This window comes from Mesorhizobium sp. M0960 (assembly GCF_040319055.1).
Taxonomy (GTDB): Bacteria; Pseudomonadota; Alphaproteobacteria; order Rhizobiales; family Rhizobiaceae; genus Mesorhizobium.
In genome coordinates this window covers 1-54,641 of the sequence record NZ_JAMYNN010000003.1, presented here as the reverse complement: position 1 = coordinate 54,641, position 54,641 = coordinate 1, and the positions used below count along the sequence as shown (strand labels likewise).

Annotated in this window: 59 protein-coding genes, 1 tRNA gene and 1 pseudogene (1 of these 61 running past the window's edge); 28 read left to right on the top strand and 33 right to left on the bottom strand. The window is 62.7% G+C overall.

The features are described from left to right. The 4 genes in view from NKH63_RS08505 to NKH63_RS08490 are tightly spaced (at most 32 nt apart) and all read left to right on the top strand, a layout consistent with a single transcriptional unit that may run on beyond the window. On the top strand, positions 1-181 hold the 3' portion of the coding sequence (locus tag NKH63_RS08505) for an XdhC family protein (protein ID WP_352481163.1). It extends 158 nt beyond the left edge of the window; 181 of the gene's 339 nt are visible here — the last part of the coding sequence; its start codon lies off the left edge, out of view; the stop codon is at positions 179-181. Between the two features lie 6 nt (positions 182-187). After that, positions 188-892 carry an XdhC family protein gene (locus NKH63_RS08500; RefSeq protein WP_352481162.1) on the top strand — a complete coding sequence of 235 codons (705 nt, stop codon included), beginning with the start codon at positions 188-190 and terminating at the stop codon, positions 890-892. Beyond that, complete coding sequence (locus tag NKH63_RS08495; RefSeq protein WP_352481161.1) at positions 889-2,499, top strand: NTP transferase domain-containing protein; 1,611 nt, start codon at positions 889-891, stop codon at positions 2,497-2,499. The genes NKH63_RS08500 and NKH63_RS08495 overlap by 4 nt, the downstream gene beginning before the upstream one ends. A gap of 32 nt (positions 2,500-2,531) precedes the next feature. After that, a complete protein-coding gene (locus NKH63_RS08490) occupies positions 2,532-3,449 on the top strand; it encodes an alpha/beta hydrolase (protein ID WP_352855843.1) in 918 nt (305 codons plus the stop codon). On the opposite strand, the gene NKH63_RS08485 is transcribed toward NKH63_RS08490, so the two are convergent. Further along, positions 3,446-4,477: a DUF1176 domain-containing protein gene (locus tag NKH63_RS08485; protein ID WP_352481160.1), complete on the bottom strand. Its 1,032-nt coding sequence runs from the start codon at positions 4,475-4,477 to the stop codon at positions 3,446-3,448. The genes NKH63_RS08490 and NKH63_RS08485 overlap by 4 nt on opposite strands. A 122-nt stretch (positions 4,478-4,599) precedes the next feature. On the opposite strand from NKH63_RS08485, the gene NKH63_RS08480 reads away from it, so the two are divergent. After that, complete coding sequence (locus NKH63_RS08480; RefSeq protein WP_023717410.1) at positions 4,600-5,106, top strand: DUF1993 domain-containing protein; 507 nt, start codon at positions 4,600-4,602, stop codon at positions 5,104-5,106. A gap of 52 nt (positions 5,107-5,158) precedes the next feature. Here NKH63_RS08480 and NKH63_RS08475 read toward each other — a convergent pair whose 3' ends face one another. Further along, positions 5,159-5,323: a hypothetical protein gene (locus NKH63_RS08475; RefSeq protein ID WP_023674744.1), complete on the bottom strand. Its 165-nt coding sequence runs from the start codon at positions 5,321-5,323 to the stop codon at positions 5,159-5,161. 384 nt (positions 5,324-5,707) lie between these two features. Here NKH63_RS08475 and NKH63_RS08470 point away from each other — a divergent pair, with 384 nt between their 5' ends. Beyond that, complete coding sequence (locus NKH63_RS08470) at positions 5,708-6,775, top strand: aldo/keto reductase (RefSeq protein WP_023717412.1); 1,068 nt, start codon at positions 5,708-5,710, stop codon at positions 6,773-6,775. Between the two features lie 48 nt (positions 6,776-6,823). Then, positions 6,824-8,089, top strand: a complete 1,266-nt coding sequence (locus NKH63_RS08465; RefSeq protein ID WP_352481159.1) for a cysteine desulfurase-like protein — start codon at positions 6,824-6,826, stop codon at positions 8,087-8,089. Between the two features lie 18 nt (positions 8,090-8,107). Here NKH63_RS08465 and NKH63_RS08460 read toward each other — a convergent pair whose 3' ends face one another. From NKH63_RS08460 to NKH63_RS08440, 5 genes are all read right to left on the bottom strand, one after another. Continuing rightward, a complete protein-coding gene (locus tag NKH63_RS08460; RefSeq protein WP_023717413.1) occupies positions 8,108-9,139 on the bottom strand; it encodes a histone deacetylase family protein in 1,032 nt (343 codons plus the stop codon). Continuing rightward, positions 9,136-9,645 (bottom strand): GNAT family N-acetyltransferase, encoded by a 510-nt coding sequence (locus NKH63_RS08455; RefSeq protein WP_352481158.1) that lies wholly within the window; start codon positions 9,643-9,645, stop codon positions 9,136-9,138. Before NKH63_RS08455 ends, NKH63_RS08460 begins: the two co-directional genes overlap by 4 nt. 193 nt (positions 9,646-9,838) lie before the next feature. Beyond that, positions 9,839-10,768 carry a 3,5-dioxohexanoate:acetyl-CoA acetone transferase gene (gene kce, locus NKH63_RS08450; RefSeq protein WP_023717415.1) on the bottom strand — a complete coding sequence of 310 codons (930 nt, stop codon included), beginning with the start codon at positions 10,766-10,768 and terminating at the stop codon, positions 9,839-9,841. A 10-nt stretch (positions 10,769-10,778) separates the two neighbouring features. Then, the gene (locus tag NKH63_RS08445; RefSeq protein ID WP_352481157.1) at positions 10,779-12,146 is read right to left on the bottom strand and encodes an aminotransferase family protein; all 1,368 of its coding nucleotides are present in this window, start codon (positions 12,144-12,146) and stop codon (positions 10,779-10,781) included. Between the two features lies 1 nt (position 12,147). Then, a complete protein-coding gene (locus tag NKH63_RS08440; protein ID WP_352917823.1) occupies positions 12,148-13,788 on the bottom strand; it encodes a N,N-dimethylformamidase beta subunit family domain-containing protein in 1,641 nt (546 codons plus the stop codon). A gap of 156 nt (positions 13,789-13,944) precedes the next feature. On the opposite strand from NKH63_RS08440, the gene NKH63_RS08435 reads away from it, so the two are divergent. The 5 genes from NKH63_RS08435 to NKH63_RS08415 all read left to right on the top strand — a co-directional run bounded on the left by NKH63_RS08435 (position 13,945) and on the right by NKH63_RS08415 (position 16,708). Then, positions 13,945-14,193: a ParB N-terminal domain-containing protein gene (locus NKH63_RS08435; RefSeq protein WP_352481155.1), complete on the top strand. Its 249-nt coding sequence runs from the start codon at positions 13,945-13,947 to the stop codon at positions 14,191-14,193. A gap of 123 nt (positions 14,194-14,316) precedes the next feature. Next, positions 14,317-14,802, top strand: a complete 486-nt coding sequence (locus NKH63_RS08430) for an SRPBCC family protein (protein WP_352917822.1) — start codon at positions 14,317-14,319, stop codon at positions 14,800-14,802. A gap of 24 nt (positions 14,803-14,826) precedes the next feature. Further along, the gene (locus tag NKH63_RS08425) at positions 14,827-15,783 is read left to right on the top strand and encodes an alpha/beta fold hydrolase (RefSeq protein ID WP_023717420.1); all 957 of its coding nucleotides are present in this window, start codon (positions 14,827-14,829) and stop codon (positions 15,781-15,783) included. Between the two features lie 195 nt (positions 15,784-15,978). After that, positions 15,979-16,377: a GFA family protein gene (locus tag NKH63_RS08420; protein WP_023717421.1), complete on the top strand. Its 399-nt coding sequence runs from the start codon at positions 15,979-15,981 to the stop codon at positions 16,375-16,377. 118 nt (positions 16,378-16,495) lie between these two features. Next, positions 16,496-16,708, top strand: coding sequence for a hypothetical protein (locus NKH63_RS08415; protein WP_023717422.1), 213 nt, complete (start codon positions 16,496-16,498; stop codon positions 16,706-16,708). A gap of 13 nt (positions 16,709-16,721) precedes the next feature. On the opposite strand, the gene NKH63_RS08410 is transcribed toward NKH63_RS08415, so the two are convergent. Further along, complete coding sequence (locus tag NKH63_RS08410) at positions 16,722-17,636, bottom strand: hypothetical protein (protein ID WP_352641139.1); 915 nt, start codon at positions 17,634-17,636, stop codon at positions 16,722-16,724. Between the two features lie 251 nt (positions 17,637-17,887). Here NKH63_RS08410 and NKH63_RS08405 point away from each other — a divergent pair, with 251 nt between their 5' ends. Beyond that, complete coding sequence (locus NKH63_RS08405) at positions 17,888-18,907, top strand: glycoside hydrolase family 25 protein (protein ID WP_352641141.1); 1,020 nt, start codon at positions 17,888-17,890, stop codon at positions 18,905-18,907. Between the two features lie 285 nt (positions 18,908-19,192). Here the strand turns inward: NKH63_RS08405 and NKH63_RS08400 are convergent, their stop codons facing one another. The 7 genes from NKH63_RS08400 to NKH63_RS08370 form a co-directional block, all read right to left on the bottom strand. Further along, positions 19,193-19,399: a type II toxin-antitoxin system HicB family antitoxin gene (locus NKH63_RS08400; RefSeq protein ID WP_352917821.1), complete on the bottom strand. Its 207-nt coding sequence runs from the start codon at positions 19,397-19,399 to the stop codon at positions 19,193-19,195. A gap of 12 nt (positions 19,400-19,411) precedes the next feature. After that, complete coding sequence (locus NKH63_RS08395) at positions 19,412-21,148, bottom strand: AIPR family protein (protein WP_352917820.1); 1,737 nt, start codon at positions 21,146-21,148, stop codon at positions 19,412-19,414. A gap of 10 nt (positions 21,149-21,158) precedes the next feature. Further along, complete coding sequence (locus NKH63_RS08390) at positions 21,159-24,923, bottom strand: vitamin B12-dependent ribonucleotide reductase (protein ID WP_352917819.1); 3,765 nt, start codon at positions 24,921-24,923, stop codon at positions 21,159-21,161. A 655-nt stretch (positions 24,924-25,578) separates the two neighbouring features. Next, positions 25,579-26,067: an NUDIX hydrolase gene (locus NKH63_RS08385; RefSeq protein WP_023717429.1), complete on the bottom strand. Its 489-nt coding sequence runs from the start codon at positions 26,065-26,067 to the stop codon at positions 25,579-25,581. Positions 26,068-26,267: 200 nt separating this feature from the next. Then, positions 26,268-26,768 carry a xanthine phosphoribosyltransferase gene (gene gpt / locus NKH63_RS08380; RefSeq protein WP_352481145.1) on the bottom strand — a complete coding sequence of 167 codons (501 nt, stop codon included), beginning with the start codon at positions 26,766-26,768 and terminating at the stop codon, positions 26,268-26,270. A gap of 127 nt (positions 26,769-26,895) precedes the next feature. Next, positions 26,896-27,729 carry a universal stress protein gene (locus NKH63_RS08375; RefSeq protein WP_352917818.1) on the bottom strand — a complete coding sequence of 278 codons (834 nt, stop codon included), beginning with the start codon at positions 27,727-27,729 and terminating at the stop codon, positions 26,896-26,898. A gap of 79 nt (positions 27,730-27,808) precedes the next feature. After that, positions 27,809-28,558, bottom strand: coding sequence for a competence/damage-inducible protein A (locus tag NKH63_RS08370; protein ID WP_352917817.1), 750 nt, complete (start codon positions 28,556-28,558; stop codon positions 27,809-27,811). Between the two features lie 147 nt (positions 28,559-28,705). Here NKH63_RS08370 and NKH63_RS08365 point away from each other — a divergent pair, with 147 nt between their 5' ends. Continuing rightward, positions 28,706-29,692 carry an alpha/beta fold hydrolase gene (locus NKH63_RS08365; protein ID WP_352894798.1) on the top strand — a complete coding sequence of 329 codons (987 nt, stop codon included), beginning with the start codon at positions 28,706-28,708 and terminating at the stop codon, positions 29,690-29,692. A 97-nt stretch (positions 29,693-29,789) separates the two neighbouring features. Here NKH63_RS08365 and NKH63_RS08360 read toward each other — a convergent pair whose 3' ends face one another. The 8 genes from NKH63_RS08360 to NKH63_RS08325 all read right to left on the bottom strand — a co-directional run bounded on the left by NKH63_RS08360 (position 29,790) and on the right by NKH63_RS08325 (position 36,488). Continuing rightward, on the bottom strand, positions 29,790-30,683 hold the full coding sequence (locus tag NKH63_RS08360; protein WP_023717433.1) for a carbohydrate ABC transporter permease: 894 nt from the start codon (positions 30,681-30,683) through the stop codon (positions 29,790-29,792). Between the two features lies 1 nt (position 30,684). Further along, positions 30,685-31,536, bottom strand: coding sequence for a carbohydrate ABC transporter permease (locus NKH63_RS08355; RefSeq protein ID WP_502896320.1), 852 nt, complete (start codon positions 31,534-31,536; stop codon positions 30,685-30,687). 185 nt (positions 31,537-31,721) lie between these two features. Next, the gene (locus NKH63_RS08350) at positions 31,722-33,047 is read right to left on the bottom strand and encodes an ABC transporter substrate-binding protein (protein ID WP_352481141.1); all 1,326 of its coding nucleotides are present in this window, start codon (positions 33,045-33,047) and stop codon (positions 31,722-31,724) included. A 33-nt stretch (positions 33,048-33,080) separates the two neighbouring features. Continuing rightward, the gene (locus NKH63_RS08345) at positions 33,081-34,166 is read right to left on the bottom strand and encodes an ABC transporter ATP-binding protein (protein ID WP_352481140.1); all 1,086 of its coding nucleotides are present in this window, start codon (positions 34,164-34,166) and stop codon (positions 33,081-33,083) included. A 164-nt stretch (positions 34,167-34,330) separates the two neighbouring features. Then, positions 34,331-34,570, bottom strand: coding sequence for a DUF2188 domain-containing protein (locus tag NKH63_RS08340; RefSeq protein ID WP_023674770.1), 240 nt, complete (start codon positions 34,568-34,570; stop codon positions 34,331-34,333). A 28-nt stretch (positions 34,571-34,598) separates the two neighbouring features. Then, positions 34,599-34,892 (bottom strand): DUF982 domain-containing protein, encoded by a 294-nt coding sequence (locus NKH63_RS08335; RefSeq protein ID WP_352481139.1) that lies wholly within the window; start codon positions 34,890-34,892, stop codon positions 34,599-34,601. Between the two features lie 62 nt (positions 34,893-34,954). Then, positions 34,955-35,272, bottom strand: coding sequence for an SH3 domain-containing protein (locus NKH63_RS08330; RefSeq protein ID WP_023717438.1), 318 nt, complete (start codon positions 35,270-35,272; stop codon positions 34,955-34,957). A 112-nt stretch (positions 35,273-35,384) separates the two neighbouring features. After that, positions 35,385-36,488, bottom strand: coding sequence for an NADH:flavin oxidoreductase/NADH oxidase (locus NKH63_RS08325; RefSeq protein WP_352481138.1), 1,104 nt, complete (start codon positions 36,486-36,488; stop codon positions 35,385-35,387). Between the two features lie 152 nt (positions 36,489-36,640). Here NKH63_RS08325 and NKH63_RS08320 point away from each other — a divergent pair, with 152 nt between their 5' ends. After that, positions 36,641-37,219, top strand: coding sequence for an NUDIX domain-containing protein (locus tag NKH63_RS08320; RefSeq protein ID WP_023717440.1), 579 nt, complete (start codon positions 36,641-36,643; stop codon positions 37,217-37,219). 64 nt (positions 37,220-37,283) lie between these two features. On the opposite strand, the gene NKH63_RS08315 is transcribed toward NKH63_RS08320, so the two are convergent. Then, positions 37,284-37,369, bottom strand: a tRNA-Leu gene (locus NKH63_RS08315). 279 nt (positions 37,370-37,648) lie between these two features. Here NKH63_RS08315 and NKH63_RS08310 point away from each other — a divergent pair. Beyond that, a complete protein-coding gene (locus NKH63_RS08310) occupies positions 37,649-38,101 on the top strand; it encodes a cupin domain-containing protein (protein WP_023717441.1) in 453 nt (150 codons plus the stop codon). An 87-nt stretch (positions 38,102-38,188) separates the two neighbouring features. Here NKH63_RS08310 and NKH63_RS08305 read toward each other — a convergent pair whose 3' ends face one another. Then, entirely contained in the window at positions 38,189-38,404 is a 216-nt protein-coding gene (locus NKH63_RS08305) for a hypothetical protein (protein WP_156948018.1), read from the bottom strand. A gap of 258 nt (positions 38,405-38,662) precedes the next feature. Here NKH63_RS08305 and ade point away from each other — a divergent pair, with 258 nt between their 5' ends. Continuing rightward, positions 38,663-40,474: an adenine deaminase gene (gene ade, locus NKH63_RS08300; RefSeq protein ID WP_031193529.1), complete on the top strand. Its 1,812-nt coding sequence runs from the start codon at positions 38,663-38,665 to the stop codon at positions 40,472-40,474. 19 nt (positions 40,475-40,493) lie between these two features. Here the strand turns inward: ade and NKH63_RS08295 are convergent, their stop codons facing one another. The 3 genes from NKH63_RS08295 to NKH63_RS08285 all read right to left on the bottom strand — a co-directional run bounded on the left by NKH63_RS08295 (position 40,494) and on the right by NKH63_RS08285 (position 44,375). Next, positions 40,494-41,657, bottom strand: coding sequence for an alpha/beta hydrolase (locus NKH63_RS08295; RefSeq protein ID WP_352481137.1), 1,164 nt, complete (start codon positions 41,655-41,657; stop codon positions 40,494-40,496). A 131-nt stretch (positions 41,658-41,788) separates the two neighbouring features. Then, complete coding sequence (locus tag NKH63_RS08290; RefSeq protein ID WP_352481136.1) at positions 41,789-42,862, bottom strand: alpha/beta hydrolase; 1,074 nt, start codon at positions 42,860-42,862, stop codon at positions 41,789-41,791. Between the two features lie 103 nt (positions 42,863-42,965). Further along, the gene (locus tag NKH63_RS08285) at positions 42,966-44,375 is read right to left on the bottom strand and encodes a hypothetical protein (protein ID WP_352481134.1); all 1,410 of its coding nucleotides are present in this window, start codon (positions 44,373-44,375) and stop codon (positions 42,966-42,968) included. Between the two features lie 126 nt (positions 44,376-44,501). Here NKH63_RS08285 and ilvA point away from each other — a divergent pair, with 126 nt between their 5' ends. Both ilvA and NKH63_RS08275 read left to right on the top strand, forming a co-directional pair. Next, positions 44,502-45,758: a threonine ammonia-lyase IlvA gene (gene ilvA / locus NKH63_RS08280; protein ID WP_352481133.1), complete on the top strand. Its 1,257-nt coding sequence runs from the start codon at positions 44,502-44,504 to the stop codon at positions 45,756-45,758. Next, entirely contained in the window at positions 45,755-46,327 is a 573-nt protein-coding gene (locus NKH63_RS08275) for a DUF1697 domain-containing protein (RefSeq protein ID WP_023717447.1), read from the top strand. The genes ilvA and NKH63_RS08275 overlap by 4 nt, the downstream gene beginning before the upstream one ends. Positions 46,328-46,335: 8 nt before the next feature. Here NKH63_RS08275 and NKH63_RS08270 read toward each other — a convergent pair whose 3' ends face one another. Together NKH63_RS08270 and gloA are read right to left on the bottom strand one after the other, a co-directional pair. Continuing rightward, on the bottom strand, positions 46,336-46,629 hold the full coding sequence (locus NKH63_RS08270; protein WP_352481132.1) for a DUF2218 domain-containing protein: 294 nt from the start codon (positions 46,627-46,629) through the stop codon (positions 46,336-46,338). Positions 46,630-46,706: 77 nt separating this feature from the next. Beyond that, positions 46,707-47,147: a lactoylglutathione lyase gene (gloA, locus tag NKH63_RS08265; RefSeq protein ID WP_352481131.1), complete on the bottom strand. Its 441-nt coding sequence runs from the start codon at positions 47,145-47,147 to the stop codon at positions 46,707-46,709. A 216-nt stretch (positions 47,148-47,363) separates the two neighbouring features. Between gloA and NKH63_RS08260 the strand changes: the two genes are divergently transcribed. The 5 genes from NKH63_RS08260 (at position 47,364) to NKH63_RS08240 (ending at position 50,404) form a co-directional block, all read left to right on the top strand. Further along, positions 47,364-47,960, top strand: coding sequence for a cold-shock protein (locus NKH63_RS08260; RefSeq protein WP_502895906.1), 597 nt, complete (start codon positions 47,364-47,366; stop codon positions 47,958-47,960). Positions 47,961-47,979: 19 nt separating this feature from the next. Continuing rightward, positions 47,980-48,543 (top strand): DUF192 domain-containing protein, encoded by a 564-nt coding sequence (locus NKH63_RS08255; RefSeq protein WP_352495841.1) that lies wholly within the window; start codon positions 47,980-47,982, stop codon positions 48,541-48,543. A 20-nt stretch (positions 48,544-48,563) separates the two neighbouring features. Beyond that, a complete protein-coding gene (locus NKH63_RS08250; RefSeq protein ID WP_352481128.1) occupies positions 48,564-49,331 on the top strand; it encodes an alpha/beta fold hydrolase in 768 nt (255 codons plus the stop codon). A gap of 133 nt (positions 49,332-49,464) precedes the next feature. Continuing rightward, on the top strand, positions 49,465-49,836 hold the full coding sequence (locus NKH63_RS08245; RefSeq protein ID WP_352481127.1) for a hypothetical protein: 372 nt from the start codon (positions 49,465-49,467) through the stop codon (positions 49,834-49,836). A 67-nt stretch (positions 49,837-49,903) separates the two neighbouring features. Then, a complete protein-coding gene (locus NKH63_RS08240; protein WP_023717453.1) occupies positions 49,904-50,404 on the top strand; it encodes a GNAT family N-acetyltransferase in 501 nt (166 codons plus the stop codon). Here the strand turns inward: NKH63_RS08240 and NKH63_RS08235 are convergent. Next, positions 50,401-51,021: an HD domain-containing protein gene (locus NKH63_RS08235; RefSeq protein ID WP_352481126.1), complete on the bottom strand. Its 621-nt coding sequence runs from the start codon at positions 51,019-51,021 to the stop codon at positions 50,401-50,403. The genes NKH63_RS08240 and NKH63_RS08235 overlap by 4 nt on opposite strands. Positions 51,022-51,182: 161 nt before the next feature. Between NKH63_RS08235 and cysE the strand changes: the two genes are divergently transcribed. Both cysE and NKH63_RS08225 read left to right on the top strand, forming a co-directional pair. Next, on the top strand, positions 51,183-52,031 hold the full coding sequence (cysE, locus tag NKH63_RS08230; RefSeq protein ID WP_023717455.1) for a serine O-acetyltransferase: 849 nt from the start codon (positions 51,183-51,185) through the stop codon (positions 52,029-52,031). A gap of 212 nt (positions 52,032-52,243) precedes the next feature. Then, complete coding sequence (locus tag NKH63_RS08225; RefSeq protein ID WP_023674799.1) at positions 52,244-52,447, top strand: DUF3126 family protein; 204 nt, start codon at positions 52,244-52,246, stop codon at positions 52,445-52,447. Between the two features lie 223 nt (positions 52,448-52,670). Here the strand turns inward: NKH63_RS08225 and NKH63_RS08220 are convergent, their stop codons facing one another. Together NKH63_RS08220 and NKH63_RS08215 are read right to left on the bottom strand one after the other, a co-directional pair. Then, positions 52,671-52,958 (bottom strand): GIY-YIG nuclease family protein, encoded by a 288-nt coding sequence (locus NKH63_RS08220; RefSeq protein ID WP_352481307.1) that lies wholly within the window; start codon positions 52,956-52,958, stop codon positions 52,671-52,673. Between the two features lie 232 nt (positions 52,959-53,190). Next, on the bottom strand, positions 53,191-53,922 hold the full coding sequence (locus tag NKH63_RS08215; RefSeq protein ID WP_352481125.1) for a hypothetical protein: 732 nt from the start codon (positions 53,920-53,922) through the stop codon (positions 53,191-53,193). Positions 53,923-54,038: 116 nt separating this feature from the next. Here NKH63_RS08215 and NKH63_RS08210 point away from each other — a divergent pair, with 116 nt between their 5' ends. Then, positions 54,039-54,383 (top strand): DUF6949 family protein, encoded by a 345-nt coding sequence (locus NKH63_RS08210; protein ID WP_352481124.1) that lies wholly within the window; start codon positions 54,039-54,041, stop codon positions 54,381-54,383. Between the two features lie 18 nt (positions 54,384-54,401). Next, positions 54,402-54,641: pseudogene (locus tag NKH63_RS08205) on the top strand (gamma carbonic anhydrase family protein); the annotation flags it as partial.

The following is a 54,641-nucleotide window of genomic DNA, read 5'->3' as shown; positions in this document are numbered from 1 at the left end:
CAATTTCCATGGCTCCGTTTCGGGCGGCTGCGTCGAAGGCGCAGTGGTGACCGAAGCAATCGACGTCATCGATAGCGGCAAGGCGAAGATGCTGGAGTTCGGGGTCGCCGATGAGACTGCGTGGCAGGTCGGCCTGTCCTGTGGCGGCCGCATCAAGGTCTATGTCGAAAGATTGGGCTGATTGTCGATGGATCCTTACGCGCTGAAGACACTCAACGCCGAACGTCGTGCCCGCCGCGCGGCGATTTTGGTAACCGATCTTGGTGACGGCCGGGACCGTATCGTGCGCGAGGGCGACCAGGTTGCCGGCGAACTCGGGGCAGCCATCGCCAAGGCATTCCGCACCGGCAATTCCGGGTCGGTCGAAGCTGAGGGACGGGCCTTCTTCCTCAACGCACATCTGCCGCAGCCACGCCTGGTGGTGATCGGCGCCGTCCACATCAGCCAGGCGCTTGCACCGATGGCCAGGATCGCCGGCTATCCCGTCGAGATCATCGATCCGCGCACGGCGTTTGCGACGTCCGACCGCTTTCCCGACATCGCGCTGCATGCCGAATGGCCGGAGGATGTCCTGAAGCGTCAGCCGCTCGACGGCTATACCGCGCTGGCTGCCCTCACTCATGATCCGAAGATCGACGATTTCGCGCTGAAGGCGGCGCTCGACGCCAACTGCTTCTATGTCGGGGCGCTTGGCAGTCGCAAGACCCATGCGAAACGCGTCGAACGCTTGCTGGCCTTGGGCGCGACCGCCGACCAGATCGCCCGCATTCATGCACCGATCGGCCTCGACATTGGGGCTGCCAGCCCGGCCGAGATCGCCGTCGCGGTGTTGGCGCAAGCGATCCACGCCTTTCGCTCTCGCGGCCTCGAATCCAAAGGCGCGGTCGCGTGAAATTTGGTCCCGTTCCGATCGATGCGGCCGAAGGGGCAGTGCTGGCGCACGCCACCACAGCCGGAGAGCGCCGCTTCCGCAAGGCGCACAGGCTAAGCGCCGAGGATGTGTCCCTGTTGAAGGCCTCCGGGATTTCCGAGGTCGTCGCGGCGGTGTTGGCGCCCGATGATCTCAGCGAGGATGCCGCGGCCGAAAAGCTCGCCGCATATATGATCCATCGCAACATCGAGGCGAAGCGCGCTGCGACCGGCAGGGTCAACCTCCACGCGCAGGCTGCCGGCATATTCACCGTCGACGCGGCGATGATCGACGCCATCAATGCCGTCGATCCGACGATTACCATCGCCACGCTGGCGCAGCATGCGCCGGTCGAAAAAGGTCAGATGGTTGCGACGGTGAAAATCATTCCGTTTGCGGTCGCCTTCGCTTTGGTCGATGCGGTGGCAAGGATCTGCGCCGAGGGCGAGATTTTTGCGGTCAACGCCTATCAGCCGGTGCGCGTCGGCGTCATCCAGACGGTGCTGCCCGGCATCAAGCCGAGCGTGCTCGACAAGACGCTGCGCGTCACCGAAGCGCGCCTGGCGCGTTCGGGCAGCCGGCTGACGACGGAGCGTCGAACCCCGCATGAGGTCAGCCCCGTCGCCGAGGCTGCCGCCTCGCTGATCCGCGACAACGATATGGTGGTGATCTTCGGCGCCTCGGCGATGGCCGATTTCGGCGACGTCGTGCCCGCCGCCATCGAAAGGGCAAGCGGCACCGTCATTCGCGCCGGCATGCCGGTCGATCCTGGCAATCTGCTGGTGCTCGGCAATCTAGGCGGCAAGCGCATCATCGGTGCGCCCGGTTGCGCCCGTAGCCCCAAGGAGAACGGCTTCGACTGGGTGCTCGACCGGCTGATTGCTGGTCTCGACGTGACCGCCAGGGATATTGCCGGCATGGGCGTTGGCGGGCTGCTGATGGAAATTCCGACGCGGCCGCAGCCGCGCGAGCCGCTGCCGGCCAAAGCAGAACCAAGGGTCGAGACGGTGCTTCTGGCGGCCGGCCGCTCCAGCCGCATGAGCGGGCCGAACAAGCTTTTGGCGCTGTTCGACGGCAAGCCCCTGGTCCGCCGCACCGCCGAACGCGCGGTCGGTTCGAAAGCCGCGGCCACCATCGTCGTCACCGGCCACGAGCGCGAGCGCGTGTGCAGCGCACTGTCGGGCATGGATGTGACCTTCGCCGACAATCCGGATTTCGCCGAGGGTCTGTCTTCGTCGCTGAAGGCAGGCATCGCCAAGGTTTCTGGCGACGCCGCCGGCGCCCTGATCGTCCTCGGCGATATGCCGGGCGTCGCCTCGGCCGACCTCGACAGGCTGATCGAGGCGTTCCGCAAGTCCGAAGGGCGATCGGTGGTGCGCGCCTCTCATAATGGCCGGCGCGGCAACCCGGTGCTGCTGCCGCGCTCGCTGTTCGCCGCCATCGCTCACCTCGAAGGCGATACCGGTGCCCGTCATCTGGTCGAGGCCGAAGGGCTCGACGTCATCGATGTCGAGATCGGCGAAGGGGCGGCCGTCGATGTCGACACGCGCGAGGCGCTGGAAAGCGCCGGCGGCGTGCTGCAGGATTGACAAACCGAAGCCGAAAAACGCATGGCTGCGGGATGGCCTTTCGTTCTTGCTTCCGGTTCCGCTTGCCCCCCTCTGGCCTCCCGGCCCTGCTGATCGCGATTCTTTTGTCGCTCTCTTGTGCCGCCTACGCCAACGCTCTCGAACTCAAACCCTTCAAGGATGATCTGTTCGCCTATCCGGCGACGCTCTCATCCGAAAACAACGGCGCCTATACGGTCATCGACTATCGTGAGTTGCGCGACATCAACGCCCGTGACGAAGTGCCTGAGCGTCGTGTGCACGCGCAATACACCGATACCGGCGTGCGCAAGGTGCAGCAGGATCTGTTGCTGAAGACCGACGCTGGAGATGTCCGCCACATTGCCGTCGGCAAAGTCGGGGGCGCCAGCATCATCGTGCTTTACCTGCACGGGCAGGGCGGCAGCCGTAAGCAGGGCACCGACGACATCACCTTTGGCGGCAATTTCAACCGCATCAAGAACCTGATGGCCGGCAATGGCGGCCTCTATCTGTCGCCGGATTTTTCCGACTTCGGCGACACCGGTGCCGCCCAGATCGCTGCGTTGATCGGCCACTATGCCGAGCAGTCGCCGGGCGCAAAAATCTTCGTCGCCTGTGGCTCGATGGGCGGTTCGTTATGCTGGAAGCTGGCCGATCGCAAGGACACCGGCGGGCGCATCGACGGGCTGCTGCTGCTCGGCTCGCTGTGGGATGAGAGTTTCTTCTCAAGCCCCGCATTCAAGCGTCGTGTGCCGGTCTTCTTCGGCCAGGGTAGCAAAGACCCGGTGTTTCCAATCGAGAAACAGGAAGGCTTCTTCCGATCGATCCTAGCCAAATCGAGAACCTATCCGACCCGCTTCGTCCGTTTTGAAACTGGCACGCATGGCACGCCAATCCGCATGACCGACTGGCGGGGTACACTCAACTGGATGTTATCGAAGGCCCCCTAGGGCGCGGTGTTGTAGTCGACGACCGTCTGCGGATTTTCCTCGCCGTCGTAAGACGCGTCGACGTCGTACTGGACCAGGGAAAAATCGCCGTTGCGAAACAGATATGTCCCCGATGAAGAGGCATCGCCGATGCCACGCCATTTGTTGAACGTAGCGATCGTCTTGGTCTCTTCGTCGTAATCGGAATTGGTTGCCCAGCCGGAGGTCTGGAAGCCAACTATGGTCATGCCCAGCAGTTTGCCTTCGCTGTCGTTGTTTTCGTAGCGAATGTCCATTTCGGGTTCGGCGAACTGCAATTGCCTGACGCCGAGCACGTCGTCGCTCATGTAATAAATAGAGCTTTCGTTATAGGCCGCGGCCGAGCAGGAGAAGTGGAAAAGCCGCGTTTCCCTTTCGGGATCACTGGCAGCCGCATCCTTGTCTTTATACTGGATCGAGAAAATGTCCGGCTCGGTGCTTAGAAACTCCTTGTCACATTGGTCGCCATAGGTGGCGCCAAACGCCTTTTTGGCCTGCTCAAGCGCCGCGTCCTTCTTCGGCGGCGGCGGTCCTTCGCCGCAGCTTGCCGGCACGGCATCTTCGAAATCGGCCCTTGACGGTTTCAGCGCACCCTTGTCGATGAAGATCGGGCGAAATGGCGGTTCCTGGATCGAGGCGTTGATCTGTCGCAGCGTATAGCAGCCGGCAAAGACATTTTGGCTGCCGTCCTTGGCCGTCGCCCGAATGGCGACCGGAACGCTGTAATAAATACTGCCGGCAGCACCGTCTTCGGACACACCACCGGTTTTTACGTCGACCGTGTCGGTGCCGTCATAGCCTTTGACGAAGGAGTTGAAATCCTTGGCCGGCTTGGTGTCGCCGAAATAGTCCCAGGCGCGCGCGAGTTCGTGCCGGCTGATGGCACTATAAAGCGACCGGATGACCGCTTCGGCATTCGACCTGTCGTCGATATAAGGCGCGTCTGCGGCGAGCGCCGATTGGCCGGCAAGAGAGATAAAAGCGGCCGTTGCGAAAAGGGCGCGTCTCATCGGGAACCTCCACTCGATGAAAAATCCTATCATATCGATTGCGGCGACGTGGTGACGCTTAACAATCGCGTGCGAAAGCGCTACCTCTCGCCGTCGGCAGTCGGGCCGCGTGGAGATTTCTTGTGACCATATCAATGTATGAAGCATCCGTGCCGGTATTTTCGGCGAGGCTGAAGGCACTGGCCAACGTCCTGAGCATTGCCGAGCAAAATGCGGCTGACCGGAAGATCGATCCGCAGGTGTATCTCACGGCGAGGCTGGCGCCGGACATGTTCGCCCTGACCAGGCAGGTACAGATTGCCACCGATCACGCCAAGGGCGCGCCGTCGCGGCTGGCCGGGCGTGAGGTGCCAAAATACGAGGACAATGAGGCGAGCTTCGCCGATCTGCAGGCCCGCCTTAGCAAGACATTGGCTCATCTCGCGACATTTTCGGCGGCCGAATTCGATGGTTCAGATGACAGGATGGTCGAACTGAGGCTTGCGGGACGCGAGGTTTCGATGCCAGGAATGCAGTATCTGTTGCATGCCGCCATGCCCAATTTCTATTTCCACCTGACCACTGCCTATGACATCCTGCGCCACAACGGCGTGCCATTGGGCAAGTCGATCTTCCTCGGATTGCGTTGAGATTCGCTCAGGAGATATCCCGGCCGCGCCGGGATATCTCGCGGTGCACTGTTTAGCGCAAGGACATTTCCCGGGCGATGCGTGGGAAATCGGCCGGCTTGACGCCGATATCGGCGCGATCGGCATTGCTCATCGAATGGAGTAGCGCCAGTGCCGCGCGATAGCGCAGCTGTTCCCGCGGACGCGGACGGGCGAACATTTCAGTGAAGAATCCCATGATTCAAGCCCCTCTATTGAAACCTCCACGGCCTTCAATATAGGCGGATCATGACGATTGTGCAGTGCAGCATTCGCATGGCAGCCATGCTGCCCCGATCTTTTTTGACATAATTCGGCTGGTCCGGCGAAACTTCTGCGGCACTTCGACCGTATGCGTCAGTGCCGGCATTTGGCCGGTTTTTCCTCGCCATTCCTGGCGAACTTCCGGACTGCATGCACATGCAGTCCGGCTTTTTATTGGCCGTGGGGATAAACCCCGTTCGCCGGCATCCTGGGAAAGTCGCCTGGCCTGCCGGCGGCGGGCTTGGAAGCGGCCGGCGCTTTCCTGTATGCTATGCTTCCTCCTCGCGCAGCCGCGCAAAATTCCCGCCGGAGAACCTCCATGCACAAACGCCGCCTCGGCCAGACCGATCTTTTCGTGTCGCAGATCTGCCTCGGCTCGATGACCTGGGGCCAGCAGAACACCGAGGCGGACGGTCACGCTCAGATGGATTTGGCGTTTGCGCGCGGCGTCAATTTCATCGACACCGCCGAACTCTATCCGATCCCGCCCAAGGCCGAGACGCAGGGCCGCACCGAGACAATCATCGGCAACTGGATGAAGGAGAAGCGCAATCGCGGCCAGGTGATCATCGCCTCGAAAGTGGTTGGCCGCACCGCCAACACCTGGTTTCGCGGCGACCGCCCGTCGAAGCTGGTGCGCGCCGACATCTTCGACGCTATTGATAAGTCACTCGCCAGGCTCAACACCGATTACATCGATCTCTACCAGATCCATTGGCCGGAACGCGACGTACCGTGGGGCGCCAATCCGAACCGCATCGGCGCCGTGCCGCGACGCTCCGATGCCGCCGGCGTGCCGGAGGGCGAGACGCCGATCGCCGAGACGCTTGGTGTGTTCGACGAGCTGGTGAAGGCCGGCAAGATCCGCCACTTCGGCCTGTCGAACGAGAATTCCTGGGGCGTCATGCGTTTCATTGCCGAAGCCGACAAGGGCCTCGGCCCGCGCGTCGTCTCGTTGCAGAACGCCTATAATTTCGTCAACCGCACCTTCGAGGTGAACCTTGCCGAAGTCTGCGAGCGCGAGCAGGTGTCGCTGCTTGCCTATTCGCCGCTGGCGCAAGGCTATTTGACCGGCAAATACGATCATGGCGCGCGGCCGCAGGGTTCGCGCTCGCAATTGTTCAACCGCGGCCAGCGCTACGAGACGCCGAATGCCGCCGAAGTGCAGCTCGAATACAACCGGTTGGCGCGCACCTTCGGCATGGAGCCGGCGTTGTTTGCCAATGCCTATGTCTCGAACCGGCCCTTGGTCACTTCGAACATCATAGGCGCCACTACCATTTCGCAACTTGAAATGGCGTTGTCTTCCGCCAACGTGGTCTGGACCGAGGACATGCAGAAAGCCGTCGACGCGATCCACCAGCGCGTCGGCAATCCGTGCCCTTGATGCGTCGAGCCGTGATCGTCCGATAGTCATAAGGGGAGGGGAACAGCCATGGACTTTCGGATCGACGCGGTGCGCGCAAAATTTCCGGCTTTGTCGCTGAGCGACAATGGCCGCAGGCGCATCTATCTCGACAATCCTGCCGGCACGCAGGTGCCGCAGGCGGTGGCGGACGCGGTGTCACGCTGCCTGCTGACCACCAATGCCAATCTCGGCGGCTTCTTCGAGACCACCATCGCGGCACAAGACATCGTCGACGAGGCCCATCTGGCGATGGCGGATTTCCTTGGCGCGGCAAGTCCGCGGGAAATCATCATCGGCGCCAACATGACGACGTTGACCTACCACATGTCGCGAACGCTTGGCCGTACGATGAAACCCGGCGACGAGATCATCCTCACCCGCATGGACCATGAGGGCAACATCTCACCCTGGCTGCAACTGGCTGAAGACCTTGGCCTTGTCGTGCGCTGGCTGCCTTTCGACCAGCAGAGCTGGCAGATCGAGGAGGCGGCGCTCGCCGCGCTGCTTTCCGAGAGGACGCGGCTCGTCGCGCTCAACTACGCCAGCAATCTCACCGGGTCGATCAACCGGGTGAAGGCGTTGACCCGCACTGCCAGGCAGGCCGGTGCGTTGGTCTACGTCGATGCCGTGCAGTTCGCCCCGCATGGCCTGATCGACGTCCAAAATCTCGGCTGTGATTTCCTGATCTGCTCGGCCTACAAGTTCTTCGGCCCACATATGGGAATTTTGTGGGGCAGGCTGGACGTCGTCGATGCGCTGAAGCCGTACAAATGCCGTTGCTCGTCCAATGCCTTGCCGGAGCGCTTCGAGCTCGGCACGCCGCAAATTGAATTGATGGCCGGCCTGTCGGCGGCGGTCGATTATCTTGCCGAGCTGGGCGCGGCGGCCGGCGATCAAGCATCGCGCCGCCAGAAAATAACCAAGGCCTTCGAATTGTCGATCGCTTACGAGAACCCGCTGGCGCAACGGCTGATCGACGGTCTGTCGGATATTGCCGGCCTGACCATCCACGGCATCACCGATCCGAAGCGGATCAATGAGCGCGTGCCGACGGTGTCCTTCACCGTCCAAGGCATCGTGCCGGAGGCGATCGTGCGGCAGATGAATGCGGAAAACATCTTCCTATGGTCCGGCCACAACTACGCCTGGGAGATTGTGCACCAGCTCGGCATTCCGGCCGACCAGGGCGTCGTGCGCATAGGCATCGCTCATTACAACACTTCAGCCGAGATCGACGAGACGCTGGAGAGTGTGCACCGCGTTGTCGCCATGCTGAGGCAGGAACGATCCTGAGCGCGCCTCGCGGGCCGATCATCGCTTGTGGGCGCCGCCAAAACCGGTGAGGAAGGCGGTGAGATTGTCGCCGAGCTCGTCGCAGAGATAGCCGCCTTCCTGGACGATGACTGTCGATAGGCCGAGACCGGCGATGGCCTCGCCAATGCGCGAGAAACCGGGCGTGCTCACCGACAGCCCACCGAACGGATCGCCCTCGAAGGCGTCGAGGCCGAGCGCCACCACCAGCGCTTCTGGCGCAAAGGCGCGGATACGCTGGAAAGCCACGTCCAGTGCTTCGAGGAATGCGGCGTCGCCGGATTTGCGCGGCAGCGGCAGGTTGAGATTGTAGCCGAGGCCGGCGCCTTCGCCGCGCTCGTCGGCATGGCCCCAGAAAAACGGATAGAAGCGCACCGGGTCGGCATGCAGCGACACGGTGAGCACGTCCGGCCGGGCATAGAAGATGCCCTGCGTGCCATTGCCGTGATGCAGGTCGACGTCGAGGATCGCCACCCGCGCCGCTTGCTTGCGCAGAACCCGTGCGGCGACCGCCGAATTGTTGATGAAGCAGAAGCCGCCGGCGACCTCGGCAAAGGCGTGATGGCCGGGCGGACGGCAGAGCGCATAGGCTGAAGGCACGCCCGACATCACCGCCTCGGCTGCTTCAACCGCGCTCCAGGCGCTCCACAGTGCGCTCTGCCACGTCTCGCCGGAGATCGGGCAGGCGGTGTCGGCCATGTGGTAGCCGGCCTGGCCGACTGCCGAGGCAGGATAGGAGCCGTGCCGCGCGATCGGATGGATGTTGGGAATGACCTCGGCAGAGGCACCCTCGATGCGCTGCCAGCGCGCGAAGATATGCTGGAGGAAATCGAGATATTCGGGCGTATGCACCGCCGCAATCGGGCCGAGCCCGTGATCCCGCGGCCGTTCGATCGTGCAGCCGGCAGCCTTTGCGCCGGCTAGCAATCGCTCGACCCGTTCCGGCTTTTCCGGATTGGGCTGCGGCGCGCCGCTTGAGAGGAACGCCTTCGGGTCGTGGCGCTTCTGTTCTTCGGCATAGAAGGCTTTCATGTTGGCTCCTCCGGTGCATCGGCGAAGGCGAAAAAGGCGTCGCCGACGATCTTCTGCACCTGCTCGTAGCTCGACCAGGCAATGCCCAACCGTTCGTAAAAAGCCTTGGCGGTCTCGTTGTCGGTATCGACGGACAGCCTGAGATAGACGCCGCCTGCCTTCCGGCACTGCGCCGCCACCCGGCGCAGCAGGCGCTCGCCGATCCTGCGGCCGCGAAACCGGTCCTCGACGTAGAGGTCCTGCACATAGACGCCGGGTCGTCCCATCCATGTCGAGAAGATCGGAAAATACAGGCAAAGCCCGGCAAATTCGCCGCCGACTTCGGCGATCAAGGTCGAGAAGGCAGGCTTTTCGCCAAAGCCATAGGTGCGGAGATCCGCAGCTGTCGAGGTGATCTCCTGATGTGCGCCGACATGCGCGCCGAGCCGTAGGAGTGCGGCGTGGATGGTTTCGACGTCCTCCACCCGGCCGGGGCGGATAAGCACGTTTGTGGATGGCGTACTCACGGCAGGCAGGGCGCCCAGGCACCCCCCTCTGTCCTGCCGGACATCTCCCCCTCAAGGGGGGAGATTGGATGTCGCGCCGGGTTTCGCGATTCACCAACGTTGCAGGATGGGCAGCGAGATCGAAGCTGCCGATCTCTCCCCTTGAGGGGGAGATGGCCGGCAGGCCAGAGGGGGGTGTGCCGGAGCGCAACCATCAGAACGCCACACGGTCGCCGCCCTTGAGCGCCAGCATCTGCCGCGCCTCGGCCGGCGTCGCGACGTCCAGCGACAGCCCGTCGAGCACGCTGCGGATACGGCGGACCTGGTCGGCATTGGACTTGGCCAGTTGGCGCCCGTCGTAGAGGCTGTCCTCCAGCCCGACGCGGACATTGCCGCCCATCGCCGCCGCAATCGAGATCATCGGCATCTGATGGCGTCCGGCGGCCAGCACCGAAAACTGGTAGCTGTCGCCGAACAGTTTGTCGGCGATGCGCTTCATGTGGATCAGGTTTTCGGGATCGGCGCCGATGCCACCGAGGATGCCGAACACGAACTGGATGAACAGCGGTCCCGACACCAGCCCGCGGTCGCGGAAATGCGCCAGCGAGTAGAGGTGGCCGACATCGTAGCACTCGAATTCAAAGCGCGTGCCGCAACCACGCCCAAGCTTCTCAAGCACCGTCTCCATGTCGGCAAAGGTGTTCTTGAAGATCGTGTCGCGGGTCGCCTCGAGCAGCTTCGGCTCCCATTCGTGCTGCCACTCCCGCGGCCGCTCGAGCATGGGGAACAGCGCGAAATTCATCGAGCCCATGTTGAGCGAGCACATTTCCGGCTCCGCCCTGAGCGGGGCGGCCAACCGCTGGTCGAGCGTCATCAGCGAGGAGCCACCGGTGGTGATGTTGATCACTGCGTCGGTCGCCTGCTTGATGCGCGGCAGGAACTGCATGAACACCTCGGGGTCGGCGGTCGGCCTTCCATCCTTGGGGTCGCGGGCGTGAAGATGCAGGATCGAGGCACCGGCTTCGGCGGCGGCGATCGCGTCGGCGGCGATCTGGTCCGGCGTCACCGGCAGATGCGGCGACATCGATGGTGTGTGCACCGACCCGGTGACGGCGCAGGTGATAATGATTTTTCGCGGCGCCATGGTTCGCCCCTCAGCCTTCGACCGGCAGGTCGAGTTCACCGGCCAGCACTTCGAGCGAGTCGCCGATGATGGCTACGATCTCGCCGATCTGCGCGGCGGTGACGATCATCGGCGGCGCGACCATGAAATTGTCGCCGTCGACGCCGCCCTTGACCTTGCGTCCGTAGATGATCAGTCCGCGCTCATAGGCGAGGTCGAGCAGCCGCTGGGTGGCCTTCTTTGCCGGCTCGATCGGCCTCAGCGTATCTGGGTCGGCGACCATTTCGGCACCTGTGAGCAGGCCCTTGCCGCGGACGTCGGCGATGAACGGAAACCGCTTCGCCAATCCCTTCAGCTCGTCCATCAAAAGCTTGCCCATATCGGCCGCATTGGCGATCAGGCCGAGACGGTCCATCTCGCCGAGCACGGCGAGCCCGGCGGCGCAGGCGAGCGGGTTGCCGGCATAGGTATGGCCATGCTGAAAGCCGCCCGATGCGAGCAATGGCTGCACCAGCCGCATCGGTGCCGCCAGCGCGCCGAGCGGCGCGTAGCCCGAGCCCAGCCCCTTCGACAGCGCAACGACGTCGGGCTTGCAGTTCCAGTGGTCGCCGCCGAGGAATTTTCCGGTGCGACCGGCGCCGCTCATCACCTCGTCATGGATGAGCAGGATGCCGTAGCGATCGCAGATCTCGCGGATGCGCGGATAGTAGCTGTCCGGCGCCACCAGTGCTGCCGTGGCAGCGCCGCCGACCGGCTCCATGATGAAGGCGAGCACGCTGTCCGGCCCCTCGGCGAGAATCTTCTCCTCCAGCATGTCGGCATAGCGGATGCCGCGCTGTTCCATCGAAAGATTGTCGCGGTCGCGCCAGGCGATGGGCGCCGGCACGGTCGGCATCACTTGCATCATCGGCGCAAATGTTTCGGCCAGCGTATCGTCGCCGGTGACGGCGAGCGCACCCAGCGTGCCGCCATGATAGGACGGAAAACGCGTGATCACCTTCCAGCGGCTGGGCTGGCCGGTGGCGACCGCCCATTGCCGCGCCAGCTTGACGCAGGATTCCGTTGCCTCCGAGCCGCCGGAGACGAAAAAGATGCGGTCCAGGCCCTCGGGGAGTTTGGCCGCCAGTTGCCGCGCGAGCTCCTCGGCCGGTTCGTTCTCGAAATGCAGGCGGTAGGCGAAGGTGGCGCGGTCCATCTGCCGTTTCATCGCGTCGAGCACGTTGCGGTTGGAGTGGCCGATATTGGCGACCATCGGCCCGCTCGATCCGTCGATGAAGCGGCGGCCATCCTGCGTCCACATGTAGATGCCTTCGGCGCGGTCGATCAGCGGCCGACGCAGGCTGGACAGATAAAACAGATGCGAGGCTTCGCGGGCTTCCGGGACAGGGGGCTTCAGCATGTCATGGCTTTCCAAGATAGCGGTCGAGGACATTTCTGGTGACGCGCTCGACCATCGCGTCCTGCCTTAGCAGGCCGGCGACCCATTCGCAGCTTCCTGCGTGAAACACCTCGCCCTTGCCGCGCGGGAAATTGACGATCATGCCGTTGCCGCGTTTGACCTTGTCGAGATTGGCGTCGCTTGCCTCGCCGAACAGCGTTTCGGCGGTGAAGCGACCGTCCTCGTCGCCGAGGAACTGGTCCTCGAACGGAATGTCGGCGCTTTCCTCGACCTGGGCAGCCATGCCGACCGCGAGCACCTGCAGGCCGTCCGGTGCGCCGCTGTCGGGCGTGGGGTAGGGCAGGCCGCCGCGGATCTCGAAATCGAGCCCGTCGACCTCGTAGCCATAGACATGGCTGTCGGCGCCGAGCAGGTCGCCATAGTAGATGCCGGTGCCGGCAAACGCCCAATGCTCAGGCCGGTAGACCGGAAAGCCGCGTACGCCGCGCGGCGCGCAGCCGCCCCAGCCCGCATAGACGCCTCTTGTCGCATTGAGGCCGAAGGTCGCCGCACCCGGCCGGCCGATTTCCGGCGCTTCCCAGGAATTGGTGGCGCGCCTTATATCGCCGCCGCGATAGGCCGGGTCCTCTGCGCGAGCGCGGTATTTGTAGCAGACCTGCCGGCGGCCTTCGTCCTCCAGCCTGGTCTGCCACATGAAATTGCCGGCGAAGCGCGCCGCTTGGCCGCCGCGCTCGACATAGGTGTCGACCGCATCGCGCATCTCCCAGGTCCAGTATTCGTCGTGGCCGACGAAGACGACGCAGTCGTAGCCGTCGAGAATGTCGGGCGAAAAATGCAGATCGTGCTGGCTGGCAAGATCGACGGCGTAGCCGGCACGCTCGGCGAAGCGGAAGAAATGGCTGTCATAGCTTGCCCAGCCGGACGAGGCGTATTTCTTCGAATGGCCGGTGGCAAACGCCCATTCCATATGCGGATAGCGCGGCACGGTTTTCGGCGGCACGGCGACTTCGAGCGGCACGCGCGGCGCGTCCCTGGGCAGCACGACGAAGCCGCGGCACCAAGGCCGCTGCGTCGACACTATTCGTGCATACTGGTCGCGGCCTGGCCCGGTGATGCCTTCGTAATGGTTGGAACCGCCCCATGTGTTGTAGGCGAGCCAGGTGCCGGTGGCCGCGACCTGCAGCACGCGACCAAGCTTCTTGCCGGGCTGCGGCGCGACGATGAAAAGATGGTGGTAGCGGATCGGCTTGCCGTCGCGAGCGTCGGCTTCAAGCGTGACGCGATAGGCGCCGGACGGCCAGTCGTCGCCGATGCAAAATTCGAACGATGCTTCCCAGCCGCAGCCCTCGACCGAACACTGATCAGGCGTATCCTGCCAGCGCGCCGCGATCCCGGTCCTTTCGAATATCGTCGTTTCCGTACCGCCGTCGCGGACGATCGCGATGCCGAAACTGGCGGCCGTCGAGCTGACATGCAGCGCCACCATCTCGCCGGGGCGGTAGGAAAAACGGTCGCTGTAGCACCAGATTTCGCCGCGCCCGCGATCCATACCCGGCCATTCCCAGTAATGGCTGCGCACCGCCTGGCGTCGCTGCTCCGGCGTCAGTCCGAAATCGGGAAACTCGGTCGGCAGATGGTTCATGGACACCGCTAAGGTCGAAGGCCGCCATTTCGGCCATCCGCCGGCCAAGCGTCAATTGGAAACGATCGGGCCAGCCATCGCCGGGCTGCTCCCTTGGCCTTGCCGGACAAACAGACTATCTCACAAACCGCGGCCTTGTCCGCCACGGGAGCCGATATGCTGAGAGTGCAAAAGGTTAGGGTCAACGACATTTACGTGCCGACCGCGCGCAAGAAGACGCTGCATCCCGAGACCGTCCGCCATCTGGCCGAGGACATTCTGGAAAACGGCATGAAGACGCCGATCCAGGTGCGCCATGACGGCAAGCGCCACATCCTCGTCGAAGGCCTGCACCGGTTGGAAGCGGCCAAGTGGCTGGGCGAGACCGAGATCGACGCCTACCTCGTCCAAGCCAAGCGCCACTGAAGCCACTCGGTTCCGTCGTTCGAATCTCCGGTTCCGCGGATTTTTTCTCGTGGACCGTGTCGGCTTGCGTCTTGTCGGTTCGTCCTAGACACGAAAGCCAAACCCGACATGTGAGGAAACACCATGACCACCAAGCTCGACATCGCCCCCAACTCCGACCGCGAGCTGGTTCTCGCCCGCATCATCGATGCACCGCGCGAGAACGTCTATCGCTGCTGGACCGAGCCGAAGCTGTTGACGCAATGGTTTGCGCCGAAGCCGTGGACGACGCCGCGCGCTGAGACGGACGTTCGCGCCGGCGGCACCAGCCTGGTCGTCATGGCCGGTCCCGACGGCAACGAGTTTGCGAACCCCGGCGTCTTCCTCGAAGTCGTGCCGGGCAGGAAGCTCGTCTTCACCGATGCCTATACCAAGGCGTGGGAGCCTTCCGCCAAACCGTTCATGACCGGCATTGTGACACTCGAGGACGAGGGCACGGGCAAGACCCGCTACGTCGCCCGGGTTGCGCATTGGTCGGTCGCCGACCGCGAACAGCACGAGAAAATGGGTTTTCACGAGGGCTGGGGCCAGTGCGCCGAACAGCTCGAGGAAGTCGCAAAGCGACTTTGATGCAAACGGGAGAGGGAGACTGACATGTCCAGATCGATATTTTTCGCCATTTTCGCTTCGGCCGCCGCGCTGTTTGCGGCGCCGGGCACCATCAACGCTGAGGAGGCCAAGCCCGCCATGACGACCGCAACCGCAACATTGCCGAAGCCGGAAAAATCCGGCCTGCTGCCGATCAACGGTTTGAACTATTATTACGCCGTCTATGGTAAGGGCGAGCCGCTGCTTCTGCTGCATGGCGGGCTCGGCACGACGGATATGTTCGCGCCGATCCTGCCGAAGCTTACCGAAAACCGCACCGTCATCGGCGTCGACCTGCAGGGCCATGGCCGCACCGCACTCGGCGACCGGCCGCTCAGCCTGGAGGCGATGGGCGACGACATGGCGGCGATCGTCAAGGCGCTCGGCTACGACAAGGTCGACGTCATGGGTTATTCGCTGGGTGGCGGCGTCGCCTTCCGCATGGCCGTGCAGCATCCCGAGGCGGTGCGCCGGCTGGTGCTGGTCTCGACCCCCTACGCCGCGGACGGCTTCTATGCCGAGATGCGTGGCCAGCAGGCACAGGTCGGCGCGGCGATGGCTGACATGATGAAGGACACGCCGATGTACAAATCCTACGTCGCCGTTGCGCCGCATCCGGAGGATTTTCCGAAACTCCTCGATCAACTTGGCGCCTATATGCGCAAGGACTACGATTATTCCGCCGACGTGCCGAAGCTGAAAATGCCGGTGATGCTGGTGTTCGGCGACAGCGACATGTACCGGCCCGAGCACGAGATCAAATTCTACCAGATGCTCGGCGGCGGATTGAAGGACGCCGGCTGGATGCGCGAGAACCTGTCGCAGAACCGCCTGGCGATCGTGCCGAACCGCACCCACTACGATGTGTTCTTCGCGCCGGAGCTCACAGCTGCCGCGCTGCCGTTCCTCAATGGCGAGACCAAGGTCAAGACCTGGGACGAAGTCGTCAACGAAACGAACTGACACGCAGTCAATTGTCTGCCGGCCGTCTCCCGCGAGACGGCCGGCATTTCGTCAATGAGGCCTTGGCGCGGCGCATCGGCCAGTCGTGTATCGGTCGCATCACAGCTATAGATGGCGCCATCAAAGCTTTTCAATTGACGCTACCGCGCCTATCGATAGGTATGCCGCCTATCCTCACAGGCAGGGAAACGGGCGATGGCTGGGTATCAGGGCGGGTGTTTGTGCGGCGCGGTGCGCTACCGCGCCGAGGCAGCACCGATCAATGAGCGCGTCTGCCATTGCCGGTTGTGCCAGAAGGCGCTGGGTGCCGCCTTCAACGCGCGCATGCTGTTCCGTATCGACGATGTGACGGTCGACGGACCGCTGGCGATGGTGAATTCCTCGCCCGATCTCAAGCGCGGCTTTTGCCCGCGCTGCGGCACGACGATGTTTTCCCGGCGCGATTCCGCCGGCATCATCGGCGTCACCACCGGCTCGCTCGATGACCCCTCAGTGTTCAGGCCCGAGATGCATATCTGGACCGCCTCGAAGCAGCCCTGGGTGCAGATCGACGACGGCCTGCCGCAATATGAAGGCGCGCCACCTCCGGTTTGAGGTGAAATCTGGACAAAATTTAATCCAAAGCGACACGAGATAGCCGGCAAAGCGTCATTGGCGGGCCATCATTGCTGCCTATCTATTGCGTGCGGGCGGCAGTCGAGGAGGCGACGGAATGAACGACAGCATCAACACCCTGGACGAACTCTTGAGCGATCCGATGATCAAGCTGGTGATGGAGCGCGACCGCGTGCAACCGGCAGAACTTCGCACGCTGCTCGAAGAAAAGGTCCGCCGGGCGGACGATGATGTGGCGGTCAACGATCGTTTTGTACCGCCGGCCCACCTGATGGCCACGACCTGCCACAAGCTGTGGCTGTGCGGCTAGGGTCTTGAAGCGGTTAGCCGGAATTTGCCGGCAAATAGCTGTAATGGCTGCGGAAATAAGCGAGTTTGAAGCCGAGACGTGCATAGTTGCGATAGGCCGGCCCGTCGCGTTCGGCTTGCGGCGCCTCGATATCGGCCACGAACAGTTTTGCACCGGCCGCAAGTCCGTCGCGCACCATCGCTTCGCCGAGCATTGCATCGAGATCGAAGCTCGGCGCCATGATGCCGGGCACCGGCGCGTCGATGCCGCTCCAGGCCATGCCGTCGGCGCCGATGAACATCGAGCGCACCGCCGCCACCGCGCCGTCCCGCCGCAGCATGTAATGGCGCCAGCCGCGCCGGCCGGCCAGCGCCAGTAACCACGGTGAGGTCGGCAACCGGTATTGGCTGTCGATGAACCCAGCCCATTCCCTTGCCGTTGCCGGCGTCACCCGCTCGACCGAGACATCCTCCGTCGGGAAAAGCGGCTCCGCTGGCAACGGCGTGGCGTCGCGAAAGATGCGTTCCCAGCCTCCCTGACGCTGCAGGCCGCGCGCCTCGAGCCAGCAGCTGAGCGTCGCGGGCTCGGTGTGTGGGTTGGTGTAGAACCAGGGCCGCAGAATGCCGGCGTCGCGATAATGCCTCAGAAGCGTATCGAGCCGGCTCTCGGTGGCCGCGCTATCGACACCAAGGTTCTTGACGCAGTTGAAATGGATGAACGGGATCGTCGTGCAGGTGGTCCAGACGAGATCGCCCTCTTCGGCGATGGCTAGGCCTTGCCTTGCGGCAAAGTCTGCCGGGGCGGCGCGATAGAGATCGAGCCAGGCATCGACCTCAGCGCGTTCGATGACGCGGCTGAGATCGCCGGATATCTCGTCGATCCCGATGGCGGGCGAGCGTGGCTCCGGCGTGACTAAGGGCTGCAATTCTGACAGGGCGGCGGGCTGCATAACTTCCTCCCAAGTAGTGCCTTACACCGTAAGATTAGTAGAGACTAATCTCATGCCATGAGTTGTCAAGCGGAGGCAGCGACATGGCCAAACGTTGGAGGGATAGCGCGCCTCCGTCCCGCCGACGTCTCGACGAGAGCCCTAACAATTCGATTCAAACTTTGTTGGTAGTTTCTTGTTAGGAATCCAGCTTGGTTTGTCCGGCGGCGTTGTCCTGCCTTCGGTCTGTTGTGTTTTGCGTACAGGTCCAGATGCGGTTATCAGGCGTCGTCATCTTCTCGATCGCAGCGCTGTGCCTTGCCGGCTGCACGTCGACCTCCAGCGTCGATGCGCTGCAAGTGCCGTCCAGCGAGACCACCAGCTCGGTTGTGCGGCCACCCGCGCCGATCGCCTCGGCAGCGATAGCTGACGCCGCGCCCGCCTTCGCGCAACAGGAGCAGGACGAGCAGCCGGTTGCTTTGGCGGCGCCCGACCAAAGCATCGAACCGCCGGCCGAACCAATTGCCCTGGTATCGCCGCCGAAGCGGCCGACACGCGCAGCACCAGCGATGCTTGCCGAGCCGGTCACGCGCTACGGTTTTCGCGATGCCAAGCCGATCAATTTCGGCAAGGCATCATCGCCCAGACGCCTCGCCGTCCACGGCGTCGACGTTTCGCGCTGGCAGGGCAATGTGAACTGGGGAAAGCTGCGCGCCCAGGGCGCCAATTTCGCCTACATCAAGGCCACCGACGGCGGCGACCATCTCGACCCGATGTTCACCAGGAACTGGCGCAATGCCGACGCCGCCGGCCTCAAGCGCGGCGCGTACCACTTCTTCTATTGGTGCCGCACCGCCGGCGAGCAGGCCGACTGGTTCATCCGCAACGTGCCGAGGGTCGAGGGCGCGCTGCCGCCGGTGATCGACGTCGAGTGGAACGGCGAATCCAGCTGCAAGCGCCGCCCGTCGCGGCAAAAGGTGCTGGAGAAGATGCAGGTGTTCATGGACAAGCTCGAGCGCTACTACGGCCAGCGCCCGATCATCTACACCGCCCCCGACTTCTACCGCGACAACCTGCGCGGCGCCTTCCCCGATTATCCATTCTGGCTGCGCGCCGTGGCGGCGCACCCGTCAAAAGTCTATCCCGGCCGCAAATGGCTGTTCTGGCAGTATTCCGGCTCCGGCCTGTCGCACGGCGTGAGAGGCCGCATCGACCTCAACGTCTTCCACGGCGACGAGAGGGCGTGGCGCGACTGGACTGGCGGACGGCAGATGGTGGCGGAGGCGGAGTAGCACCGTCTGTCGGGTGCTTGGCTTCCACCGTCGGTATCCCGCCGCGGTCACGGCATGGATCCTAGGGTCTCCGCAACGTCGCTTCGCTCCTGCTCCGCCCTAGGATGACGAAGGAAGGGACGTTCCCCGCTAGTTACCGGCCTTGGCGATTGGCCTTCGGCCTCCGTGTCTTCGTCATCCTAGGGCGGAGTGAACGCGAAGCGGAGCGCAGACCCTAGAATCCATGCCGTGCCATCAAAGCGAAACGCGCGGTGATAGCTACCAGCCCTAGTTCGGCTGGCGGCTCTACGCCTCTACATATTCCGCCAGGCTGACACCTTTGGGCACGTCCAGTCCATCGGCACGCAGGCCTTTGATATGAAAGCGTATTGCGTCGCGGATTTCGGCTTCCACTTCAGGCACAGTTGCAGCGGTGGCGATGCAGCCGGGCAGATCCGGCACATAGGCGGAAAAATTGTTACCGGCTTTTTCAATCACCACCGCGTATCGCATGTCATCGCTCTTCTAAGTTGGCCTGCTTGAGGATGCCGCTCGCACCTCAGAGAGTCCATCCATGTCAAATAGCTCAATCTGAACCGGATTAGCCTCATCCGGCTTGGAATTATTGTCGATAATCTTCAGGATTTCTTCCCGAGATCTAGCCAAACGAAAAAGTCGATAGTTTGCGACTTTCTGATTTCGCTCGACAAAAGTCCTCAAGATGCTGCTTGCCTTCTCGATCAAGCCAATAGCTATCGTCGTTTCTGACAACGGGATGGAAGCCCGGCGCATGAGTTCGCCAACGACGAATAGCAGATGAAAATGGCCTTCGATCAACCACGACTCTTCAAAAGAATTCCGGGTAATCGATGCCTGCCAAGCTAGGATCTCCTTTCTGCGGCGCTCGATCGCAGAATAACATTCGTGGGCCGCGATAATTATTTCGGGTGTTACGGCGTGGGGGTTGAATGCCTCCTCATATAGATCGCCAAATATATCGTTCGAGTTAGTTTTGCTCTTTGTCGGCTCGCCGCAGAGATACGCTAGGACAAGTTGGCCTGCTCTCGCTGCATCGATAGTCTTCATTCCTGGACGAGGTGCGTTCTCTCCACGCTTCCTGACATAGAAATAGTTGTGAGGCCGAAGACACTCGACCAGTTGGCGCTGTAGGTTGTCGTTTGCTCTTAGGTCGCGATTCAAAATGCGGCTCTGGGTGTTGCTTGCAAGGGCAACTCGCTCAATGAATGTACTATCGTTTGTTTCAATGATTTTCACATGAACATAGCCGTTGTTGAGGTCGGCCATGGTTCCGGTCGAAACTGCATGAATGACAGTCGCGGTTTGGCAGCCATTCACGATCTGAGGGTTCACCATCGTTATAGGATGTCTGCCATTGGCTACAGAAACTATCTGATCGCAAACGATTGTGAGACCGGAGTTCAAGAACCAAAAATCGCTTGCCTGTCCCGAAAGTAACGTCTCCCGGATTTCCCTATTAACCTCATTGTCCAAGCCAAGAAAATATCGAACATTTTGCCAGATTAATCGTTCGTCAAATGCCTGATTTTCTGCGCTGAGAAACTGAGTCAGTTCCTTCAGCGAGACCTTTAGCATAACAGCACGCTTGTTGGCTTCTTTTACGCTAAATGCCGCATCATCTGACGGAACGAGCTTCTTTTTGAACCGAGGCTTAGTGGCCTTTACAACGCCGTGAGATAGCTCAAACAATCCATACTCGAACAGCGCAATTTCGTGCCGGCTCAGAGCTTCAAATAATCGGTTGTGAGCATCTTTTTGAAGCGTGGCCTGATTTGAAAAGAGATGAATCGAGATTCGATAACTCTCTTGCGCGAAAATATCCCATATCTCCCTCACTTTTGCAGCTAGAGGGCCGTTACATGTTTTTAGCATTTCCTCGCGATTAAGGACGAGATCTGCGACAAAAGAGATTATTTTATCGATTTCGTCGCCAGGGAAATTCTTCCGAGAATTCTTATAAGAGACAACCGTCTTGCACGATCCAATATTTATTACCCGATTGTCATGGTCGATATACACAATATCGACGCCGCGGTCATCGAAGCCGTCTACAATGTACTCCTCGACTTCTGGCTGAGGTAAGCCAAAGACGGTTTCCAGAGCAAGTCTAGAGAATGCATTACTGCGCGAGACGCTAGCGCTCTCACGTTCCCGTATGCCGCTCTCAACGACGCCGAAATCTAGGATTGTCGGCGTCGTTGCATTTATGACTTTTGGGCTCAATCAAATCCCCTCAGCTACACCCGCTCGTCGCCCCGCAAGTATCGCACTTCTCGCAAGTCCCGTTCCGCACCATCGTGAAATTATGGCACTCCGAGCATTCGTTGCCGGTGTAGCCCTGCATCAATGATTGCTGGCGCCGGTTGGCGGCGAGCGCTTTGGCTTCGGCTGCTTCTTTTGCGGCCTCGTCGGTGAACAGCTCCGTGGGGTCGGACGCTTCCGCGTAGACGATGTCCTCGACCAGTTCCCTGGCGCGTTCCTCATAGTCGCGCTTGTAGGCGATGGCTTCGTCGCTGGCCGGCTTCAACGTCAGCACGTTGGAGCCGGAGAAGGCGGTCGGGGCGGTACGGGACGGAGTTCCGGAGCCCGCGCCGGCAAAGCCCTTGGGCTCCGCTCCCATGCCCGACACCAGCTTGACCGGCGAGGCACCGCGGGTCAGGCCCTTGGAGAAGGGCGTCGCCTTGCCTTCGTTGATGCCGCGCCCGAGTGCGGTCTTGTCGAAATCCGACTGGTCGACATGGGCGAGATCGTGGCGGCCGAGATAGGATACGGCAAGTTCGCGGAACACATAGTCGAGGATCGACGTGGCGTTCTTGATGGCGTCGTTGCCCTGCACCATGCCGGCCGGCTCAAACTTGGTGAAGGTGAAGGCCTCGACATATTCGTCGAGCGGCACGCCATATTGCAGGCCGAGCGAGATGGCGATGGCGAAGTTGTTCATCATCGCCCGGAAGGCGGCACCTTCCTTGTGCATGTCGATGAAGATCTCGCCGATACGGCCGTCGTCGAACTCGCCGGTCCTGAGATAGACCTTGTGGCCGCCGACGACCGCCTTCTGGGTATAGCCCTTGCGGCGGTTCGGCAGTTTCTCGCGGTCGCGGTAGAGACGCTCGACGACGCGCTCGACGATCTTCTCGGTCACCTGAACGGCGCGCTGCGCGGCCGGTGCCGCGATCAGCTGCTCGACGGCTTCGTCCTCGTCCTCCTCGCCATCGGCCAGCAGCGAGGCATTGAGCGGCTGCGAGAGCTTCGAGCCGTCGCGATAGAGCGCGTTGGCCTTCAGCGCCAGCTTCCACGACAGCATGTAGGCGCCTTTGGCGTCTTCCACCGTCGCGTCGTTCGGCATGTTGATGGTCTTGGAAATGGCGCCGGAGATGAAGGGCTGCGCCGCCGCCATCATCATGATGTGGCTGTTGATCGACAGCGAACGCTTGCCGATCTTGCCGCACGGGCTGGCGCAGTCGAACACCGGCAGGTGTTCGGCCTTCAGGAACGGCGCGCCTTCCAGCGTCATCGCCCCGCAGACATGGATGTTGGCGGCCTCGATGTCCTTCTTCGAAAAGCCAAGCGCCGGCAGCATCTCGAACGAGAAATCGTTGAGCTGCTCATCGGTGAAGCCAAAATTCTCCTTCACCCATTCGGCGCCCAGCGTCCACTGGTTGAAGACGAACTTGATGTCGAAGGCCGACTTCAGCGCGGCATTGAGTGCTGCGATCTTGTCGTCGGTAAAGCCTTTTGCCTTGAGCGAGCCGGGGTTGATGCCCGGCGCCTGGTTGAGATTGCCGTGGCCGACGGCATAGGCCTCGATCTCGGCGATCTGGCTCTCGGAATAGCCGAGCGTGCGCAGCGCTTCGGGCACCGCACGGTTGATGATCTTGAAATAGCCGCCGCCGGCGAGCTTCTTGAATTTCACCAGCGCGAAGTCGGGCTCGATGCCGGTGGTATCGCAATCCATCACCAGGCCGATCGTGCCGGTCGGGGCGATCACCGTTGCCTGCGCATTGCGGTAGCCATGCTCCTCGCCGAGCTCGATGGCGCGGTCCCAGGCAGCCTTGGCATGGTCGGCAAGGTCCTGCTGCTTGAGATCCGAGGCGACCAGCGGCACCGGGTTGACGGCAAGCTTCTCGTAGCCGTCCCTTTCGCCATAGGCAGCGCGGCGGTGGTTGCGCATGACGCGCAGCATGTTCTGCGCATTGCGGTCGTAGTCGGGGAAGGCGCCGAGCTCGGCGGCCATTTCGGCCGAGGTGGCATAGGCGGTGCCGGTCATGATCGCGGTGAGAGCGGCGCAGATGGCGCGACCCTCGTCGGAATCATAGGGAATGCCCGAGGTCATCAGCAGGCCGCCGATATTGGCGTAGCCGAGGCCGAGCGTGCGGTACTCGTAGGAAAGCTTGGCGATCTCCTTCGACGGGAACTGCGCCATCATGACCGAGATTTCCAGGACCATGGTCCACAGCCGCACCGTGTGCTCGTAGGCAGCGATGTCGATAGTGCCGTCGGCGTTGCGATAGGGCAGTAGGTTGATCGACGCCAGATTGCAGGCGGTGTCGTCGAGGAACATGTATTCCGAGCACGGATTGGACGCCCGGATCGCCCCGGCCGAGGCGCAGGTGTGCCAGTCGTTCATCGTCGTGTTGAAATGCAGGCCGGGATCGGCCGACGCCCAGGCGGCATAGCCGATCTTTTCCCAGAGATCGCGCGCCTTCAGCGTCTTCAGCACCTTGCCGTCCTTGCGGGCGGTGAGATGCCAGTCGCCATCCTGCTCGACGGCGCGCAGGAAATCGTCCTTCAGCGACACCGAATTGTTGGAGTTCTGGCCGGAAACGGTGAGATAGGCATCCGAATCCCAGTCGGTGTCGTAGGTCTTGAACGACATCGAGGTGTAGCCCTGCTTGGCGAACTGGATGACGCGGTAGATATAGTTCTCCGGCACCGCGTCCTTCTTGGCCAGCTTGATCTCGCGCTTCAGCGCGGTGTTGACCGCCGGGTCGAAGCAATCGTCGCCATTGCCTTCGCAGTTGATGCAGGCCTTCATGATCGCTTCGAGATGCTTCTTGACGATCTTCGAGCCGGTGACCAGCGAGGCGACCTTCTGCTCCTCATTGACCTTCCAGTCGATGAATTCCTCGATATCGGGATGATCGGCGTCGACGATGACCATTTTCGCGGCGCGACGCGTCGTGCCGCCCGACTTGATGGCGCCGGCGGCGCGGTCGCCGATCTTGAGGAAGCTCATCAGGCCCGACGAGCGGCCGCCGCCCGACAGCTTTTCGCCTTCGCCGCGCAGGAACGAGAAGTTGGAGCCGGTGCCGGAGCCGTATTTGAACAGGCGCGCCTCACGCACCCACAAATCCATGATGCCGCCCTCGTTGACGAGGTCGTCCTGCACGCCCTGGATGAAGCAGGCATGCGGCTGCGGATGCTCGTAGGAAGACTTCGACTTGGTCAGCTTGCCGGTGAACGGGTCGACATAGAAATGGCCCTGGCTCGGGCCGTCGATGCCATAGGCCCAGTGCAGGCCGGTGTTGAACCATTGCGGCGAATTCGGTGCGACGCGCTGGGTGGCCAGCATATAGGCGAGCTCGTCGCGGAAGGCGCGTGCGTCTTCCTCCGACTTGAAGTAGCCGCCCTTCCAGCCCCAATAGGTCCAGGTACCGGCAAGCCGGTCGAAGACCTGGCGAGCGTCGGTCTCGGAACCGTAGCGCTCGGCTTCCGGCAGCTTGGCCAGTTCAGCCTCGTCGGCGACGGAGCGCCACAGGAAGGAGGGGACTTGCGTCTCCTCGACCTTCTTCAGCCGTGCGGGGACGCCCGCCTTGCGGAAATATTTCTGCGCCAGGATATCGGCGGCAACCTGGGAGAACTGCGCCGGCACGTCGATGTTGTCCAAGCGGAACACCACCGAGCCATCCGGATTCTTGATCTCGGAAAGCGCCTTGCGGAATTCGATCTCCGCGTAAGCTGATTGCCCTGGCTTGGTGAAACGACGCTCGATGCGCATTGGTCCGGTCCCTTTTGTCTACATATAGCGCTTTTCCCAGAGGATTTCTGCCCTCTTGACGAAACGCGCATGGCCGCCGTCTGCCGGCGTTCGAAAACCCCGACTCTCATCTTCACAGTCTCCGCCGCCCTGCCGGTCGAACCTCCTGCGAGGCCGCTGTCCAACGCGCTCACGGACCCTGTGGGTCCCTCAAAACTGAAAACTTTTTGTAACACCCTCGGTCGAGGGAAATTCACATTATCTAGCGTCGAACCTACCTGCAAACACTAAATATAGTGTTAACAGACAATTTATTCAAGTCCGACAATCCTCCCCTTTCGCCCCCCAAGGCTTCAAAATCCCACGCCTTCGCCGGCCTCGTAAACAGGCGGGAATGCGGATCAAAACGCACATATTCCGGGAAAAAGACCGGCCTCGAAACTTTTCCGGTCGCACTCTCAACAGGAGCGCATGGCCTATAAAAGGCGACTCGTTTTGCGCCGTCAAGGATTCGTTTGCGTAGCTTTTATGACCCCAACATCTTGTGTGTCACATATGTGGATAACGGGGACAGAAGCGCGCTGATTTCCGTTTTTGCAGCCACAAGCCTGGTGCCGACGCTCGAAGGCCCTTGGCCGCAGCGAAGACCATGCCGACTCGGAAGCCATGTGCCGACTCAGTTGAAGCGATGCGGGTCGGCACCGAAATGGGCGATGATCTGACAGAGGTCAGGCTCGTTGACCATGCGTACCGCCTCGGCGGCGCTGACCCATTTGCGGATGCGCGCCCGCTTTTCCTTCCACCGGTCGGCGACCTTGTCGACGTGCAGCGGAAACACCAGCACCTCGCAGGGCACTTCCTCGCCGGACGCCAGCACCTTGGCATAGAAATAGCGGCCGGCCTCATGATGCGAGATCGTGCCGCGCAGCCCGGCCTCTTCGCCGGCCTCGCGCGCCGCTGCTTCGCAAAGCGGCTCCTTTGCTTCCGGCCAGCCCTTGGGAAGCACCCAGCGGCCGGTATCGCGGCTGGTGATCAGCATGATTTCGACGCTGTCGCCGCTATCGCGCCAGGGCAGCGCTGCAACCTGAAGGCGGCACGGCGCCGTGCCGAAGAGCCGCCGGACTCTTTCGGCCAGATGGTTGTGCGTCGTTGGCCTCGTCAACATCGGAGAAGCTTGCCCCAGCTCCCAGAATCGTTTGCCGTCTCGTAAATCTTACGGCTAATCATAAGCAATAAAAGTAAAAAACTTCATGTGGACTGGTTAACCACTCCAATGGGCGTCGATTAAGGAAATATCGTGTGCCGGGGCCACTCCTTCAAGGAGTGCTCGACGCTGTCTTCCGACGGAAGCGGCGTTACCGCGAATCAGCCGGCGTGGTCGTCGGCGATCGGCTTTTGGTAGGTGAAGCCCATGTCCCAGGGAAAATAGATCCAGGTGTCCTGGCTGACCTCGGTAACGAAAGTGTCGACCATCGGCCTGCCTTTCGGCTTGGCATAGACGGTGGCGAAATGCGCCCTAGGCATCATCGCGCGCACGATGCCCGCCGTCTTGCCGGTGTCGGTGAGGTCGTCGATGATCAGCACGCCAGCGCCGTCATCGGCGAGCAGCGCCGGGGTGACCTCCTTCAGCACCTGCAACTGCCCCTGGCTGGTATAATCGTGATAGGAGGCAACGCAGACCGTCTCGATGATGCGGATGCCGAGCTCGCGCGAAATGATGGCGGCCGGAACCAGGCCGCCGCGCGTGATGCAGACGATTGCCTTCCATTGCCCCTTGTTGGCGCCGGCAAGCCGCCAGGCGAGCGCGCGTGCATCGCGGTGGAACTGGTCCCAGGAGACCGGGAAGGCTTTTTCGGGCAGGGACATCTTTCGCGCACTCCGCAAAGCGCGCATCGCGCGCAGACACTATGGAATGCGGGCGGAATTAACTGGAAAGGCTTGGCCTTGGCAAGGGTGCGGCAAAGCGATTGTCCAACCCGTGATCTCTATGAACTTACCGCGACAGGAAAGCCGCCACCGGCGCGGTGCGCAGCACCGTTCGCGTCACCCCGCCGAACAGCAGCTGGCGCAGCCAGGAATGGCTGTAGGCGCCGAGCACGAGCAGGTCCGCGCCCGATTCGGCGACCCTGGTCTGGATGATGTCGTCGACCGAGGCGCCGCCGGACCTCAGCACCGAGGCGCTGACGGTCGCGCCGTGCCTGGACAGCGAGGCGGCGATCTCGGCGCCGGCCGTTTCCGGCGCCTCTTCGAGCGTATCCGGCGGGTCGATGACGACGATGTCCGTCTTCTCGGCCTCGATGATGAAGGGCAGGGCATCGAAGGCCGCGCGTGCGGCCTCCTTGCTGCCGTTCCAGGCGAGCAGCACGTGCTTGAAGCTGGTGACCAGCGGACCCGAATGCGGCACCACCAGCACCGGCCGGCCGGCATCGTAGACCAGCGTGTCGACGTCGGCGCTCGGATCGCCGCTCGATTCGCGCTGCGCGGCGATGATCAGATCCGCGGTGCGAACGGTCGAGATACCGGTCAGCGCACTGTCGCCGGAAAAACTCTCGAGGCTGCGCCACTCGAACGACAGGCCGGAATTCTCGACGCGTTTGTGAAAGGCGGCCTGCAACTTCTCGGCGCGCTCCCGGTTCATGTCGGCCGAAACCTGCAGGAACTCGGTGTCCGGAAAGCCGGTGGCCGAGGTGTAGGGCACGGGCAGCGCCTCGGCATGAATGCCGATCAGATGGCTCTGGAACCGGCTGGCCAGCGGGATCGCGCAGTCGAGAACGCGCTCGGCGTCCTGTTCATTCTGCAATATGGCGACAATGGTCTTGAAGCGCATGGGCAATCCCTCAGTTTTTCGGCGATCCCACTCGTGACAAACGTCACGGCGCGATGCTTGGTTCCGTCACGCCTGCCGATCAGCCCACCCTGCTTGCCTTGGTCAGGCCCGCCACCATAACCTCTACATCGGCGCGTGCGGAGTCCAGCGCCTGCTGGCTGCGGGCACGCACCACCAGTTCGGTCCAGAATTTGCCGTCGCCATATTTCGGGTAGGAGCCGATGATCGTGTCCGGATGCGCCTTCTGGATATCGCCCAGCGGCCCGCCGATCAGGCCTTCGCCGAACGGGCATTCCACGGTTGCCGACAGCATTTTGGTGCCGGCCCGTAATGTCGGCACGACATTGTCGAGCATCGCCTGGAAAATCGCCGGCACGCCGGCCATGACATGGACGTTGCCGATGCGAAAGCCCGGCGCAACCGACACCGGGTTGTCGATGTGGTCTGCCCCGCGCGGCATCCGCGCCATGCGCTTGCGCGCTTCGGTGTATTCGATGCCGCGGGCAGCATAGCTTGCCTCCAGCAGGGCGTAGGCCCTGGCGTCGTATTCGCACGGCACGCCGAAGGCCTTGGCGATGGAATCGGCGGTGATGTCGTCATGCGTCGGGCCGATGCCGCCGGTGGTGAAGACATAGCTGTAGCGGGTGCGCAGCGCATTCACCGCAGCGACGATCTCGTCTTCCTCGTCCGCAACGATGCGCACTTCCTTCAGGTCGATGCCGATCGCCGTCATGATGTCGGCGAGGTGGCCGATGTTCTTGTCCTTGGTGCGGCCGGACAGAATCTCGTCGCCGATGACGAGCATGGCGGCGGTGACGATTTCGGTCATGGCAGGCTCCGGCAACGGGTCGCCTGAGATAGCGCGGCGAACGGCCGGCGGCAATGCCGCCAAACGACGGATCCACCTGTGCCACCTCCCTTGCAGTGGAACCTTCGGCGGGTGATGCTGCGCCGGTTTGGGGCCATGAGCAAGAACATGCCGGTATCGATTCTTCTATGGCTGCCCGGCGCGCTGTTTCTGCTGGCGCTCGTCGTGGCAGCTTATCCTGTGCTGGCGACGCTGCGGATTGCGGCGAAAGCCGAAAGGCTGGTGCCGGCCAGCGGTAAATTCATCGAGATCGACGGCAATCGCATCCATTATTTCGAGATGGGCGAGGGGCGGCCGATCGTCTTCCTGCACGGCCTTGGCGCGCAGCTTCATCAATTCCGCCACACGCTGTTCGGACGGTTCGGCCCGAACTATCGGCTGATCGCGCTCGACCGTCCGGGTTCCGGCTATTCGGTGCGGGCCAGGGGCGCCAGCGGGCGGCTACCCGAGCAGGCCGAGATCGTGCGGCATTTTATCGAGGCGCTTGGACTGCAAAAGCCGCTGATCGTCGGCCATTCGCTGGGTGGCGCCATCGCGCTGACGCTGGCTGTCGAGCATCCCGAGGCGGTTTCCGGTATCGCCTTGCTGGCGCCGCTGACCCATCTGGAGCCGGACGCGCGCGAGAAGTTCGGCCCGCTATACATTCAGTCGCCGCTGCGGCGCCGGATCATGGCTCACACGGTGGCGATCCCGGCGGCTCTCAGATACGCAGAACGCACGCTGGCCTTCATTTTCGCGCCGCAGGCGACGCCGGCCGACTATATGGTCGAGGGCGGCGGCTGGTGCGGGCTCAGGCCAAACCATTTCTATGCAACGTCGACCGATGTCGTGGCCATCGAGCACGACCTTGGCCGTATCGAGCAACGCTATCGCGAGATCACCATGCCGGCTGGCATTCTGTTTGGTGCTTCCGACGTCGTGCTGGGCATCGATATCCATGGCTGGCCGCTGATGGAAAAGATCAGCGGGCTCGATTTCGAGCCGGTCGAGGGGCTTGGCCATATGCCACAATTCGTCGGGCCGGAACGGGTCGTCGCTTTCATCGAACGCATTGCCGACCGCGCATTTGCGCCGAAGTCCGACACCAGCAGCTGACACGCTCCCAGAACCTCACGCAAAGGTGTGCAACCCGCCGCAGCCTCGGCCGGCAGGGTGCCTCGGGACATCCCGGCCGCCGGGAATACCTCCGAACTTATTCCTTCACGGCTCCGGTCATCGAGGAAACATAGTGCTCGACAAAGAACGAATAGAGCACCACCACCGGCAGCGAGCCGATCAGCGCTCCCGCCATCAGCGCCCCCCATTCATAGACGTCCGAGCGCACCAGTTCGGTGAGCACGCCGACCGGCACAGTCTTGTTTTCGGACGACTGGATGAAGGTCAAGGCGTAGATGAACTCGTTCCATGACAGCGTGAATGCGAAGATGCCCGCGGAAATCAGGCCCGGCACCGACAGCGGCAGCACGATCTTGGTGAGGATCTGCCAGCGGCTCGCCCCGTCGATCAGCGCGCATTCCTCCAGCTCGAACGGGATCGAGCGGAAGTAACCCATCAGCAGCCATGTGCAGAACGGGATCAGGAAGGTCGGATAGGTGAGGATGAGCGCGAAGGGCGTGTCGTAAAGCCCAAGGTTGAACACCATCACCGACAGGGGAATGAACAGGATCGACGGCGGCACGAGATAGGCCAGGAACACCGCGAGGCCGACCTGCCGCGCCCCGGAGAACCGCAAGCGTTCGATCGCATAGGCAGCGAACACTGCTGCCAGCAGCGACAGGAAAGTGGCGGCGGTCGAGATGATGATCGTGTTGAGCAGCCAGCCCGGATAGGACGTCTCGAAGAGAAGATAGCGGATATGCTCGAGCGTCGGATGCACCACCCAGAATGGATTGAAATTGGCGTAGTCGGTCATCTCGAGGTTGGGCTTAACCGCCGTGATCGTCATCCAGTAGAACGGAAACAACAGCACGATGACGAATATCAGCAACGGCAGGTAAACCGTCACCACGCGGCGCGGCACACTCTGCAGGTAGCCCATGCCGCCTTCGTCGAGTTCGGGGCGTTTGCTCGTTTCGATCGCGGTCATGTCAATCCCCGCCGCCCTGCTGCCATTTGCGGCGTTGCAGGCCAAAGTAGCTGAACAGGATCGCCGCCAGCAGGAACGGGATCATGGCGACTGCGATCGCGGCGCCTTCGCCAAGCTGGCCTCCGGAAATGCCGCGCTGGAACGACAGCGTCGCCATCAGATGGGTGGCGTTCACCGGCCCGCCGCGCGTCAGCACATAGATCAGCTGGAAATCGGTGAAGGTGAACAGCACCGAAAACGTCATGGTTATGGCGATGATCGGCGTCAGCAGCGGCAGCGTCACATAGCGGAACAATTGCCAGCGGCTGGCGCCGTCGAGCGTGGCGGCCTCGTAGAGCGACTGCGGAATCGTCTGCAGGCCGGCAAGCAGCGTGATCGCCACGAAAGGAATGCCGCGCCAGACATTGGCGGCGATGACCGAAGCGCGCGCATTCTCCGGATCGCCGAGGAAGTTGATGCGATGGTCGATCAGGCCCATTTCCATAAGCGCCCAGGACAGGATCGAGAACTGCGAATCGTAGATCCACCAGAAGGCGATGGCCGACAGCACCGTCGGCACCACCCAGGGCAGCAGGACGATCGCGCGGAAGAACGACTTGAACGGCAGGTTCTGGTTGAGGATAAGCGCCAGCCAGAGGCCTAGCGCAAACTTCAGGATCGAGGCGCTGATCGTGTAGAGCAAGGTGTTGAAGACGGAGAGCCAGAAGACGGCGTCATCCCACAGATATTCGTAGTTCTCGATGCCGATGAAGATGCCGGGGCGGCCGATGCGGGCATCGGTGAAGCCGAGCCAGACGCCGAGCCCGAGCGGATAGGTTAGGAAGACCAGCAGCAGCACCGCCGCCGGCAGCATGAAGCCGAAGCCAAGCGCGTTATGACTTTCAGACACGAACGTCAAAATGCGCGACAGCGTCGACCGGGGTGGCTGAGCGGCAGCGGAGGTCACGGCCATGGGTCGGCTCCTCTAAGTCTCATTGATCGGCCAGGCGGCCATGCGCGATTCGAAGCCGGGCAGCATGGCTGCCCGGCTGAATCCGCTCAAACGCGATAGTAGCGGTTTGCGCGCTTCTCGGCTTCTGCCATCGCTTCTTGCGGCGTCGCCTGGCCTGTCACCGCCTTGGCGAACATGTCGACCAGCACATAGTCGGCCATGGTCGCCGCCGAAGCATAGCCGAGCGGGCCGGCATAGCCGTTGGGCCGCAGCGTCGCCGAGGCCTTGGCGTAGGCGGCATTGTTCGGATCGGCCGTCCACACCGGGTTGTTGTCGAAGGCTTTGAGCGTCTGGCAGCAATAGCCCGCCGAGGACGTGATCCACTGCGACATTTGCTGTTCCTCGAACATGAACTGCAGATAGGCTTTGGCCGCATTGGGGTAGGGCGTGTAGTCGAAGATCACGGCCGTGGTCACCTGGAACAGCTCGACGGATTTCCCGACAGGACCGATCGGCAGGTTGGTCGTGCGCGTGTCCTTGGCGATTTCGGTCAGTTTCGGATCCTTGTCCTTGTTGATCTTGGCGGTGTTGTAGGCGGAAATGCCATTGGCGATCACGCTCAATTCGCCGGCCAGGTAGGCGCGGTTGTTGTTGACGTCGAGCCAGCTTTCGGTACCGGGAATGAAGGTCTTGTAGAGCTGTTGCGCGTATTCGATCGCCTTCAGCGTCTCGGGGCTGTTGATCGTCACCTTGCCGTTCTCGTCGACCATCTGGCCGCCATGGCTCCATAGCAGCCAGTGGGCGTAGTTGTTGCCGTCGCCGACGCCGTGGCCATGCGTGAAGCCGGCCGGGTGTCCCTTCGCCTGCAATGCCTTGCAAAGCTCGAGCAAGCCTGCCGTGTCCTTCGGAAATTCGGAGAAGCCGGCCTCCTTCACCCAGCTTTCGCGATAGACGATGGCATTGCCGATGGTCGCCAGCGGCAGGCCGAGGAACTTGCCTTGCCGCGTCGCATATTGCTTCGGTCCATCGTGCCAGCCGCCATATTTCGAGCCGAAATATTCGCCCAGTTCCGTCACGTCATGCAGCTTGTCGGGATATTGATGCGGGTCGTCGAACCAAACCAACATCAAGTCGGGGCCGGAGCCGACATTGGCGGCGACCGCTGCCTTGGGGCGGATGTCCTCCCAGCTTTCCTTGTCGACGCGGACCTCGACACCGGTCGCTTCGGTGAAGCGCTTGGTGTTGGCCAGCCATTGATCCTCGTCGCCCTGCACGAAGGGCGACCAGCGCAGCAGCCTGAGCTTGGCGCCGTCCTCGGGCTTGTACTTCAATCCCTCCTGGGCAAAGGCGGGAGAGCCGATGAGCCGGCTTCCCAAGGCTCCCGCCGCAGCGCCGGCGGTGGTGCGGATCACGTCGCGTCTGGTGAATTTCATGCTCGCTTCCTCCTGCTTATTGTCCGTGCCGTCCTACTGCTTGATGGGTGTTTCGAACCGCTGTCCGGTTTTGCCGTGAAAGAGATGGATGAGGCCAGGCTCGGCCGTAAGCCAGATGGTTTCGCCCGGCGTGAAGGAATGCCGTTCCCGGAAATTGGCGACGATCTCCTCGCCGCCGGCGGTTCGGCCGATGAGCTGCACTTCGGACCCTGTCGGCTCGACCACCACGACAGTGACCGGAATGCCCTGATTGTCGGATAGCCGCAAATGCTCGGGCCGTATCCCCAGCACGACCGGCTCACCATTGCCGATGGAAAGTGCCGAGGCCAACGGGACCGAAATCCCTCCGGCGCCGCGAAACGACGGCGAGCCGTCGCTTACGATCTCGCCCCTGAGCATGTTCATGGCGGGCGAGCCGATGAAGCTGGCGACAAAAAGATTGTTCGGCCGGTCGTAGAGTTCGAGCGGCGGCCCGATCTGCTCGACGATGCCGTCGTGCATGACGACGATCTTGTCGGCCATGGTCATCGCCTCGATCTGGTCGTGGGTGACGTAAACCGTCGTCGTCTTCAGGCGCTGGTGCAGTTCCTTGATCTCGGCGCGCATCTGCACCCGGAGCTTGGCATCGAGATTGGAGAGCGGCTCGTCGAACAGGAAGACCTGCGGATCGCGCACGATCGCGCGGCCCATGGCGACGCGCTGGCGCTGGCCGCCGGAAAGCTGGCGCGGATAGCGGTCGAGCAGCGGCAGCAGTCCCAGGATTTCGGCCGCGCGCCGCACGCCGGCATCGCTCTCCGTCTTGGGAACGCCCTTGAGCATCAGCGAGAACGCCATGTTCTCGGCGACCGTCATATGCGGGTAGAGCGCATAGTTCTGGAAAACCATGGCGACGTCGCGCTCTTTTGGCGCAACGTTGTTGACGATACGTTTGCCGATCGCGATCTGGCCGCGCGAGATCTTTTCCAGGCCGGCGATCATCCTGAGCAGGGTCGACTTTCCGCAACCCGAAGGCCCGACCAACGTGACGAACTCGCCGTCGTCTATATCGACGCTGACCCCGTGCAGGACCTCGACGGTCCCAAATGACTTGTAGACATCGCCGATTGCGACAGACGCCATCGATCTCCTCCCGACTGATTCCTGCAACGACTTCGAAGGAAACCGCTTTCTTGCCTGGGCCGCGACAGCGCCCAGGCTCCTCCCCGGTCACGCGCGATGTGAGACGGTAGCGCTACCAAACCGACCTGTAAAGCACGCCGGCATCACCTGGATATCGACACACCCTAATCCGAAACCTCGGTCTGCGGCCGGTCGCGGCCGTCGGCGAGCTCGTCGTGCCATTTGCCGTCGGCGTCCTCGTACTGGATGCCGTCGGTGTTGCCGGCGACCTGCTGTTCGGCGGAAGCGATCTCGGCGGCGCGCAACGCGTCCTGATGGGTGGGGAACGTTTCGGAGAATGTCGAGCCGACCTTGTAGGCCCAGCCTCCATCATGCTCGACGATCTTATAGGTCAGTTTCGCCATGAAACCCTCCGGTTGAAAGCCCGTTGCCTCAATGCAGCCTGTCATCGGCCAGTCTGTCGTCTGGCGGCTTGTCGTCCGTAACCAGCACCTCCGATTCCCTGGCGGCTTCGATCAGTGCCCGGCGTGCATCGGCCGTCGAACGATAACCTTCCAGCACTTTTAGGCAAGTGTCGAGGGCATCACGATGACGCGGCCCGCGATTGAGTGGCCAGACCGTCATCAGGCACTCCGCCGCCTCCTGGGCGCTGCGGATATGCCGATATTTGCCGACATGGCCGAGTTCGACCACGACCGGCTTTTCAAATGGCTTGCTGTCCATCATCGCCGCCAACGCGGAGCGGCCGATTTGGTTGCAACAGCTATTTTAGCTCAGGCGAAAATACCTCAATAGCCGCAGTCGTTGCGCAGCCAGCGCGCATTCGCCCAGCCGGCGCGGCCGCCGAAATCGACCTGGTACCAGTTTCCGCGACGGTCAAAGATCTCGGTTTGGTCGCCGTTGAACAATTGCCCGATCATGCGCGACGACGAGTTCGGCCGGGCCCGAACGGCGAGAAAGCCGCTTCCCGTTGCCAGATTGTAGTGCCTGGAAAGACCGTGCACCGTGCCTTCGCAATATTGCGCCCCGGCCGGCGTCGATGTGGCAAACGACAGCCCGGCCAAAACCGCGGCAGCAGCCGCAATGGAAATCCCCCTGAACGACATGTCTCTGCTCCCCCAACCTGCCGCGCCCAGCCGCGGCCCTCGCCACTCTACACCGGCAGAGGATCAAAGCGAAGCTATGGTTCCCTGTCCAGCGAGGTGAGAACCCGCCCCGTCAGTTCGCCGCCTTCATCCAATGCTGCATCGTCGTCACCGAGCGGGCAAGCTGCGGCGCCGGGTGGATTTTTTCGCCGAAGGTGGCCGCGGCGCGCCAGCCCCAGCGCGGATCGGCAAGGAAGGCGCGCGCCAGCGCCACCATGTCGGCGCGCCCATCGGCGACGATCGCCTCGGCCTGTTTCGGATCGTCGATCAGGCCCACGGCCCGCGTCGCGATGCCGGCGCCCTTGCGCACCGCTTCCGCCAGATGCACCTGGTAGCCGGGTCCGGACGGCAGCTTCTGCAACGGCGAATTGCCGCCGCTCGAGCAGCAGAGATAGGCGACGCCGACTTCCTTCAGCGCTTTTGCCGCTTCGATCGCATCCTCGACGTCGAAGCCGCCATCGACCCATTCCTTGATCGACAGCCGCGCGCCCAGCATCAGCCTGGGCACCGCCTTCTTCACCGCCTTGGCGATCTCGACGGCGAAACGCATGCGGTTTTCCAGCGAGCCGCCCCAGCGGTCGGTGCGCCGGTTGGAAAGCGGCGACAGGAACTGGAAGATCAGATAGCCATGCGCGGCATGCAGCTCGATGAAGTCGAAGCCGGCCCGCTCGGCCCGCCGTGCCGCTTCGGCGAAGCGTTCGATGATTTGCAGGATCTCGTCATCCTCCAGCGCCCGCGGCACCTGCCAGCCGGTGTCGTAGGCGATTGCCGAGGCCGACACGATCGGCCACGGATCCTGATCGGCATTCAGCGGTCCGCCGCCCTCCCAGGGTTTCCGGTTGGAGGCCTTGCGGCCGGCATGGGCAAGCTGAGTGCCGAATTTCGTGCCCGGCGCGGCGACGCGCTTGGCTGCATTCAGCGTGCGCCGCGCCGCCGCCTCATTGTCCTCGGAGTAAAGGCCGAGGCAGCCATGCGAGATGCGGCCGCGCCGTTCGACCTCGGTCATCTCGACGGTGACCATGCCGGCACCCGACATCGCCAGGTTCATCCAGTGATAGAGGTGCCAATCGCTGGCCGAGCCGTCCTCGGCCGAATACTGGCACATCGGCGCGACCGCGATGCGGTTGGGGAAGGTGAGGCCGTCGAGGGTGATCGGCTGGAAAAGAGATGAGGTCATAAAAACTCCGGAAAGGGTTGCCGCTATTTAGGCAGGCACTTGCAGATGCGCCAGACACGAGAGGGTGAACCGGCGCACTGGACCAATTGGTAGCCGGATTGCAAGAACCGCCGTTCGCGGCTACGCCTTGCCGCGGCAGCAGGGAGTCCACCATGGAAGATCGCATTCGCATCCGCTCGGAGGAAGTCCTGTCCGACGAATGGGCGGTTTTGAAAAAGACCGTCTTCGACTACCGCCGGCGCGACGGCAAATGGGAAACGCATACCCGCCAGACCTACGATCGCGGCGACGGCGCGGTGATCCTGCCTTTCGATCCCGAGCGCTCGACTGTGCTTCTGGTGCGGCAGTTCCGCTACCCCGCCTACGTCACCGGCCACAAGGAGCCGCTGATCGAGGCCTGCGCCGGCCTGCTCGACGAAGACGATCCCGAAACCTGTATCCGCAAGGAGGCCGAGGAGGAACTCGGCTATCGGCTGAAGGACGTGCAGCGGCTGTTTTCGCCCTATATGAGCCCCGGCAGCGTCACCGAGCGGCTCTGGTTCTTCGTCGCTCGCTACTCGCCCGCCGACCGCATTTCCGACGGCGGTGGCGCCCATGACGAAGGCGAGGACATCGAGGTTCTCGAAATGCCGCTCGACGAGGCGCTGGCCGGCATCCACGACGGTCGGATCATCGACGCCAAGACCATTATGCTGATCCAGCATTTGAAGCTGAACCCGATTGGGGTGTGAGGGGCCCAGAACTGGGTCGAGCGCCCGGTCTCCAGTTACGGAGACTATCAAACGAGACCAAATCTGGTGCGGACGACGGGAATCGAACCCGTACGATCAGAGATCGAGGGATTTTAAGTCCCTTGCGTCTACCAATTCCGCCACGTCCGCAGGCCAGCCCTTTTCAGCCGCCAGCCAAAGGCCGTCAAGCCGTCTTCTGCCGTCGACAAATCTGGCACTGGAAGCTAGCGAGGCCGATCACCTACAGTGATACAAACAAAATCGTTTCACCTGGAAATGTTTTTAGCGGCAGCTTCCGCGGCTACCGCGAATGCGCGTCCCCCGTTCGCAGGATGCGTTCGGGCGCTCTGCCCTGGTAAGGCTCGAAGTGGCAAGTGGATCGGCGCTCCGATACTCGACGCCATCCTCTACAAACACTGGGAGATTGTCATGCTCAAGCTTGCCTCTGCCCTGGCACTGCTGCTTGTTGGGACGGCGCCTCTGTTTGCCGATGAGATGCCGATGAACGCCAAAGACATCAAATGGGGTCCTGCTCCTGCTGCCATTCCCGCTGGGGCGGAAATGGCTGTTGTCGCGGGAGATCCCTCAAAGGACGGCGCCTTTGTGCTGCGGTTGAAGACACCCGCCGGCTACAAAATTGCCGCACATAATCATCCCACCACGGAATACGTAACGGTGCTTTCCGGCAACTTCCATGTTGGAATGGGCGATAAGTTCGACGAGGCGAAAGGCGTCGAACTGACTGCTGGCGGCTTCGGCGTCGCGCCGGCCGGAATGAATCACTTCGCCTGGACGACAAGCGAAACGATCATCCAGGTTCATGGCGAGGGGCCATTCAAGATCACCTACGTCAACCCGGCAGACGATCCGAGCAAGAAGTGACAGTTCGCGATCGAATTGATTGAACCGGCCGAAGGCTCGAACGATGGAGTGCGTCAAACTCCGCGAGCGTCGATTCAGAAGGATCCTCTAACGAGACGAAGGCTGATTGGCCGCAACGGAATCGTATTCCGCCTGGGCCATTTGCCATGAATGGCGCAATAACAAAAAAAACCCGCCTCGGGAGGACGGGTCGTTGGAGCCAATTGGCACCATACCCAAATTAGTAGCATAGCTGCCGGCACAAAGCAAGAACAAAGTTGCTGCGGCCGGCACAAAATGCCCTTGGCGATTGGCGAAAGCCATGGCGCATCGATCTCCCTCCTTGAGGGGGAGATGGCAAGTTGTGGCAAGAGGGCAGGCCAGGGGGGGTCGTCGCGCGTCGAGCGCCAGCCTGTTTTGTTCGCGGTAAAGGTTCGCGTCAGGATGTCCCGACCCCCTCTGTCGCCTTCGGCGACATCTCCCCCTCAAGGGGGGAGATCTGCAACTTCGCCGTCGGCGCTTACTTCCTCGCTGGTCAAAATCCTCGCGGCTTGGCACAGTCGGGCAAAGAGGAGCCTGTTGATGCCGAAGACCGCCAGTGCGACGAAACCAAAACCCTGGGCCGAGATGGCGACGCATCTGGTCGATGTCGCCATGGGCCGCAAACCCGCCGATCTCGTCATCCGCAACGGGCGCTGGGTCAACGTCCATTCGGGCGAGATCATCGCCGGCACCGACATCGCCATTGCCGGCGGCCGCTTCGCCTATTGCGGGCCGAATGCCGGCCATGCCATCGGCCAGGGCACCAAGGTGGTCGATGCCGGCGGCCGCTATCTGGTGCCGGGGCTTTGCGACGCGCATATGCATGTCGAGAGCGGCATGGTGACGGTGACGGAATTCTGCCGCGCGGTGATCCCGCATGGCACCACCTCGATGTTCATCGATCCGCACGAGATCGCCAATGTGCTCGGCCTGCCGGGCGTGCGGCTGATGCATGACGAGGCGGTCGCCATGCCGGTCAACGTGCATGTGCAGATGCCGTCCTGCGTGCCGTCGGCGCCGGGGCTGGAGCATGCCGGCGCCGAGCTGACCGTCGCCGACGTTGCCGAGGCGATGACCTGGGAAAACATTATCGGGCTCGGCGAGGTGATGAATTTCCCCGGCGTCGCCGCCAATGATCCGGTGATGTCGGGCGAGATCGCCGCGACGGTGAGGGCCGGCAAGACCGTCGGCGGGCACTATGCCTCGCGCGATCTCGGCCTGCCGTTCCACGGCTATGTCGCCGGCGGCCCCGAGGACGATCACGAAGGCACGCGCGCCGAGGATGCCATCGCCCGCGTCCGCCAGGGCATGAAGGCAATGCTGCGGCTGGGCTCGGCCTGGTATGACGTCGCCTCGCAGATCAAGGCGGTGACGGAGAGCGGGCTCGACCCGCGCAACTTCATCCTGTGCACCGACGACAGCCATTCCGGTACCCTCGTGCATGAAGGCCATATGGACCGGGTCGTGCGCCACGCCATCAGCCAAGGGCTGAAGCCGGTGACGGCGATCCAGATGGCGACGCTCAACACCGCCCAGCATTTCCGGCTGGAACGCGAGATCGGCTCGATCGCACCTGGACGGCTCGCCGATCTGCTGATCGTCTCCGACCTGGCCGAAATGACCATCGACGAAGTCTATGGCCGCGGCGTCAGGCTGGCCAAGGGCGGCAAGCTCGAAGTCGACATTCCGGCCTATAATTATCCGCGGACGGCGAAGAACACCGTCAAGCTCGGCAAGAAGCTCAAAGCCGGCGATTTCGACATCGCGGCACCCAAGGGCGCCAACGAGGTGCGGGTGCGCGTCATCGGCGTCATCGAGAACCAGGCGCCGACGCGGGCGCTGGAGGCCGATCTTGCGGTGGAGGACGGGCTGGTCGCCATGGACCGCCGCAACGATGTCTGCCAGATCGCGCTGGTCGAGCGCCACAAGGGCACGGGCGGCGTCACCAACGCCTTCGTCTCCGGCTTCGGCTATATCGGCGACTGCGCCATGGCCTCCAGCGTGGCGCACGATGCCCACCACATCATCGTCGTCGGCACCAACAAGCAGGACATGGCTCTGGCCGTGAACCGGCTGGGCGAGGTCGGCGGCGGCGTCGTGCTGTTTTCCAACGGCAAGGAGCTGGCGCTGGTCGAAATGCCGATCGCCGGGCTGATGTCGAACGAGCGGGCGGAAATCGTCGCCGCCAAGGCGGACAAACTCAGCGACGCCATGCGCCAGATGGGCTGCTCACTCAACAACGCCTACATGCAGCACTCGCTGCTGGCGCTGGTCGTCATCCCCGAGCTCAGGATTTCCGACGTCGGCCTGATCGACGTGACGACGTTCCAGAAGGTTGATCTATTCGTCTGAATGCCGCCCGCGCGCCGCTTCACCCGCCGGTGGCGATGTTCAGCACCTTGAACGGCGTGGTGATGACGATCTCGGCGACCGATCCGACGGCCTTGCCGAGGCCCTGTCCGAGATTGTCGAGCTGGGCCGGCGCGGTCTCTTCGGAGGCGAGGCCGGCCGGGGCGCGCAGGCGGTCGCCGAGCAACTGCACCAGGAACGGGTTGTCGGCGAATTTGGCGTGGTTCAGCCGGTCGCCGCCCTTAGTCTTGGTCAGGTCGACCACCGAGACGCCATAGCTGGCGAGGTCGGCTGCATCGCCATAGTCGCCGACGCGCGGCTTGTCGCCGGAGATCAGGGTCGACAGCCTGAGCGCCCGGTCGTCGCCCGAAAGCAGCACGGCGAACGGCTTGTCTGGCTTGCCGTAGCGGATCATCTGCTTCTTGAACACGTCGACGTCGATGTCGGGTGAAGCCAGGATGACGTAGCCGAGCTTGCCGCCGAGGTCGCGGTCGCCGGTGATGGCAAGCTGGCGCAACGCTTCCATGGTCACCCAGGTTCCCATCGAATGGGCAATGATGTCGATGCTCTTGGCGCGGCTCTTGGCAAGCATGCGCAGCGTCGCTTCGAGATCGTCGCGCGCCGCATTGGCGCTTTCCTTGTCGTAGATGTAGCCGGTCGTCTTGCCGCTCGACGCCCACGAAAACAGCACCGGGGTGCCCGGGTATTTGGTGTCGTGCGCGATCTGCGTCAGCCGGTAGATGCCGTCGTCGAAGCCGTTGTTGAAGCCGTGCACGAAAACCAGCGCGCGGTCGCCGCGCATGGCGATGTCGGCGCCGACCGCCTTGGCGAATTGCGGCGCGCCTTCGTAGAAGGTGACGCCGGTCGCCGTGAAATCCTTCGCCGGATTGCTGTTGGCCGAGCCCTTGACCCGTTCGATGGCGCCGACCTGGTGGACCTTGGGAACGGTCACCTCGACGCTGGCAAAGCTGGTGGTCGGCGAGCGGTCTCCGTCGAACACCTGCCGGGGCTCTTTCGTCGCCTTTTGCCGGGTTGTGGCGACGAAGATCTTATGCGTCGCCGCGATATCGGCAGCAGGCACCGTGATCGTCGTCTTGTTGAGCAGATCGTGCGTGTTCTGGCCGGCGCAGCCTGCCAGCGCGAGCGCGAACGCAACGACGAGAAAGATCTTCGAAGGCACGGTCACGCGGGCTCCCGCAAAGGCGACGTCGAGCCGGAGACGTCTTGGCCTATTCGATAGAGGCAGAGGCCGGCACGGTCCAGTTCAAACTGTTCCGATGGTGCGGCATGGTCAACAATCACTGCCGCGCAATGCAGCTATTGTCCGACCGAGGCGATGCGGTCGGTCACCTCGCGGTCGCTGGCAAACCCGTCATCCTCGCGCAGCTTCTGGCCGATCAACTGCACCAATTCCGGGTTGTCGGCGAATTTGGTGTGATTGAAGCGGTCGACGCCCTTGACGCTGGAGAGATCGACGACCGACACGCCATAGCTGGCGAGGTCGGCGGCGTCCTTGTAGTCGCCGACCCGGGGCCGTGCGCCGGCGATCAGGCCGGACAGCCTGAGCGCCCGGTCATCGTCGGAGAGCAGCAGGATGAACGGCTTGTCCGGCTTGCCGTAGCGGCGCATTTGGCTCTTGAACACGTCGACGTCGATGTCGGGCGAGGCCAGCACGACGTCGCCGAGCTTGCCGCCGAGATCGCGGTCGCCGGTGATGGCGAGCTGGCGCAGCGCCTCCATGGTGACCCAGGTCCCCAGCGAATGGGCGACGATGTCGATGCGCCGCGCGCCGGTCTGCGCCAGCATTCTCAGCGTCACTTCCAGCTGGTCGCGGGCAACGCTGGCGCTTTCCTTGTCGTAGACATAGTCGGTGGTCTTGGCGCCCGACGCCCAGGAAAACAGCACCGGCGTGCCGGGATAGCCGGAATCATGGGTGATCTGGGTGACGCGATAGACCGCGGCGTCGAAGCCGGTGTTGTAGCCGTGGACGAAGACCATGACGCGGCCGCCGCGCGCCGCGATGTCGGCGCTGAGCGCACTGGAGAATTTCGGCTGGGTGTCGTAGCCGACGACCTCGGAAGCCATGAAGTATTTGGCCGGATCGTCCGACTTGCCGCGCGAGCGCCGCTCGATCTGGCCTGTCTTGTGGATGCCGGGGACGGTGACGTTGACGCGGGCATAGTTCAGCGTCGCCGAGCGCTCGCCGTCGAAGACCTTGTTGGGATCGTCGGAGCGCTTGCGCGTGGTGGCGATGAAGATCGAGTGGTTGCCGGCGATTTCCGTCACCGGCACCGCCATCATGGCGCTGCCGAGCAGTTCCTCGGTTTGGCGGCCGCCGCAGCCGGCGAGCAGCGCGGCAAGGACAATGATGCAAATCGTCTTCAAGGGCACTTAAGCAATTCCACTCCGGCCTAACCAAAGGCCCATCCACCTCCGCCGCATCTCCCGGACAGCCGAAGTGCGGCGGAAGTAAGTCGCAGGCGCCGAAATGCGCTCAGCGCCGCTCGACTGCCATCGCACTGTTGCGCGAAAGCCAGAACGGCGGCAGGAAGGCCGGAATGTTGGAAAAGGGCAGCACTTCCGGCTTCAGCCTTATGCCGAGCACGTCGGTCATGAAGGCGCGGCGCGCCTCGATGCGGTGCCAGGCTTCGGGATAGCGCGCGGCGATCTCTTCGCGCAGCGCCTCGTCAGCCAGCGCGATGCCGTCCTCGATGTTGGTGGTGAAATAATCGGTGCCGGTCGCCGGGATGATGTCGACCTGCAAGGCCATGCCCGACTTCAATCTGATGTCGGAGCCGGAAAATACCGGCGAATGCATCCATTCGTCGATATGGATGAGATGGCCGGGATTGAGGGACACGCCAAAGAACGGAGCGCCGATGCGGTCGTGCACCGCTTGCCACAACGCGCCGCCGGGAACGCCGATGCCGACCGTCTCGTACCAGTCGACGACGGCACAGAAATAGGGCGCGACCAGCTTCTCGACATAGTCCTGGATGCCCCTTGGAAGCTCGGCCGCGTCCTCGACCAGAAAACCGGCGCGGGCGTTGAGCGAGCCCTGGATGCCGTAGGCCATGGTGATGGGGTCGCCGCGCTCGATGACGTCAAGACGCGGGCTCGGCAGGCCATAGGCCGCACGCCTGCCGGCCGACAGCATCGGATGACAGCATTGCGGCAGGCCGTTGATGCCCATCAGCCGCGCCGCCTGCAATTCGGTCATGCCGGGTTCGATGCCTTGCAGGACATTGCGCAGGCCTTGCGAGGAATAGGTCGCGGCGAATTCGAATGCGGCCAGCTGGTCGGCCTCGTTGATGGCGCGCAGGCCGTCGGCAGGGTTCATCAAAAGGTTCGCCGCGTTGACGATCACGCCCCCCGTTACGGCATTCTTGTCGCCGGCAAGGCTGCGCAAGGTGTCGGCGATGAAGGACGGCAGGTCGAGCGTCGTTTCGCCAAAACCGGCATCGCCGGGGCCGAACGGCTTCCAGCCGATGGCGCCGATGCGCTGGCCGGCCTTCAGGCCGCAATCGACGAGGATGTCGGCCAGCGCTTGCGAGCGGTCGCGCGGCTGCGCCGGCAGCGAAAACGTCTGGTAGAGCACGCGCTCGTACGGCCCGTCGCAGATTTCGGCATAGCCCCAGCCCTCATTGCCGACCAGCAGTTTCGGCGACTTGCCGGGAACGATGACCAGCAGCGTCTCCTCGAAGCGCGGATCGTAGCCGCAGAGATAGGCGACATTGGCCGCATGTTCGCGGTCGCCATAGACGACCAATGCATCGAACCCGCCGCGCGCGACCAGTGCCGCGATGCGGGCCTCATAGGTGGCGCGCGTAACCAGCGGCATCACCGTCGGCTCGCCGAACTCCGGCAGCGACACGGTTTTCCGGGCCACCGATGCGACAGGCATGAACAGACGCTCCTAACGGCCAACGAGGTTTTGGGAACACCCTTTCGGGTGGCCGGACAATGGCTTCGCGAGGCCGGATATGCAATAGCGGGACCGAATTCGGCTAGCCTGTGGGGTGCTCTTGCCATGACCAGTTTCTCCTCTCGCGTCGCTGCCGCCGCTGCCGCGATCCGCGAGATCTTTCCGGAAACGCCGCTGCAGGAAAACGACTACCTGTCGAAGAAGACCGGCGCGCGGGTGCTGCTGAAGCGCGAGGACCTGACGCCGGTGCGCTCCTACAAGATCCGCGGCGCCTTCAACTTCTTCCGCAAGTCGCTCGCCGCCGGCAACAATGCCGAGCTGTTTGTCTGCGCTTCGGCCGGCAATCATGCGCAGGGCTTTGCCTTCGTCTGCCGTCATTTCGGCAAAAAGGGCGTCGTCTTCATGCCGGTGACGACGCCGCAGCAGAAGATCGACAAGACGCGGCTGTTCGGCGGCGAATTCGTCGAGATCAGGCTGGTCGGCGATTTCTTCGACGACTGCTATCGCGCCGCACTCGAATTCACCGAAACTGCCGGCGCACACATGGTGCCGCCTTTCGACCACAAGGACATCATCGAAGGGCAAGCGACCGTCGCCTATGAGATATCAGGCCAGATGCCCGGCGCACGCATGGCTGATATCGTCATGCTGCCGGTCGGCGGCGGTGGCCTGGCCGCCGGCGTCACCCATTATTTCGCCGACCAGCAGCGTGAAACACGCTTCGTCTTTTGCGAGCCGGCAGGCGCCCCGAGCCTGAGCGAGAGCCTCGCCGCCGGAAAGCGGGTAAAGCTCGCCAAGGTCGACAATTTCGTCGACGGCGCGGCGGTGGCCGAGATCGGCCGCGAGCCGCTGCGCCACCTCAGGGAGTTTGCCGCCGACGCAGTGCGGCTGATTCCGGAAAATCGGCTCTGCGCGACCATGATCGAAATGCTCAATGTCGAAGGCGTCGTGCTGGAGCCGGCCGGCGCGCTGGCGATCGACGCGCTGAAAGATTTTCCCAAAAAGGAAATCAGGGGCAAGACCATCGTTGCCGTGGTGTCCGGCGGCAATTTCGATTTCGAGCGGCTGCCGGATGTGAAGGAACGGGCGCTGCGCTTCGAGGGCTTGAAGAAATACTTCATCATCCGTTTTCCGCAGCGGCCCGGCGCGTTGCGCGATTTCCTCGAATTGCTTGGCCCCGACGACGACATCGCCCGCTTCGAATATCTGAAGAAATCGGCGCGCAATTTCGGTTCGGTTCTGATCGGCATCGAAACCAAGGACCGCCGCAATTTCGACCTGCTAAAGGCGAATTTCGACGCCGAGAGCGTCCACTATCAGGACATTACCGACAACGAGACGCTCGCCGGGTTCATCATATGAGCAGCAACGATCTTCCGAGCGCTCAGGGAAAGGTTTTTGTCGCGCTGTTTTCCGGCATCAACGTCGGCGGCAATCGCATCGTCAAAATGGCAGAACTCAGGTCATTCTTCGAGGAACTCGGTTTCTCAGATATCGCCACCTATGTGCAGAGCGGCAACGCCGTCTTCCGGTCGCCAGATGGCGATGCGGCGATGCTGACCAGGCGGTTGGAAGCGGAATTCGAAAAGAAATGGAGATTCCACTCGCGCATCATGGTGCGCGATCTCGGCTGGCTCGAGCGGCTGGCGGCGGAAAATCCCTATCCGGAAGTCGCGGGCGAGCCGACCAAGCTGCACGCCTATGCGCTGGAGCGCCAGCCGACCGCCGACGAGTTCGCCCGGCTGGCGGAAAAATGCACTGGGCCCGAACGCTTCGAGATCAAGGGCGACGTGCTTTACCTGCATGCGCCCGACGGGCTCGGCAAATCGGTCTTTGCCAATCTCATCCCGCGCGTTCTGAAGGTGCCCGGCACGGCGCGCAATTGGCGCACCGTGCTGATGCTGCTGGAGATGGCCAAGGCCGGCGGTTGATAGGTCGTCTACGCGGCCGGAGCGCGTTTCCAGTCGAATGCCAGCTCTTCGCGGAAGGCGAAGCGCTTGATGTGGTCGGCGACGACCGTTTCCAGGCGCTCGAGCGAGGCGGCCTCGTCGGTCGTCACCGCAATATGCAGCGCCGTCGGGTCGGCATCGAGAATAGTGCGGCCGAGCGTCAGATCGATGCTGCCGTGGTTCGGGTCGAATTCGACCGGGAATTTGTGCGCCCAATGTTTGCACAGCTGCTGCAGATAGCGGCTGGCATGTTCGGTGGCGACGTCGACATGGCTGGTCGGCATGAATGAATTCTCCTTGGGAATGCGGACGCGAAACCGAACCAGGGCCAGGCGACGTCCGCTCAAGATGGCGTGATCGGTTACCAGCTTCCGGTGTTCGGCATCGACGCCCAGGGCTCGGCCTTCGGCTTTGCCGGGCCTTTCTGCAACAGCTCGATCGAGATGCCGTCCGGCGATTTGACGAACGCCATGTTGCCGTCGCGCGGCGGCCGGTTGATGGTGACGCCATTGTCCATCAGCCGCTGGCAGGTGGCGTAGATGTCGTCGACCTCATAGGCGAGATGGCCGAAATTGCGGCCGCCCTTGTAGTCTTCCGGATCCCAATTGTAGGTCAGCTCGACCAGCGGCGCTTTCTCGCTGATGCCGCTTTGCTCGTCTTGGGGCGCGGCGAGGAAGATCAGCGTGTAGCGGCCCTGCTCGCTTTCGTGGCGGCGCACTTCCTTCAGGCCAAGCTTGTTGCAGTAGAAATCGAGCGAAGCATCGATGTCGGCGACGCGGACCATGGTATGCAGATAGCGCATGGATTTCCTCCGTATGTTGCGTTGCGGCGCAACATAGGGGCGGCCCGGCCAAAGGGCAATTGGCCACGCTTGCCGGCGCCGGCAAACGACAAATCCGCTATTCCTGTATGGAACCGTGAAAAAAGGCACGTCAGGTCTTGCACACACCGGAAGCCGCGGTGTTAATCTGGCGTCAAGAATCAGTTGCGGTGTTTCTTGAAAAAAGGGGGCGTTCTTATGGGGGAAAAGGCCTCTTTCATGGGGCGGGACGGGGCCGGTAGCGATGCGTTGAAGCGGGATGAGAGCGCCGATACGGCCGATCTCGTCGAAATCGCCGGCGCCATCAAATGGTTCGACGTGGCCAAGGGCTACGGTTTCATCCTTCCCGATGATGGTTCTTCGGGCGACATCCTCCTCCATGTGACATGCCTTCGAAAGGACGGTTTTCAGACCGCCCTGGAAGGCGCCCGCGTTGTCTGCCTGGTCAAGCAGGGCGAGCGCGGGCTGCAGGCTTTCCGCGTGCTCTCGATGGATGTCACCACGGCGGTGCATCCGGCAGAGCTGCAGGAGCAGCGCACCCATGTCGCGGTGACGCCGGAAAGCGGCCTCGAACGGGCGCTGGTGAAATGGTTCAACCGCACCAAGGGGTTCGGCTTTCTGACCCGGGGCGAGGGCACCGAGGACATTTTCGTCCACATGGAGACGCTGCGCCGCTACGGCATCACCGAACTCCGTCCGGGCCAAGTGGTGCTGGTCCGCTTCGGACGCGGCGACAAAGGCCTTATGGCTGCCGAAATTCACCCCGATATGGGTACCTTGCCGGTCTCGCATTAGTTCCGGCCGAGGATTTCATATGGCTCACAGGAACCGGCTGACGGCGGGCGCGCTCTGCGCCGGGATTTTCCTCATCGTCGCCACAAGCGCCTTCTTCTATTTTCAGCAACCGAGTTCGGCCGACGGCAAGGCGATGATCCTTCCGGTCGACCCGGCGCCGCTGGTCGCGGTGACGAAGGCCGGCGAGCGTTCTTTTTCCGTCGAAATCGCCGACACGCCCGCCGAGCGCGAGGCCGGCCTGATGTTCCGCCGCCACATGGCCGACAATCACGGCATGCTGTTCGTCTTCGGTGCGCCGCAGGATGTGAGTTTCTGGATGAAGAACACGCCGCTGCGGCTCGACCTGATCTTCGTCGGCCAGGACGGCCGGATCCGGGCGATCAAGCAAGGCGAGCCGCAGTCGGAGGCGATCATCTCGCCGGACGAACCGGTGCGCTTCGTGCTCGAGCTCAAGGCAGGAACCGCCGCCAAAAAGGGCATCAAGGACGGCGACCTGCTGCGCCATCCGGCCATCGGCACGGCGGCGGGGCCAGCCATGCCGCCGCCCGACAAGGGCGATGCGCCGAATGTCGATTCCGACTGAACGGGCAGGATCTTCGGCCGATGCAGTTCTTCTCCCATGACGGTTTCGAGCTTGCTTTCCTTGACCGCCAGCCAGCATCGGGGCAGGGCGATCCGGTGCTGATGATCCACGGCTTTGCGTCGAGCCACTACGTCAACTGGGTGTCGCCCGGCTGGTTCAAGACGCTGAACGATGCCGGCTACCGTGCGATCGCCTTCGACAATCGCGGCCATGGCTCGTCGTCGAAAAGCTATGACGAAGCAGACTACACGCCGGCAAAAATGGCGTCCGACGCGGCAGCGCTTTTGAACCATCTCGGCATCGAACGCGCCCATGTCATGGGTTATTCGATGGGCGCGCGCATATCGGCCTTCCTGGCGCTCTCCGAGCCGGACAAGGTGGCGACGCTGGTCTTCGGCGGTCTCGGCATCGGCATGGTCGACGGCGTCGGCGACTGGGATCCGATAGCCGACGCCCTCTTGGCCGAGGATCCCGCAGGCACCAGCGACCCGCGCGGCCGCTCGTTCCGCGCCTTCGCCGACCAGACCCGCAGCGATCGCCGGGCGCTCGCCGCCTGCATCGCCACGTCGCGCGAATTGCTGAGCGAGGCCGACATTGCCCGCATTGCCCAGCCGACCTTGATTGCGGTGGGAACCAAGGACGACATCGGCGGCTCGCCGGATGAACTCGCTGCCTTGATGCCGAACGCCAGGGCATTTCATATCGAAGGCCGCGACCACATGCTGGCGGTCGGCGACAAATCCTTCAAGCAGCGTGTGCTGGAGTTTTATGGGGAGCATCCGCTTTGATGGACGGCTCCCAAAGCGGCCATAGGGCCTGAAGCTGGGTTCTTAGCGGTTTTGCAACGATACAGCAGTAAATAAGCGCGACTTGTGGATCGGTTCAAACCCGCCACGCGCTGAACGAGGGCAGGGGGGTACGATGGCACAATGGGGAAGAAGCGACGCCGCTTTGCCGGGCGTCGTTGCGAAAAGCAGGTTCGGCGAATGGTCCGTTGTTCTAGCGGTGGCCGCATTGGCGACAGGGACGATTGCGATCACCGCGTTGATAGCAATGCCGAGCGACGCCTCCCCACTGCTCCAGAACAGTGCGACGGGCTTCTTCGCTGCGGTATTTTTTATGGCCGGCCCTTTGGCACATCTTATCGGCGTGGTCTTCGGCTTGATGGCCGTGGGGCGCCCAGACGACAATCGTGTGCTCGGCCTGGCTGGCATCGTGGTCAATGGCGCGTCGCTTGCGGCCGGGGGGTTCATGCTGTGGGCAATGGCATCGACTTTTGGCGCATTCACCTGATCTCGACAAGCCTCCGGCAGGCAAGCGACCGACGCGACCCCTCAGCTTCAAATCTGCGCGAGTTGCCATGGTCGATCTTGTCGTCACCTATCTGGAGATGACCGAGCCGCCGTCCGGCGGCGGCTTTGCCGCACCCGCACCGGGCGCGGCGGTGATGCGCGAAACGCTTGGCGTCGCTGATTACATCAGCCTCTACCGCGCCGTTGGCGAACCTGTGCAATGGGATCAGCGGCTGCGCATGCCCTTGGGCGACCTTGAGCGCCTTCTCGCCAGCCCGTCGACGCATATCCATGTCCTGCGCGTCGACGGCGAAGCAGCCGGCCTATGCGAATTCACGGGCGTCGGCGAGCCGGTTGTCGAATTGGCCCATTTCGGGGTCGTTCCGGCTCTTCAGGGCCGCAAGCTTGGGCCATACCTGCTCGACCGGGCGCTGCGCGCCGTCTGGTCGCATGAACCTGAAAGGGTCTGGCTGCACACCGACACTCACGATCATCCGGGCGCGCGATCTGTCTACGGGCGAGCCGGTTTCAAGGCCTATGCGCAGCGCATGGAGACGTTTCCGGATTAGGATTTGTCTGGGCTGAGGTTATCGCCAAGCGCCCTGAGCGAGCGCGCCATGTTTTGCCGGGCCTGGGTTTCGAAGCGCCGGCGGAATTCCTCGCTATGGAAGATATGCGGACGCGCGAGGAAGCCCTTTAGGACAGCGGCACGGCCGGCCCGCCACATCGGCTCATCGACCCACTGATATTCGCGGCGAACCGCCTGTTCGTAAGCGTCGAACACGTCAGGCGCGGCACCCAGGATCGCCAGGTCCATGTCGAGGAACAGCGCCGCGTCACGAACGGAATGCTGGTCGCCAAGGGGCGGCAATTCGTGGCTGGCGGTGGCAGTGATCATCGCTGCGATGCGACTGATGCGTTGTGCATCGGCGCGGCCGGCGAGCTTTGTCTCGGCAAGTGCCGCACTCCTCGGCTCATTGTCCTTGGCGCGGCTGTCGTAGATCGCGTCGTGGAACCAGATCGCCGCTTCGACTGCTTCAGGATCATGCAGCAATGCCTTGTAATCGTTGGCTAGCGCCAGCATCGCCTCGATGTGGCCAAGGTCGTGGTAGTGGCGATCCGCGGCGTCATACAGCGCGGAAAGCTCGCGCTTCAGCGTCTCGTCCATCAAGGTTGCGTTTTCCATGGCTGCTTGAAATTCCGCCAACCAAATCCATTTGACGAAGCACTAAGGAAAATTGAGTTCACCCGTGCTATGATCTGGCTTATAGGTGCGGCCGGAGAATAGGCAAGCCGCCAAGCCGAGACATTGGATGGCCTGAGACATTGGATGGCCGGAGACATCAGATGAACAGCGTTACGATTTCCCGTCCCACCAGGGTGCAGCCGGTAGATCCGATCTGGCGTTCGATCCGCGATGAAGCAATGGAAGCGGTCAACCGCGATCCGCTGCTGGCGGCGTTCCTCTATTCGACCATCCTCAATCAGGAAAACCTGGAAGAAGCGGTTATCCACCGGCTGGCCGAGCGCCTCGCCCACCAGGACATCGGCTCCGACCTCATCCGCCAGACATTCAAGGCGATGGCGGCCGACGACAAGGACTGGTCGACGACGGTGCGCGTCGACATCCAGGCCTATTACGACCGCGATCCGGCCTGCGACCGCTTCATCATGCCGGTGCTCTACTTCAAGGGTTTTCATGCCATCCAGACGCACCGGCTGGCGCATTGGCTGTGGAACCAGGGCCGCCAGGATTTCGCGCTGTATTTGCAGAGCCGATCGTCCTCGGTGTTCCAGACCGACATCAATCCGGCCGCCCGCATCGGCAAGGGCATCTTCCTCGACCACGCCACCGGCCTCGTCGTCGGCCAGACAGCGGTGATCGAGGACGACGTGTCGATCCTGCACGGCGTCACGCTGGGCGGCACCGGCAAGGCCGGTGGCGACCGCCATCCCAAGATCCGCTACGGCGTGCTGATCGGCGCCGGCGCCAAGATCCTCGGCAACATCGAGATCGGCCATTGCTCGAAGATCGCGGCCGGCTCGGTGGTGCTGTCGCCGGTGCCGCACAACAAGACGGTTGCCGGCGTGCCGGCCCGCGTCGTCGGCGAGACCGGCTGTGACCAGCCTTCGCGGCAGATGGACCAGCTGTTGCCGTCGCAGACGATGGACCACGTCGTCAGCTTCGACATCTGAGTGCTCGGGCAGGGGCTGAATTCCTGCCCCCTATGCCGGCTTGCCTTTACATGGCCATTGTCGACGTGCCAGAAGCGCGCTCACCAATGCATGTCGCCCAAAAGTGCCCAGCGGTTTTGGGATAGCGACATGCATGAAGCAAGATTTAAAGCGCGTCGCATCGATCTCTTCAGACGCGACGCACTTGAGCAAGCGACGATCGGAGAAGACTGTTGAAGCCGGACGAAATCAGAAAGCTGGACGCCTATTTCAAGCGCACCTTCCAGAACCCCAAACTCGAAGTGAAGGCGCGGCCGCGCAAGGAAGATTCGGCCGAGGTCTATGTCGGCGACGAGTTCCTCGGCATCGTCTTCAAGGACGAGGACGACGGCGACTATAATTTCTCGATGGCGATCCTCGACATCGATCTGGCCTGAGCCGCGAGTTTGGTGCTGGCCGGACCTGCTTGTTGCAGGCGGGACCGCCTGATGGCGGAGCGCAGACGTCGGAGACTGGCTGGAGCATCCCTCCCTTCGTCATCCCAGGGCGGAGCAAGGAGCGAAGCGACGCGGCGCAGACCCTGGGATCCACGCCGTTACCTCGCGGCAGTGCTCCACTCTGACCAGAATCGAATGCTTCTTGGCACCGGCTGGGCGTCCTCTACCAACCAGTCCCGCGAAACAGTTCGAACCACTCTGGATTGGTCTTCTCGATCAGCTCGATCTTCCACCGGCGTGGCCAGCGCTTCAGCGACTTCTCGCGCTGGATGGCGTCGCGAATGTCGAAATGTTCCTCGTACCAGACCAGACGCTGTACGCCGTAGCGGCTGGTGAAGCGCGAGCCTTCGCCAGATTTGTGCTCCGGCATGCGGCGGCCGAGGTCGTTGGTGACACCGATGTAGATCGTGCCGCGCTTCTGGCTTGCAGTCATGTAGGCGTAGCCGGTCATGGTTGAAGGGTAGCTGGCGCCGGTGCCGACGCAAGTGCAGTTCTGAACCGCTGCATTCTTCGACTGAGGTAACGGCATGGATCCCAGGGTCTCCGCGACGTCGCTTCGCTCCTGCTCCGCCCTAGGATGACGAAGGCGTGGTGGGCAGCTAATCCCAAACCCTGGAGATTGGTAGCGCGATTGGCCGGGGCTCCAGCCCTCAGCCCTTCAGGGTCGGTCAAAGGATCAAGCCCTACCGCCCGGTCTTCAGCATACGTGCCGCCTCGCCAGAAATCGCTGCTTCGAGCGCCTGCCAGTCGCCCAGGAATTCCCGGGGGAAGCGGTAGGTGAGGCTGAGATCGTCGCCGACCAGGATGTCGCGTTCGCAGGGCGCCAGCGACTCGTCCGCGCTCGGGCCGCTCAGGCAGCGGGCAACGAACGGATCCTTGCCGGGGCGGTTTGCGACCGCCAGCACTTCGTTGAGATAGCCTGATTTTTCGCTGAAAGCGTAAAGTGTGGTGCCGCCAGGGCCGGGCGTACCCGGCTTGGCGATCAGCGCGCTGTAGATCGGCGCAAAGCGGCCGCTCATGTCGCGCGACATCATCTGCGGCTCGAACGACAGGAAAATGATGTCCTTGCTGGGTCCGGTGTGGTTGAAGTCGTTGCGGGCAACCTCGCTGTAGCCGTCCAGCTCGGGATAGCGCAAATAGAGGTCGAGCCGCGAGGCGATGCCGTCGCGCCGGGCCTGGGCAAAGCGAATGACATTGGCCGGCACGGCGATGATGTTGTTGCCGATGACGACCTTGTGGACCGTGGTGTCGTCGGTGTACCCGGCCATGGCGATCGAGCGGCCGAACCATTTGCCGCCAAGGCTGATCGCCACCGAAAGCAGCGCCAGCGTCGCGAACGCATAAAACACCCGCTTCATCAGCGTCGAATCGACGACGCTGAGTTGCGGGCCCTCTGTGGCGGCTGCCTGCTTCATCGCGATCCTCGTTGCCGTCCCATCGGTGTGCCTGAACGGCACACTCGGCGCGGCACGGCTCTTGCTACGCAGCTTTGCAGGCGACTGTGCGATTTCATGGTAAACGGAGGGTAAAGATGAGCCCGGTCGAACAAATCATATTCAGTTTTATGGCTGGGCTGACGGCTTGCGGCCTGGCCGGATCGGCGATGGAACTGGTCGCCGGCCGCAAGCTTGCCTTCGTCCAGCCCTATGTATCGTCGAAGCACATGCTGCGCTCGCTCGCCGCGACGGCTTGCGCCGGGCCGCTGATGTTCGTCAACGAGGCGCTGGACGCCTGGCGCGAGCGTCGCATCTCGGTGCTGGGGCTGATCTCCTGCGGCTGTACGGCGACCGTCTGGGCGCTGGCGCTGGGCATGGTGGTGATCGCCATTGCGTCGTGGGCGGCTTCGCTTCTAGGGTCTGGCACCTTGTCGGTGTGAGACAATCTGGAGACAGCGATGCCGATCTACGCGATTGACGGAAAAGCGCCCACCTTCGAGGACGCCGACAGCAACTGGATCGCGCCCGACGCCACGCTGATCGGCAATATCAGGATCGGCCGCAACGCCGGCTTCTGGTTCGGCGGTGGAGCCCCCCCCGGCCGCCACCCCCGACGGAGACGGGGCCGCCCCAACCCACCCGTCCGGTCCAAAAAAGACCCCCCACCCCCCGTTTACGGAAACCAAGGGCCCACCGTG

Excerpts from the sequence above, each read along its gene's own strand:
- NKH63_RS08500 (WP_352481162.1), top strand. The coding sequence starts at position 188 with ATGGATCCTTACGCGCTGAAGACACTCAACGCCGAACGTCGTGCCCGC.
- NKH63_RS08490 (WP_352855843.1), top strand. The coding sequence starts at position 2,532 with ATGGCCTTTCGTTCTTGCTTCCGGTTCCGCTTGCCCCCCTCTGGCCTC.
- NKH63_RS08485 (WP_352481160.1), bottom strand. The coding sequence starts at position 4,477 with ATGAGACGCGCCCTTTTCGCAACGGCCGCTTTTATCTCTCTTGCCGGC.
- NKH63_RS08475 (WP_023674744.1), bottom strand. The coding sequence starts at position 5,323 with ATGGGATTCTTCACTGAAATGTTCGCCCGTCCGCGTCCGCGGGAACAG.
- NKH63_RS08470 (WP_023717412.1), top strand. The coding sequence starts at position 5,708 with ATGCACAAACGCCGCCTCGGCCAGACCGATCTTTTCGTGTCGCAGATC.
- NKH63_RS08465 (WP_352481159.1), top strand. The coding sequence starts at position 6,824 with ATGGACTTTCGGATCGACGCGGTGCGCGCAAAATTTCCGGCTTTGTCG.
- NKH63_RS08460 (WP_023717413.1), bottom strand. The coding sequence starts at position 9,139 with ATGAAAGCCTTCTATGCCGAAGAACAGAAGCGCCACGACCCGAAGGCG.
- kce (WP_023717415.1), bottom strand. The coding sequence starts at position 10,768 with ATGGCGCCGCGAAAAATCATTATCACCTGCGCCGTCACCGGGTCGGTG.
- NKH63_RS08445 (WP_352481157.1), bottom strand. The coding sequence starts at position 12,146 with ATGCTGAAGCCCCCTGTCCCGGAAGCCCGCGAAGCCTCGCATCTGTTT.
- NKH63_RS08440 (WP_352917823.1), bottom strand. The coding sequence starts at position 13,788 with ATGAACCATCTGCCGACCGAGTTTCCCGATTTCGGACTGACGCCGGAG.
- NKH63_RS08435 (WP_352481155.1), top strand. The coding sequence starts at position 13,945 with ATGCTGAGAGTGCAAAAGGTTAGGGTCAACGACATTTACGTGCCGACC.
- NKH63_RS08430 (WP_352917822.1), top strand. The coding sequence starts at position 14,317 with ATGACCACCAAGCTCGACATCGCCCCCAACTCCGACCGCGAGCTGGTT.
- NKH63_RS08425 (WP_023717420.1), top strand. The coding sequence starts at position 14,827 with ATGTCCAGATCGATATTTTTCGCCATTTTCGCTTCGGCCGCCGCGCTG.
- NKH63_RS08420 (WP_023717421.1), top strand. The coding sequence starts at position 15,979 with ATGGCTGGGTATCAGGGCGGGTGTTTGTGCGGCGCGGTGCGCTACCGC.
- NKH63_RS08415 (WP_023717422.1), top strand. The coding sequence starts at position 16,496 with ATGAACGACAGCATCAACACCCTGGACGAACTCTTGAGCGATCCGATG.
- NKH63_RS08410 (WP_352641139.1), bottom strand. The coding sequence starts at position 17,636 with ATGCAGCCCGCCGCCCTGTCAGAATTGCAGCCCTTAGTCACGCCGGAG.
- NKH63_RS08405 (WP_352641141.1), top strand. The coding sequence starts at position 17,888 with ATGCGGTTATCAGGCGTCGTCATCTTCTCGATCGCAGCGCTGTGCCTT.
- NKH63_RS08400 (WP_352917821.1), bottom strand. The coding sequence starts at position 19,399 with ATGCGATACGCGGTGGTGATTGAAAAAGCCGGTAACAATTTTTCCGCC.
- NKH63_RS08390 (WP_352917819.1), bottom strand. The coding sequence starts at position 24,923 with ATGCGCATCGAGCGTCGTTTCACCAAGCCAGGGCAATCAGCTTACGCG.
- NKH63_RS08385 (WP_023717429.1), bottom strand. The coding sequence starts at position 26,067 with ATGTTGACGAGGCCAACGACGCACAACCATCTGGCCGAAAGAGTCCGG.
- gpt (WP_352481145.1), bottom strand. The coding sequence starts at position 26,768 with ATGTCCCTGCCCGAAAAAGCCTTCCCGGTCTCCTGGGACCAGTTCCAC.
- NKH63_RS08375 (WP_352917818.1), bottom strand. The coding sequence starts at position 27,729 with ATGCGCTTCAAGACCATTGTCGCCATATTGCAGAATGAACAGGACGCC.
- NKH63_RS08370 (WP_352917817.1), bottom strand. The coding sequence starts at position 28,558 with ATGACCGAAATCGTCACCGCCGCCATGCTCGTCATCGGCGACGAGATT.
- NKH63_RS08365 (WP_352894798.1), top strand. The coding sequence starts at position 28,706 with ATGCCGGTATCGATTCTTCTATGGCTGCCCGGCGCGCTGTTTCTGCTG.
- NKH63_RS08360 (WP_023717433.1), bottom strand. The coding sequence starts at position 30,683 with ATGACCGCGATCGAAACGAGCAAACGCCCCGAACTCGACGAAGGCGGC.
- NKH63_RS08355 (WP_502896320.1), bottom strand. The coding sequence starts at position 31,536 with ATGCTGCCGGCGGCGGTGCTGCTGCTGGTCTTCCTAACCTATCCGCTC.
- NKH63_RS08350 (WP_352481141.1), bottom strand. The coding sequence starts at position 33,047 with ATGAAATTCACCAGACGCGACGTGATCCGCACCACCGCCGGCGCTGCG.
- NKH63_RS08345 (WP_352481140.1), bottom strand. The coding sequence starts at position 34,166 with ATGGCGTCTGTCGCAATCGGCGATGTCTACAAGTCATTTGGGACCGTC.
- NKH63_RS08340 (WP_023674770.1), bottom strand. The coding sequence starts at position 34,570 with ATGGCGAAACTGACCTATAAGATCGTCGAGCATGATGGAGGCTGGGCC.
- NKH63_RS08335 (WP_352481139.1), bottom strand. The coding sequence starts at position 34,892 with ATGATGGACAGCAAGCCATTTGAAAAGCCGGTCGTGGTCGAACTCGGC.
- NKH63_RS08330 (WP_023717438.1), bottom strand. The coding sequence starts at position 35,272 with ATGTCGTTCAGGGGGATTTCCATTGCGGCTGCTGCCGCGGTTTTGGCC.
- NKH63_RS08325 (WP_352481138.1), bottom strand. The coding sequence starts at position 36,488 with ATGACCTCATCTCTTTTCCAGCCGATCACCCTCGACGGCCTCACCTTC.
- NKH63_RS08320 (WP_023717440.1), top strand. The coding sequence starts at position 36,641 with ATGGAAGATCGCATTCGCATCCGCTCGGAGGAAGTCCTGTCCGACGAA.
- NKH63_RS08310 (WP_023717441.1), top strand. The coding sequence starts at position 37,649 with ATGCTCAAGCTTGCCTCTGCCCTGGCACTGCTGCTTGTTGGGACGGCG.
- NKH63_RS08305 (WP_156948018.1), bottom strand. The coding sequence starts at position 38,404 with ATGGCTTTCGCCAATCGCCAAGGGCATTTTGTGCCGGCCGCAGCAACT.
- ade (WP_031193529.1), top strand. The coding sequence starts at position 38,663 with ATGCCGAAGACCGCCAGTGCGACGAAACCAAAACCCTGGGCCGAGATG.
- NKH63_RS08285 (WP_352481134.1), bottom strand. The coding sequence starts at position 44,375 with ATGCCTGTCGCATCGGTGGCCCGGAAAACCGTGTCGCTGCCGGAGTTC.
- ilvA (WP_352481133.1), top strand. The coding sequence starts at position 44,502 with ATGACCAGTTTCTCCTCTCGCGTCGCTGCCGCCGCTGCCGCGATCCGC.
- NKH63_RS08275 (WP_023717447.1), top strand. The coding sequence starts at position 45,755 with ATGAGCAGCAACGATCTTCCGAGCGCTCAGGGAAAGGTTTTTGTCGCG.
- NKH63_RS08270 (WP_352481132.1), bottom strand. The coding sequence starts at position 46,629 with ATGCCGACCAGCCATGTCGACGTCGCCACCGAACATGCCAGCCGCTAT.
- gloA (WP_352481131.1), bottom strand. The coding sequence starts at position 47,147 with ATGCGCTATCTGCATACCATGGTCCGCGTCGCCGACATCGATGCTTCG.
- NKH63_RS08260 (WP_502895906.1), top strand. The coding sequence starts at position 47,364 with ATGGGGGAAAAGGCCTCTTTCATGGGGCGGGACGGGGCCGGTAGCGAT.
- NKH63_RS08255 (WP_352495841.1), top strand. The coding sequence starts at position 47,980 with ATGGCTCACAGGAACCGGCTGACGGCGGGCGCGCTCTGCGCCGGGATT.
- NKH63_RS08250 (WP_352481128.1), top strand. The coding sequence starts at position 48,564 with ATGCAGTTCTTCTCCCATGACGGTTTCGAGCTTGCTTTCCTTGACCGC.
- NKH63_RS08245 (WP_352481127.1), top strand. The coding sequence starts at position 49,465 with ATGGCACAATGGGGAAGAAGCGACGCCGCTTTGCCGGGCGTCGTTGCG.
- NKH63_RS08240 (WP_023717453.1), top strand. The coding sequence starts at position 49,904 with ATGGTCGATCTTGTCGTCACCTATCTGGAGATGACCGAGCCGCCGTCC.
- NKH63_RS08235 (WP_352481126.1), bottom strand. The coding sequence starts at position 51,021 with ATGGAAAACGCAACCTTGATGGACGAGACGCTGAAGCGCGAGCTTTCC.
- cysE (WP_023717455.1), top strand. The coding sequence starts at position 51,183 with ATGAACAGCGTTACGATTTCCCGTCCCACCAGGGTGCAGCCGGTAGAT.
- NKH63_RS08220 (WP_352481307.1), bottom strand. The coding sequence starts at position 52,958 with ATGACCGGCTACGCCTACATGACTGCAAGCCAGAAGCGCGGCACGATC.
- NKH63_RS08215 (WP_352481125.1), bottom strand. The coding sequence starts at position 53,922 with ATGAAGCAGGCAGCCGCCACAGAGGGCCCGCAACTCAGCGTCGTCGAT.
- NKH63_RS08210 (WP_352481124.1), top strand. The coding sequence starts at position 54,039 with ATGAGCCCGGTCGAACAAATCATATTCAGTTTTATGGCTGGGCTGACG.